The organism is Nocardia abscessus NBRC 100374 (assembly GCF_000308455.1).
In the GTDB taxonomy this organism is placed as follows: Bacteria; Actinomycetota; Actinomycetes; order Mycobacteriales; family Mycobacteriaceae; genus Nocardia; species Nocardia abscessus.
The window spans coordinates 56999-112220 of sequence record NZ_BAFP01000099.1 but is presented as its reverse complement, the minus strand read 5'-3'; the positions used below and the strand labels follow the sequence as shown (position 1 = coordinate 112220).

Sequence of the window (55222 nt, the reverse complement as noted above, 5' to 3'; positions counted from 1 at the left end):
CGGCACGACTCGATCGACCGCTCGTCGTTCGCCCCCGGCGTGCTGCTCGGCGTGCGGGAGATCGCGAACCGCCCCGGTCTCACCGTCGGGCTCGACCCGTTCCTCGACCTGTGAGCGCGCGCCGGCTGTCGCGCCGGGCGGCGCCGAACCGCGGCGGTGCACGATCGTGAGCGGCTCCGAGCCGTCCGATCGGAAGGGTAGCGGGGACGTCGTCAAGGTGGTCGCGCCGATCGCGGCGCTCGTCCTGGTTCTCGGCTTCTATTTCTTGGTGCTCGGCCGGATCGCGTTCAGCCTGATCGTTTCCGGCGACGTGGCGGCGATCGTCATCGGCGTGGGCGTGCTGATCCTGCCGCTGCTGGGCGTGTGGATCGTCGTGGCCACCGTGCGCGCGGCCCTGGCGCATCAGCACCTGGCGCGGCGCATCCACGCCGAGGGCCTCGAGCTCGACACCTCCGCGTTGCCGCGCCTCCCGTCCGGCCGCATCGAACGCGCGGCAGCCGACGAGCTGTTCGCGACGGTCAAGGCGGAGTGGGAGGCCGACCCGGACAATTGGCGCGTCTCCTACCGGCTCGCGCGCGCCTACGACTACGCGGGTGACCGCACCAGAGCCCGCGAGACCATGCGCCGCGCGGTCGCGCTGGAACGGCACGAGCGCGACACCCTCTGACGGTGCGGGCCGATACCATCGCAGGGTGGCCCGGTTGCTGATCATCCATCACACGCCGTCCCCGCATATGCAGGCGATGTTCGAGGCCGTCGTCTCCGGGGCCACCGACCCCGACATCGAAGGTGTGGAGGTCGTCCGCCGCGCCGCGCTGGCCGTCACCGCTCCCGACGTGCTGGCCGCGGACGGATACCTGCTGGGCAGCCCGGCGAACCTGGGGTACATGAGCGGTGCGCTCAAGCACGCGTTCGACACCTTCTACTATCCGTGCCTCGATTCCACGCGCGGTCGTCCGTACGGCTTGTACCTGCACGGCAACGAAGGCACCGAGGGCGCCGAGCGGGGGGTGGCGGGCGTGACCACCGGACTGGGCTGGGAACAGGCCGCCGCCGTGGTGGTGGTCTCCGGCCCGCCCGCCAAGGAGGACCTGCAACGGTGCTGGGAGCTGGGCGCCACGCTGGCCGCGGGGCTGATGGCCTGAGGCCCCCCGAATTCTGGTGTCTGACCATTGCGCACCATCACCCGGCATACTGTCTGCGATTGTTGTCGCGGTGGGGATGTGGACGAGTAGCTCGGGATGGGAGAGCCAGGTGACGTGGGCCGAAGGGGGCGAGAGCACGCCGCGCCGGATCGGATTGGTCGAGGACCATGAATCCGTCGCGATAGGTCTCGCCGCGATGCTTGCGCGGGAGACCGATCTCGATCTGGTGCTGACCGCGGGCACCGTGCCGGAACTGCTCGCCGCCGCCGACGGCGCGCCGAAGCTGGATCTGGTGGTGCTGGACCTGCGGCTGGCCGACGGCTCCTCGCCAGAGGACAACGTGCGGGCCCTGCGCGGCCGCGGTATCGAGGTGCTGGTCTTCACCGGTGCCGACAACGCATTCCTGGTGCGCTCCGCCGCGCGCGCGGGTGTGCTGGGTGTGGTGCGCAAATCCGAGGACGTGCCGACCGTCGTCGCCGCCGTGCGCCGGGCGGCCGGCGGCCAGCAGGTGGTCACCACCGACTGGGCGGCCGCCATCGACGGCGACCCACAACTGTCCAGCGTGGGCCTGAGTCCGCGCCAGGAAGAAGTGCTCATGCTGTACGCCTCCGGCGAGAAGGCCTCCCGGGTGGCGCGGTTGACCGGCCTGTCGGAGCAGACGGTCAACGACTATCTCGGCCGGATCCGGCAGAAGTACGCCGACGCCGGTCGTCCGGCGCCGACCAAGACCGACCTGTACAAGCGGGCGGTGGAGGACGGCTGGCTGCCGGTTCCCGAGCGGCATCGCCGCGGATGATCGCGTCCAGCATGCTGGACGCTCCGTCGCACTCCCACTCCCTCCCGCGCGAGCGGCCCCATGTGAGCCGTTGGCGCCGCGGAGTCGTGGCGCTGTCCAAGGAAAAGGCCTCCGAAGGCGCCGCCGACCGCATCTTGCGCAGGCTCGGACTGGCCATCGGCATCGCCGGGGTGATCGCCGCGATCGTCGAACTGCCCGAGATCGCCGATCAGAGCCGCTTCGTGCCCGTCCGGTGGACGGTCGTCGAGGTGGTGCTGGCGTTCGGGCTGTTCCCGGTGCTCGCGGTCGTGTCGGTCGGCATGAGCCGGCGCGTGATCCAGCGGGTCGCAGGGGCGGCGGCGGTGAGTTTCCTCGGGGCGATGGCGGTGGTCCCGTTCGCGTACGCGGTCCCGGATTCCGAAGGCGCGGCCTCGGTCTGGCTGTACCGGGTGCTGGCATTGGGCGTACTCGCGGCTGTGCTCGCGTGGCGTCCGCCGCTCGCGGTCGCGTACCTGGTGGTGGGCGCGGCGTTCAGCGCGCTGGCGAATCTGGTCGTGCTGCGCGACACCACAGCGCTCGCGCTGCTCGGTGACTTCGCCAGGGCGGCCGGGCTGAGCGCGCTGTTCCTGTGGTGCGTGATCTATGCCAGGGCCGCTGCCGCCCGCGTGGATCGTGAGTCGGCGATCGAGAGCAATCGGGCGGCGGCGGTCGCGGGCGCGGCGGCCCGGGAGCGGGAACGGGCGCGTTTCGCCGCGTTGATCCATGACGCGGTGCTGTCCACGCTGCTGGACGCCTCGCGGGCCGGGACCGAATCGCCGGTGCTGCGCCGCCAGGCCGAGCGAACACTGGAACAACTCGACGAATGCCGGGTCGGGGAACCCGAACCCGACCGGCTGGACGCGCAATCGGCGATCGGATTCCTCCGCTCGGCCGTGCACGAGGTGAACCCCGGCATCCGGTTCACCACCCGCCGCTGGGCCGGATTCGACGATCTGCAGTTGCCGGTGGACGCCGCCGGCACCATCGCGGCCGCGCTGGCCGAGGCCGTGCGCAACAGTCTGCGGCACGCCACCGTCGCCGGGCGCGAAGTGCGCCGCACCGTCACTGTGACAATCAGCGCGGGTGGCATTCGAGTGGTCTTCCGGGACGACGGCGCGGGTTTCGACCTCAGTGAGGTGCCCGTCGATCGGCTCGGCATCTCGGTGAGCATCCTGGGCCGCATGCGTCAGCTGGCGGGCGGTGCCGGGTTCGTGGAATCCGAACCGGGTGAGGGGACGACCGTGACGCTGGTTTGGGGCGGACATGGCTGAGCGGGAGACCGAATTCGGACTGCGCGATCTGCTGGGGCTGCGCGACCGGGCGGCCTGGCTGTTCCTGGTCATCCTCGAAGCCACCATCGTGCTGTACATGATCCGGAACTTCTCGGAATCACCGGTGGCCGCCGCGGTCGCCGCGCTCGTTGTCCTGGCGCTGGCCGGTGTCGTGGTGCTGGTGGCGCCGAACGATCCGCTGCCCTGGCCCGCGACCGTTTTCGTCGCCGCCTCCGGGCCGCTCGCCACGACCCTGACCTCGTTCGACGTCGAAAACGGCTGGTCGAAGCAGGTATGGACGGCATTCGCCGCGTCGTATGTGCTCGCCGTTCTGGTGCTGCGCGGACGGCTCGCCGCGGCTTGGCTCGGTGTCGCGGGGATCGGCGTGGTGATCGCCGTGGTGGGCGTGGTCGCGGGCTTGCGGGTGGGCGTCGTCGTCGGTTCGATCGTCCCGGTGGCCACGGTCGCCGGGGTCTCCCTGTTCGCGGCGATCATGCGCCCGACCCAGCGTTCGCTGCGGCTGCTGCGCGAGGAAGCGGCCATGCGTGCCGCCGCCGAGGCCGCGATGGCCGCGGAGAACGGGGAACGCACCCGTCAGCTGGCTCGGTTGGACGCGGTGGCGCGCCCGATCCTGGAACGCATCGCCGACGGCGTGGAACTCACCGCCGCCGAACGGGAACAGTGCAGGCTGCTGGAAGCCGAACTGCGCGACGGTCTACGGGCACCGCAGCTGGCCACCGAGCAGCTCAACAGCGCCGCCCGTGGAGCCCGCTCCCGTGGCGTGGAGGTGATCCTGCTCGACGACGGCGGTTTCACCGGCGTCCCGCATCGGGTGCGCCAGCAGGTGATCGCCGCCGCCACCCGGGAACTGGACGCCGCGAACGAAGGCTCGGTCACCGTCCGCATCCTCCCGACCGGCCGCCGCATCCTGGCCACCGTCCTGGCCACCGCCGCGGACCGGGACCGCCGCACCGAGATCGACGCCACCGGCACGGTCACCGTCTCGACCTGAAGTTCCCGACGGCGCTCCCGCCACGACGGAACTCCCCGATACTCGCGTGCGAACAGCGGTCCTGTCGGTGGCTCGTGGCATGGTGGCTCGCATGCGGAAGATGGGTGCGGCGGCGGCGCGGCGAACGGCGTTGGCGGCGCAAGGTTTCGGGGCGCGCAGGCCCGGTCGGGTCACGCGGCGGACGGTGCTCGGAGTAGTGGACCGAACTCAGTTGCTGCAGCTGGATTCGGTGTCGGCGGTGGTGCGGGCACATTACGCTCCCGTGTTCAGCCGGATCGGCCCCTACGACCGCACCCTGTTGGATCAGGCCGCGTGGAGCAACGGCACGCGGCGGCCGCGGGCGCTCGTCGAATACTGGGCGCACGAGGCCGCGCTCGTCCCAGTCGAGGATTGGCCGCTGCTGCGCTGGCGGATGCGGCAGTACGAGCACGGGCGCTGGTCCGGCATGCGCAAGGTGGTCGAGCGCAATCCCACCCTGGGCAAGGACATCCTGGACGTGATCACCGCTGTCGGGGCGGCCACGGCGGGCGAGGTGGAGCGCCACCTCGAGCTGGACAAGCCGCGGCCGAAGGGCTCCTGGTGGAATCTCAGCGACACGAAGATGATCTGCGAGCAGCTTTTCGCGGCGGGCGCGCTGTCCGTGGCCACCCGCGTCGGGTTCACCAGGCACTACGACCTGACCGAACGGGTGCTGCCGCCGGACGTGCTGGCACGTGAGGTCGCCGAGCAGGACGCCGTCCGGGAGTTGGTGCTCCGCGCGGCCACCGCGCACGGCATCGGCACCGAAGCGGACCTGCGCGACTACTACCGCCTGCACCGCGCTCGAACCGAGCCCGCCATCGCCGATCTGGTGGACGCGGGCGAGTTGATTCCGGTGGAGGTGGCGGGCTGGGGTAAACCGGCCTACTTGCGGGCGGGCGCACCCACTCCGCGCCGTGTCGAAGGCGCCGCGCTGTTGTGCCCGTTCGACCCGCTCATCTTCTTCCGGGCCCGCACCGAGCGGATTTTCGACTTCCACTACCGCATCGAGATCTACACCCCCGAACACAAACGGGTGCACGGCTATTACGTCTTCCCGTTCCTGCTCGACGGTGAGCTCGTCGGCCGCGTCGACCTGCGCGCGGAGCGTGCGAACGGCCGGTTGTCGGTGCCTGCGGCGTTCGCCGAACCCGGGTACGACACCCCGGCCACCGCCCACGCCCTCGGTGGCGCGCTGCGCGAGCTGGCCGATTGGCTCGAACTGGACGAGGTCGCGGTGGGCGATCGCGGCAATCTCGCCGCGTTGCTGTAGCGCGACTGGGTCAGCTGTCGCGTTTGGGCCCGTACCCGCGCATCTGGTCGCGCAAGGCCCCGTGGACGGCGCTCGACAGCCACGAGTTCAGGGACTGGCCGCTCTGTGCGGCAGCCTCTTCCGCGCGCGCCTTCATCTGCTCCACCAGTCGTAACGTGACCCTGCTGATGTCTCCGGTCATCTCCTCGAAGGTGGGTGGCTCGTCGCCGGCCGTGCTCTTGCGCACATCAATGGCGGCGTCCGTGCCGTCCACCGACACGTGCACCGTTCGGTCGCCGAGCACGGCGCTGACCTCGGCGGCGAGGTCGGACAGTGCGGCGAGCAGCATCAGGCGGGCCGGGCCCTCGGTCGCCGCGGCCAGGGCCGCCGCCGTGGCCTGGGTCTTCTCGTCGCCGAGCGCCGCGGCGGCGATCAGGTCCTCGCGCAACCGGCTGGTGTACTTGTTCAGATCCATGATGTCAGTGTGACGTCATTGTTGATGTCGAGCAAGCGGCGATTTGACATCATCGCAGCGTCGCCGATATGGATTCGCGTCTTTGTTGCGGCCTGATCGCCGACGACGGTGTCGAGGGCGTGTCCCAGACCGGGTAGCCTTTCTGACCATGAAGAACGGTGAATCGACGCCAACGGAGCTGCGTGCCTCCGGCACGGTAGGTGTCGCGATGGTGACCCCCTTCAGCGCCGACGGCAAGCTCGACGTCGATGCCGGGGTCGCGCTCGCGGCCCGCCTGATCGACTGCGGCGTCGACCTGCTCGCGATCTCGGGTACCACCGGTGAATCGCCGACCACCACCGAATCGGAGAAAGCCGACCTGCTGCGCGCCGTCGTCGACGCCGTGGGCGAGCGCGCGACCGTGATCGCGGGCGCGGGTACCTACGACACCGCGCATTCGATCGAGCTCGCGCGCAACGCGCAGCGGGCGGGTGCACACGGTTTGCTCGTGGTGACGCCGTACTACTCCCGGCCCTCCCAGGAGGGACTGCTCGCCCACTTCACCGCCGTCGCCGACGCCACCGACCTGCCGGTCACCCTCTACGACATCCCGGGACGGTCGGTGGTACCGATCGCCAGTGACACCATCCGCAAGCTCGCCGAGCACCCGCGCATCGTCGCGGTCAAGGACGCCAAGGGCGACCTGAACATGGGCGCCGAACTCATCGCGAGCACCGGCCTCACCTTCTACTCCGGCGACGACGCGCTCAACCTGCCGTGGCTGTCGGTCGGCGCGGCCGGGTTCATCAGCGTCATCGGACATCTCGCGCCCGACCGGCTGCGCGCGCTGCTGGAGGCGTATACGGCGGGCGAGGTGGTGCGCGCCCGCGAGATCAACACCACCCTGCTGCCGCTGCACGCCGCGATGGCCAGGCTGGGCGGCGTCGCGATGAGCAAGGGCGGACTGCGGCTGCTCGGCATCGAAGTCGGTGAGCCGCGACTTCCCCAGCTGATGCCGAGCGGCGAGCAACTCGAGTTGCTCGCCGCGGACCTGCGAGCGGTCGGAGTGCTGTCGTGAGCGAGCCCCTATCCCGTCGCCGCCGCAGTTCCTCCCGCCCCGCGGGAGCGCCCGCCCCTGCCGCACCGGCGGAGCAGGTGACGCCGGCCGAGACCGCGGAGACCATCGCGCTGCCCGAGCCCGCGCTGGACGAGACCACAGTGAACGCCGAGTCCGTCGTGCGGGCCGTGGATCCCGCGCCTGCGCAGGCACGCCGGGAGCCGAGGACGCAGAACGCGGCGTCGCGGCGAGCGGGCCGCGGACGTGCGCAGTCCGGGGCCCGGCGGGCCGAGGAGCCGCCGCCGCAGGCCGATCCGATCGCCGCGCACGACCGCCTCGGCACCCCGCCTGCCCTGCCCCAGAACGGCCTGCGCGTGTTCGCCCTCGGCGGCATCGGCGAAATCGGCCGCAACATGACCATTTTCGAGTACGGCGGCAAACTGCTGATCGTGGACTGCGGCGTGCTGTTCCCGGAGGACCAGCAGCCCGGTGTCGATCTGATCCTGCCGGACTTCCGTCCCATCGAGGACCGGATGGACGACGTGGTCGCCGTCGTGCTCACCCACGGCCACGAGGACCACATCGGCGCGGTGCCGTTCCTGCTGCGGCTGCGGCCCGACATCCCGGTCGTCGGCTCGAAGTTCACTCTCGCGCTGGTCGCCGCGAAATGCCGGGAACACCGCCTGCATCCGAAGCTGGTCGAGGTGACCGAGGGGCAGCACACTACGCACGGCCCGTTCGGCTGTGAGTACTTCGCGGTCAATCACTCGATTCCCGACGCGCTCGCCGTCGCCATCCGCACTCCGGCCGGCGTCGCCCTGCACACCGGTGACATCAAGCTCGACCAGCTGCCGCTGGACGGGCGGCTCACCGACCTGGCGGGATTCTCCCGGCTCGGTGACGAGGGCGTCGACCTGTTCCTGGTGGACTCCACCAACGCCGAGGTCCCCGGCTTCGTCACGCCGGAGCGCGAGATCGGCGGCGTACTGGACTCGGTCATCGGCAAGGCGCGCGGCCGGGTGATCGTCGCGTCCTTCGCCAGTCACGTGCACCGCATCCAGCAGGTTGTCGACGTGGCCCAGAAGTACGGGCGACGGGTGTGCTTCGTCGGCCGCTCGATGGTCCGCAATATGCAGATTGCCCAGGACCTCGGCTATCTCACCGTGCCGGAGGGCGTGGTCGTCGACCTCGATGTCGCCGCGACCCTGCCCGGCCACCGCCTGGTGCTGATCTCCACGGGTTCGCAGGGCGAGCCGCTGTCGGCGCTGTCGCGGATGGCGCGCGGCGACCACCGGCAGATCAACATCCGTCCCGACGACCTGGTGGTGCTGGCGTCCTCGCTCATCCCCGGCAACGAGAACTCGGTGTTCGCGGTGGTCAACGGCTTGGCTCGGCTCGGGGCCACGGTGATCACCCAGCAGAACGCGAAGGTGCACGTCTCCGGGCACGCCTCGGCGGGTGAACTCCTGTACCTGTACAACGCGGTGCGCCCGACCAATGCGATGCCGGTGCACGGCGAGTGGCGGCACCTGCGTGCGAACGCCGCGCTGGCGGTGGCCACCGGCGTGCCGCAGGAGCGGGTGGTGCTCGCGGAGGACGGCGTTGTGGTCGACCTGGTCGACGGCATCGCCTCTGTCGTCGGCCGGGTGCCGGTGGGCCACGTGTACGTCGACGGGCTGTCGGTGGGCGATGTCGGGGAGTCGACGCTGTCGGACCGGCTGGTGCTCGGCGAGGGCGGTTTCATCTCGATCACCGTCGCCATCGACGAGACCACCGGCAAGGCGGTGAGCACTCCGGAACTCAGCGGACGCGGCTTCTCCGACGATCCGGCCGCGCTGCTCGGCGCGGCGGAACTGGTGGAGGCCGAACTGCTGCGGCTGGCGGGCGAGGGTGTCACCGACACGCACCGGATCGCGCAGGGTGTGCGCCGTGTCGTCGGCCGGTGGGTGGCCGAGACCTATCGTCGTCGCCCGATGATCGTGCCGACCGTCATCGGCGTCTGACCTTTCGGACCACGAGAAAGCGCCGGACAGCTCAGCTGTCCGGCGCTTTTCACGCAAGTGGCGGGCTTACTCCTGGCAGGCCGCGGACTCGATCTTCGCGCTCTTGACGATGTTGCAGGCGAAGGTGTGGTCGACCTTCCACTGGCCGCCCTCGGAGACGAACTGGATGAACGCGTCGTCCACCGGGGTGCTGTCGATGGTGACCTTGGCGTCGGCCTTGAGCTTGCCGTCCTTCGGGTCGCCGACGTTGGTGACCTCGACGGTGACCTTCTGCTTCTTGGCGGCGTCGACGAGGTTGGCGACCAGATAGGGATCCTGCTCGGCGGCCTGGATCCAGCTGATCTTCTCCGCGTTCGGCACGTTCGGATCGAACGCCTTCTGCAGCCGCTCGTTCAGCTGCTGTACGGAGGGCTTGGCCAGGGCGGGTGAGGACGGGGTGGTCGGCGCGGAGCCGGCCCCCTTGTCGCCCTTGTCCGAGCCGCCCTCCAGCTCACCCGCCGCGTGGCTGGGATTTGCGCTGGTGCTCGGGGACGAGGAGTCGTCACCCGAGGCGCAGGCGGTCAGCGAGCAGGCCGCTGCGGTGAGGACGACGGCCACGGCGGTCCGGAAAATGCGATGCTTCACGATATTTCCTTCGTCTCGAATTCCGGGCATCAGCCGTGGTTGGACGTGCAGTTCCAGTGCACGATGTAGGCATCGGAATCGTTGTGCCGCAGAGCTTGGCTCTGCGCGCTGCGCCGCGACGACGCATACCCCCAGCTCCAGCTGCCGCTGCCGCTGGAGTACGCCACGGCGCCGCAACCGTTGCGGAACCAGACCACCGATTGGCAGTCGGCGGCGCCGCAGGAGCTCACGGCGCGCTGCTGCGCGGCGGACGAGTTCGGGTAGTCGTAGGAGTACCCGATCAAACCGGTGGAGGTGGACAGCGCGATCGCGCCGTAGTTGTTGGTGTAGGCGTGCGCGGTGGGCGCGCTGACGGCCAGCGCGGAACCCACCGCCGCGAGCGCGGCAACACCGGTAGCAAACTTCTTCACGGAGGATTTGCCCCTTCTTGTCATGAGGTCCACGACCCGATGGACCGAGTGACAAGGTACAGAGCGGACTCTCATTACGCTAGCCGGAGATTTCCCGGCAGGGGGAGCCACGAACTCCGTGGTATGGACGCGCGGCTGAACGCGCAGCGAGCATCGCATCCAGTGTGGCCCACGGTGGCGCCTCCTGCAACCCGGATTCCTGAGTCGCGCTGCTTGCGCGACTGGTGAAACTCCATGAACAACAACGTCATTGCGCTCGGGACCGGACGAGGTCGTGCTGCGGCGGGCGGCAGCTGGTCGGTGCCGCCGCGGAAGACCTGGCGAGGGACGACGGTATGCGCCGCGGTTGCCGCTTTCGCGGGGGCTCGCGCCGCGCGGCAGTCTGGCCGGGTGGTCGGTATGTTCGGGGTGTGACTATGGCACAGCGGGAGCGCAGGGGGCTCGTCGAGGCGATGGAGGCCGCGGGCCCGGACGCGCGGACGCTCTGCGGTGCGTGGACGGTGCGGGACCTCGCCGCGCACTTGGTGGTTCGCGAACGGCGCCCCGACGCCGCGCCCGGCATCATGTTGCGGCCACTGGCCGGGTATCTCGACCGGGTGCAGGCGAAGGCGGCGCGCAAGCCGTTCCCCGAGTTGCTGGACCAGGTGCGTACCGGTCCGCCGTGGTGGTCGCCGTTGCGGCCGGTGGACGCGGTGGTCAATCTGTCGGAGATGTTCGTCCACCACGAGGACGTGCGCCGCGCCGAGGCCGGGTGGCAACCGCGCGAACTGGCCGCGGCCGACGAGGACCAGCTGTGGTCGGCGCTGCGCAAGATGGCCAAGATGGCCTACCGCAAGGCGCCGGTCACCGTCGAACTGGCGACGCCCGACGGCAGGAAAGTCGTGGTGCGCTCGGATGACGACGATGTCGTCACGTTGACCGGGCAGCCCTCGGAACTGTTGCTGCACGCCTTCGGCCGGGACGAAGTCCGGCTGGAGACCACAGGATCGCCCGAGTCCGTCCGGGCCGTGCTGGAGACAGACCGCTCGGTCTGATATGTGCGCCGCGCCGGCTGCGCGACGTTCCCCACCTCTCCGCTCCGGACGCCGATCGGATCCCGGCCCGGGATCCCGGCGCTGAACGGAGCGTCACGCTGTCCGCACCTCGATCGCGGCCTGGTGCGCGGGCATCCGCAACCCCGCCGAAGCTGGGCCGTTCCATGGCGGGGAAGGTCGCGACCGGCGCGAAAGCGTGCGGAGGCGTGGCAATACCAGTGTTGCGGATGGTCCGGATGGGGCGATTGCGGCTAGCCTGGGGCCATGGCAGGTAAGTCCCGCAGCACCACGACGAGTCGGGCGCGGGCGGGATCGGCCCGGGGGAGGACCAGCACGGCGCGGTCTCGCGCGGCCACGCCCCGCACCGCGACCCCGCGAGCGAACCCGGCGCCCCGCCGCCGCGGTTCCCCGGCGCGCCGTCCGGTGCGCCGCACTTCGAACACTTCGAACACCGCGCCGCTCGCGGTGATCACCCGCGGTATCAGCAGCGGCTGGAACATGCTGGCCCGCGGCCTCGGTGCGACCACGCGCACGCTGAGTCGGGCCGGGGAGATCGACAACGGCCATCGGCGCGACGGTGCCGCGCTGGCCCTGATCGCGCTGAGCGCCGTGATCGCGGCGGCGGTGTGGTTGTCGGCCGGTGGGCCGGTGGGCCACTGGGTCGAGGATGTCATCCGCGCGATCTCCGGATCGGCCTCCGCCGGACTACCGTTCGTCGCCTCCGGTATCGCCGTCGTCCTGATGCGTACCGAACCGCGCCCCGAGATCCGGCCGCGCCTGGTGCTCGGCGGCCTGCTGATCGGTTTGCCGGTCCTCGGGCTGTGGCACATCGCCGCGGGCGCCCCCACCGACGCGCACGGGCGTTCCCGCGCAGCGGGTTTCGTCGGCTTCGTGACCGGCGGCCCGCTGACCAACGGCCTCACGGCCTGGCTGTCGGTCCCGATCCTGTTGCTGGCCATCGTCTTCGGCGCGCTGCTGGTGACCGGCACCACGGTCCGCGAGGTGCCCGACAAGCTGCGTCGATACCTCGGCACAGCGACCGGTGGCGACGAATACGGTGAATTCGACGGCGAGTACCGGGACTACGATCCGGCCGACTACGACGCCGGCGGCTTCCCGGTGCGCCGCACCGGCGCCAAGCGGCGCGGTCGTACGCCCGCGGAGAACTACCCGCCCGACGAGTTCGGTGATCCCGACGCGGTCACCGAGGCGATCGGCGAGCCCCCGCTGCGCGACGCCAAGCCGATCGCGGTCGAGGAGCCCGCGCCGAAACCGAAGCCGAAGAAGCAGCGCCCCGCCCCGGCGGTGCAGGACCAGACGCCACCGCCGCCCCAGCAGTTGGAGTTCGTCACCGACCGCGAAGTCGAAGGCGACTACACCCTGCCGCCGTTGTCGCTGCTGACCGACGGGGATCCGCCCAAGAAGCGCAGCGCCGCCAACGAATCGATGATCGAGGCGATCACCGAGGTGCTGGTGCAGTTCAAGATCGACGCCGCGGTCACCGGTTTCGTCCGAGGCCCGACGGTCACGCGCTACGAGGTCGAACTCGGGCCCGGCGTGAAGGTCGAGAAGATCACCGCCTTGGCCCGCAACATCGCCTATGCCGTCGCGACGGAGAACGTCCGGCTGCTCGCGCCGATCCCCGGCAAGTCCGCGGTCGGCATCGAGGTGCCCAATGCCGACCGCGAGCTGGTCCGGCTGGCCGACGTGCTCAAGGCGCCCTCCACCCGCACCGACCACCATCCGCTGGTGATCGGTCTGGGCAAGAACATCGAAGGCGAGTTCGTCTCGGCGAATCTGGCCAAGATGCCGCACCTGCTGGTCGCGGGCTCCACCGGCTCGGGTAAGTCGAGCTTCGTCAACTCGATGCTGGTGTCGCTGTTGCAGCGGGCGACGCCGGACGAGGTCCGGATGATCCTGATCGACCCGAAGATGGTGGAACTGACTCCCTACGAGGGCATTCCGCATCTGATCACGCCCATCATCACCCAGCCGAAGAAGGCGGCGGCCGCGCTGGCCTGGCTGGTCGAGGAGATGGAGCAGCGCTATCAGGACATGCAGGCCAACAAGGTGCGCCATATCGACGACTTCAACAAGAAGGTGAAGTCGGGAGCGATCACCGCGCCGCTGGGCAGCGAACGCGTCTACCGGCCCTACCCGTACATCCTGGCCATCGTCGACGAGCTGGCCGATCTGATGATGACCGCTCCGCGGGACGTGGAAGACGCCATCGTCCGTATCACCCAGAAGGCCCGTGCCGCGGGCATCCACCTGGTGCTGGCCACGCAGCGGCCCTCGGTGGACGTGGTGACCGGTCTGATCAAGACCAACGTGCCTTCCCGGCTGGCCTTCGCCACCTCGTCGTTGACCGACTCCCGCGTCATCCTCGACCAGCCCGGCGCGGAAAAACTGATCGGCATGGGCGACGGATTGTTCCTGCCGATGGGCGCGGGCAAGCCGACCCGCCTGCAGGGCGCGTTCATCAGCGACGAGGAGATCCATGCCGTCGTCGACTTCGCCAAGAACCAAGCCGAGCCGGACTACCAAGAGGGTGTCACCGCCGCGAAGGCCGGGGAGAAGAAGGATGTCGACCCCGATATCGGCGACGATCTCGACGTCTTCCTGCAGGCGGTGGAACTCGTGGTCACCTCGCAGTTCGGGTCCACCTCCATGCTGCAGCGCAAGCTGCGGGTCGGCTTCGCCAAGGCGGGGCGGCTGATGGACCTCATGGAGACCCGCGGCGTGGTCGGCCCGAGCGAGGGCTCCAAGGCGCGCGACGTACTCGTCAAACCCGATGAGCTGGAAGGGTTGTTGTGGTCGATCCGCGGTGGCGGGCAGGACGGCGACTCGGAGCCACAGGAGTGATCCGGCTGGTTCCCTCGGCGAGATTCGAACTCGCATCTCCCGGAATCTAGGTCCGGCGCCTCTACCGATTGGGCTACGAGGGATCGGTCGGCGTGCCCGACCGCGAAAAAGGGGCCACCCCTCGGCGATTCGCCGCGGAGTGACCCCTTCGGTACGGGCCTGCGATAGACACGTTCAGGGGCGGCTCCGCGCGCTCATCCGCCCAGAGACGGACGACGCCGATAGCCCGCGCGACTGCCGGACACCGCTCGGCAACCCCTGCCGCCGCACTGTCTCGGTCATCGTCTCGCCTTCGGTGTGGTCTGATCTTCGCCGCTCAGAAAGTAGCACCGGATGCCGGTGTTGTGAACCGCTTTCGCTTCGCCGACGACCCTACCTCGTTCAGTTCTTCCGGGCCTGAAGGGTATAGCTCAACGGCAGCCTTTCCGGGTGTCGGGGCAGCCGCAATTCGCCATCCGGGCCCGCTGTCATCAGGCCGGGCAACGCGTTACACGGGACACTGCGGTGTGCGACCAGACCGGTCGGCGTCAGGCCCCGCCGTCGGCAGCGATCGGCGGGCCGGTCCGTTCGGCCGGCGAGCGCGCCTGCGCGAGCGACGCGGGAGAGAAGTCGAGTCCGGTCATGGTCGTACCGAGCCTGTGGCACGAACGGCCGGGTGAACGCATGTGGAATTATGGGCGGCAACCAACCCGCTACTGAAGGGCAACGGACAATTCGGGCATTATGGACATCATGAGTTTCGCTTCCGATCGGCACACCGCATGCACGTAACCGCACTCGAATGGGTGATCACCATCGTGGTGATCCTCGGCCTGTTCGTCTTCGACTTCTTTGCCCACGTCCGCACGCCGCACGAGCCGACGTTCCGGGAATCCGGCTTCTGGTCGGCGGTCTACATCGGGCTCGCGCTGCTGTTCGGCGGCGTGGTCGCCTGGCAGTGGGGCTCGACCTACGCAGGCGAGTACTACGCGGGCTTCGTCACCGAGAAGGCGCTCTCGGTGGACAACCTGTTCGTCTTCCTGATCATCATGTCCACCTTCGCGGTGCCCCGGATCTACCAGCAGAAGGTGCTGTTGATCGGCATCGTGCTCGCCTTGGTGATGCGCGGGGCGTTCATCGCGGTCGGCGCGGCCGCGATCAGCGCGTTCAGCTGGGTGTTCTACCTGTTCGGGTTCTTCCTCGTCTACACCGCGGTCAAGCTCATGCGCGAGAGCGGTCACGAGGTCGAGGTCGAGGAGAAACGCGACAGCCGCATCGTCGCACTGGCCAAGCGGGTGCTGCCGACCACCGACGAATACGACGGCGACAAGCTGGTGACCAGGGTCGACGGGCGCCGCGCGGTCACGCCGCTGTTGCTGGCCTTGCTGGCGATCGGGTTCGCCGACCTGCTCTTCGCACTGGACTCCATCCCGGCCATCTACGGCCTGACCGAGCAGCCCTACCTCGTCTTCACCGCGAACGCGTTCGCGCTCATGGGCCTGCGACAGCTGTTCTTCCTGATCGGCGGCCTGCTCGACCGGTTGGTCTACCTGTCCTACGGGTTGGCGGCCATTCTCGCGTTCATCGGCGTGAAGCTGGTGCTGCACGCCCTGCACGAGAACACCCTGCCGTTCGTCAACGGCGGCGAGCACGTCACCGTCCCGGAGATCTCCACGCCGGTCTCGCTGGGCGTCATCCTGATCATCCTGGTCGTCGCGACGGTCGCGAGCCTGCTCCGCACCCGCGCCGAGGCGAACCGCTAGCCGCTCAGGACGCGAAGGCGCCGAAGATCGGAGCCCACTCCACGGCGCGGACGTCCTCGATCAGGTTCTCCCGGGCGAACGGGTCCTGCGCGAGCAGGTCCTTCAACTGCCCGGCGTCCTCCGAGCGGAAGATCAGCAGCGCCCCGGACCCGTCCGGGTACGGGCCGCTGCTGAGCAGGGCGCCGGATTCGAGCAAGCCGGCCAGCCAGGCCCGGTGCTCGGGACGATGGACGTCCCGGCCCGCGGCGGTGGCCTCGGAGTAGACGTAATGGACGGCGAAGATCGGCACGGGTATCGCTTCCTGTGGGGACGGACTCAGAGCGTCAGCAGCATTCGAGTATTGCCGAGAGTGTTCGGCTTCACATAGCTCAGATCGAGGAACTCGGCCACACCGGTGTCGTAGGAGCGGCACATCTCGGCGTAGACCTCGGCGGTCACCGGCGTGCCTTCGATCTCCACGAAGCCGTGCCTGCCGAAGAATTCCACCTCGAAGGTCAGCACGAACAGCCGCTGCAACTCGAGTTCACGGGCCACCGTGACCAGCCGCTGCACGATGAGCTTGCCCACACCGGTGCCCTTGACGTCGGGGTCCACCGCGACCGTGCGCACCTCGCCGAGGTCGGCCCACAGCACGTGCAGCGCGCCGCAGCCGACGACGCGGCCGTCGAGTTCGGCCACCCAGAACTCCTGCACCGCCTCGTAGAGCGTGACCAGGTTCTTCTCCAGCAGGATCCGGCCCGCGTAGACGTCGATCAGGCGCTTGATCTCGGGCACGTCGGAGGTTCGCGCGCGTCGGACGACCGGGAGGCAGCTCTGCGCGGCCGAAGCCGCGCCCGGGTGAGCGTCGCTTGTCGAACCACCTAGTGGTCCCCGAGAGGTCATGGGGTGCACAGTAGTCGGCCCGGCTACCGATACTCTGAACGTGTGCCGCAGATCCTCCCGTTCACAACACCGCATCGCGCCGGGTCGCGCGACGGCGTGACGAGGCGGCAGTGACCGAGCGCGCCGCCGGTGAGGCGAGGGCATGAGCGTGCAACCCGACGAGACGGACCGCCCCTGGGGTCCGCCCGACCCGAGCAGGCCCGGGTTCGCGACCGCCCAGGCCGAGACCGGCGCGCCGCTGCTGAACATCGCGAACGTGCTCACCATGCTGCGCATCGCGATCGTGCCGCTGTTCGTCGCGGCGCTGTTCGCCGCGGACGGTCACCAGACGGGCTGGCGGATCGCTGCCGCCGCGTTGTTCGGCCTCGCCGCGATCACCGACCGGTTCGACGGGCAACTGGCTCGCAAATACGGTCTCGTGACCGATTTCGGCAAGCTGGCCGACCCCATCGCCGACAAAGCGCTGATCGGGTCCGCCCTGATCGGGCTGTCCGTGCTCGGCGATCTGGCCTGGTGGATCACGCTGGTGATCTGCGGCCGGGAGATCGGCGTGACGCTGTTGCGGCTGGTGGTGGTGCGGCGCGGCGTGATTCCCGCCGGACGCGGCGGCAAGCTCAAGACGCTGGTCCAGTCGCTGGCGATCGCCATGCTGCTGTTGCCGCTGACCGGCTGGGTCGCCGAGGCAGGGATGGTGCTGATGTACCTGGCGGTCGCGCTGACCGTCGTCACCGGGCTGGACTACGTCGGCCAGGCAGCCCGGGTGTGGTTCGCGGGCGGACCGGGGCGGACGCGGGGCGTATGAGCGATCCGTTGGTCGCGGGCGTGCCCGCCGGTGATCTGGTCCGCGCGCTGGTGACCGTGCGGCAAACCGTGGCGACCGCCGAATCGCTGACCGCGGGCCTGCTCGCCGCGACCATCGCCGGGGTGCCCGGCGCCAGCGCCGTGCTGCGCGGCGGACTGGTGGTGTACGCCACCGACCTCAAGCACAGCCTCGCCGGCGTCGACGCGGAGGTGCTCGCGACCGAGGGCCCGGTGGCGGCGAGCACCGCCGAGCAGCTGGCCGTCGGCGCCCGTACGCGCTGCGGTGCGGACTGGGGCGTGGGCCTGACCGGGATCGCGGGGCCCGATTCACAGGACGGGCACCCGGTCGGCACGGTCTTCCTCGGACTGGCCGGACCGGGCCATACCGAAGTGATGCGGTTGAAACTCTCCGGCGACCGGTGGACGATCAGAATCGGTGCGACGCACACCGCGGTGTCGGAATTGCTGCGGTGTGTGCGGGAGACGGGTACGGATGCGGCCGAGCGCGTCGGGCGAGGCGGCTGAGGTCGCCCGGGCGGGAACCACCGCCCCGGCTCCCACGTTGTGCCAGAAAGAACGGCATGCGCGGGGTCGTCGCGAATCGCGTCGGCCCGGCGACCGGGAGCGAAGGAGAACGAGATGACGCTGCTGCGAGAGGCGATCGGGGACAGTCTGCGGCGTGCGCGTCTCGCCCAGAATCGGACCCTGCGCGAAGTGTCGACGTCCGCACGGGTCAGCCTGGGCTACCTCTCCGAGGTCGAGCGCGGTCGTAAAGAGGCCTCCAGCGAATTGCTGGCCGCCATTTGCGAGGCGCTGGACGTGCCGCTGTCGCGAGTGCTGTGGGATGTGAGCACGATCATGGCGGGTGCCGACGGGCCGACGGCGGGTGCTGCCGCGGACGAGGCCGCGACCACGTCCGCTCCGGCCGCGGCCGAATCGGAGCAGACCGCGGCCGAGCCTGCCGCGCAGGCCGATCCTGCAGCGGCTCCGGCGACGATGTCGGCGGCCGACGCGGCTACGCGACCGCTGCCCTTGGCGGAGGACACCCGCATCGTCATCCCCGCACCGCGATCGGACATGTTGGTCCTGGTGAAGGGCGCGTGACGCGCGGCGAGACGTGGTCACGGTGGCAACGCTGCGGACCGGCGCGGAAAGCGGATAGATTCTCCCTAGGCGTCGGTTGGGTCGGGTTTGCCCGGCCCTGGTGCCACATGGTGGAGGATAGGCACATATCGAGTGCGTGACGGTCGCGCACTGGAGTCGCGCCGGAGCGCGGCATGTCAGATGGAGGCGGGATCAATCGATGGCTAATCCGTTCGTCAAGGCCTGGAAATACCTGATGGCCCTCTTCGATGCGAAGATCGAGGAGCACGCGGATCCGAAGGTCCAGATTCAGCAGGCTATCGAGGAAGCCCAGCGGCAGCATCAGGCCCTTTCGCAGCAGGCCGCGTCGGTCATCGGCAACCAGCGTCAGCTGGAGATGAAACTGAACCGGCAGCTGGACGAGGTCGAGAAGCTCAACGCCAACGCACGCCAGGCCGTCACGCTGGCCGATCAGGCCACCGCCGCGGGCGACACCGAGAAGGCGATCCAGTACACCAACGCCGCCGAGGCGTTCGCCGCTCAGCTGGTCACCGCCGAGCAGTCCGTCGAGGACCTGAAGGTCCTGCACGACCAGTCGCTGCAGGCGGCTGCCCAGGCCAAGAAGGCCGTGGAGCAGAACGCGATGCTGTTGCAGCAGAAGGTCGCCGAGCGCACCAAGCTGCTCAGCCAGCTGGAGCAGGCCAAGATGCAGGAGCAGGTTTCCGCTTCGCTGCAGCAGATGGATTCGACGCTGTCGGCGCCGGGCAGCACGCCGAGCCTGGACGCGGTGCGGGAGAAGATCGAGCGCCGCTACGCCAACGCGCTCGGCGCCGCCGAACTCGCGCAGAACACGGTGCAGGGCCGGATGCTCGAGGTGCAGCAGGCCAGCATCCAGATGGCCGGGCACAGCAAACTGGAGCAGATCCGCGCGTCCATGCGCGGCGACCAGCTGCCCGCCGGTGGCGCCCAGCCCGCCATCAATCCGGCCCAGACGGAAGCGGCTCAGCCGCAGATGAACAAGGGGCAGGCGGCGCAGCAGTAACCTCGGCCGCACGTTCGGACGGGCACGTGTCGGTGGCGACTGGTTCACTGGAAGACAAGGCGTGGAGACCCGACCGGCCGGCCGTCGGCCGAGTCGGGCCTCGGCCTGCCCGATGTGTGCAACCGGTGGGAGAGAAGGAATGAGCGGCAGTGCATTTCGCGAGCGGCAGCCCGACACGCGGCGACTGCGTGGGTCCGCGATGATCCGGGCCCAGGCCGCGCTCGCACCGCAGCCGGGCGGCCTGCCGGACAGCCTTCGCGAAGTCGGGGAGAACGCGCTTGTCGCCGTGCGGCGCTGGGCCGATCCGCGCGAGCGGGAGCTGCGTCGGCGCCGCAGGGCCCGGCGCCGCAGCTATCAGTTGGGCACCGTTTCCGGTCTCACCACGGCGGGAACCCTTGGCCTCGTTGTTCTTTCGGCGCCGGTATGGGCGGTGGTGGTGGTCGGCGGCGGCGCGGTCGCGCTGGTGACCGGTGCGGCACTGAGCACCCGCCGCTATCTGCGGCTGCGGGGTGCGCCGCTGCCGCACCCGGCGTTCATCCCGCGTAGGCAGCCCCCGCTGTGGTCCAACGCACGGCCGCCGATCTCCCGCCTGGTGCGCGCGGAGAAGGCATTGCACGGAATGGGCGCGCACATCGCGCGCTCGCACCGGCTGCCTCCGGACGAGCTGGCCGACATGCTCGAAACGGCCGCCTCGGGCGCCGCGGCGCTGCACGCGCTGGCCTCCGACATCATGGCGATGGAACAGGGCCTCGGCGCGATGGGAAGCGCGACTTCGCCCGCGGCGGTGGCGCTCACCGAGAACCTGCGGCTGACGCTGGCCAGGCTCGACGCGGGCGTGGCGGAGTACGAGCAGGTCGTGGCCGCGGCGGGCCGGATCCTGGCGGTTCCGGAGAACACGGTGGTGCGGCACAACTTCGACACCATCGTGGCGGATCTGCGGCACGCTTCCGACCGGCTGGACGGATGGGCACAGGCTCTCACCGAGGTGGCCGACAAGTCGGTGACCGCGTCGCCACGGCCACCGATCTGACCGGATCCGGTTTCAGCTCGCCCGGTCCCGGCGGCGCAGCTCTTCGGCCTTGACGCGAAACGCCGCGCCCACCAGTTCGCGGCTCTCGGCCATGAGGTCGAGCACTTCCCAGGATGCTTTGCGGGCGGCGGAGCCGACGATCCCCGCGATCGCCGAGCCGTGTCGTCGTGCCGCGGCCGCGAGTTCCTGTGCCAGCTCGTTCGTGTTTTCCATCAGGTTCCGGCCGTCACCTGAGATTCAGTGCATGAGTGTGTGCTGATTGGGGTGTCTGCATCGGTCGATCATCCCTTCCCGGTTGTCGCTCAACGCCATTGTGCGTTCGAGATCAGAGTACATCCGTGCACTGAAAGGGTGCGCGATCCGGTCGCGACCGCGCCGGTGAACGCCTGGGCGCCTACGCCGGGCCCGTCGCCGGTCGCCGAGACCTCGCGTCCGATCGGTAGGCTGGCGGCGATGCGGTTTCTCTCGACTCAGCGGCGCGACGGTGGGGTGGCCAGAATAACGAGCAGCCTGGATCGCCGGCTGGTCGGCCGCAGTGCGCGCGTGCGCGCGACCCCGGCGGACCGGGTGCTGAAGGCGTTGAGTACCGCGGCCGACAAGAACCGCCTGTGGATCGCGCTCGGAGCGGTCCTGTTCGTCGCCGGAGATCGTTCGACCCGGCGCGGTGCGGCGCGCGGCCTGCTCGCGCTCGGCATCGCAAGCGGCGTGGCGAACGGCGTGGCCAAACCGCTGTTTCCGCGCCGCCGCCCGCCGGACGAATCCGTTCCGTTCGTGCGCAGGCTGGTCGCGCCGCCGGTCTCGTCGTCGTTCCCCTCCGGACACTCGGCCTCGGCCGCCGCGTTCGCGGCGGGCCTCGCGTTGGAGTCCCCCGCTGCGGCCGCCGCGGTGGCGCCGGTCGCCGCCGCGGTCGGGTACTCGCGCGTGCACATCGGCGTGCACTGGCCATCCGACGTGGTCGCGGGTGCCCTGTTCGGTGGTGCGGTCGCGCTGCTCACCCGGCGATGGTGGGCGGTGCGCGACGACGAACCCGCCGCTCTGGGCCCGGTCGGCCACATCGACCCGCTGCCGGGCGGCGCCGGACTGCTGCTGATCGGCAATCCGCACGCGGGGTCGGGCAACGGCGACGGCACGCTCGCCGCCGTGGGTGACCGGCTGCCCGCCGCCGAGGTGCTCGAACTCACCGGTGGCGACGATTTCGAGGCCCGGGTCGACGAACTGCTGCGGCGCGACGACATCGTCGCCCTCGGCGTCGTCGGCGGCGACGGAACCGTGTCCACCGTCGCGGAGTACGCGGTACGGCACCGGCTGTCCCTGGCGGTGTTCGCGGGCGGCACGCTGAACCACTTCGCCAGGGACGCCGGGGTGGAGGATTCCGCGGTGACCTTCGCCGCGCTGGAGGCGGGCGAAGTTGTCCGCGTCGATGTGGCCGAGGTGTCGTTCGACGGCGCCGAGCGGCGAATCTTCGTCAACACCGCCAGCCTGGGCGGTTATCCCGACTTCGTGCGCGTCCGTGAACGCTGGGAACGCCGGATCGGCAAATGGCCCGCCGCGGGCCTCGCCATGGTGCGCGTGCTGCTGCGCGCCAAGCCGCTGCACGTCACCATCGATGACGCCCGCATCGCGCTGTGGATGCTGTTCGTCGGCAACGGCGCCTACCGGCCCGCCGATCAGATCCCGATGTCGCGTCCTGAACTGCACGGCGGCACACTCGACGTGCGGTACCTGCGCGCCGACGTCCCCTTCTCGCGCCTGCGGTTGGTCTTCGCGACGTTCACCGGCACGCTGGAGTATTCACCGACCTATCGGCACCGCCGGGTCTCCCGGGTGGACGTCGGGGTGGCCGAGGAGCCGGTCTCGCTGGCCACCGACGGCGAAGTCGACCATCGCGGCAAGAACTTCCGGTTCACCAGTAAGCCCTCCGCTCTGACGCTGCTCAAGGGCCGCCACGGGACGCCCGATCCGGCACACTGAGCGGCCCGGCGGAACCCATCGAGGTAGCTATGCAATAGCTATGTCGCTTCCGCTCTCGCTTCTGGTCGTCGAATCGTTGGGTAATCGGCGTTTGATCTGCGATGGTCCGGGTAGTTGCCACCATGTAGCTGATTTCTCCCGGCCGCGCTTGTGGCCCGGGAACATGCACTACTGGGCAGGAGCGAGTCATGCTCGATGTTTCCTACCGTCTATCGCTGCTCGACCAGGACACGCAGCGGCTGGATGTCAGCCGGTACCTGACGTGTGAATCCGCCGAGGACCCGGTGCGGCTGGCGCGGAGAACGCAGCGCCTCGCCGCCGGTCCCGACACCACCGATCGACCCACAAGCGATTGAAGCCCTTTCTCAGCACGCGCGGTGGACAGCCGCGTTCTGTCGGACTGCGCATCGCACGGACGAACTGCGGAGGAACCCATGACTGAAATGCTGGAAACGCTCATAGGCAGCTCGGTGTACGGCCCCGAAGGTGAGAAGATCGGCAAGGTCAAACGCGTCTACGTCGACAACAATTCCGGGTCACCGACCTGGATTGCGGTGTCCACCGGCCTGTTCAGCGCCGACGCCTTGGTCCCGCTGGCCGGAGCCGAGCATCGCCCCGAATCGGCCACGTTGCAGGTGCGGGTCGGGAAGGAAGCGGTGAAAGCCTCGCCGCAACTGGACCACAACGGGCAGATCAGCCCTCAGGCCGAGCAGGAACTGTTCGACCACTACCAGATCGATCCGGATCAGGCCGCCTGGGATGTCTACGGCAGGCAGCCGGTTCCGCAGCCGCGGCGAGCCCGCCCCGAGATGACCCGCCCGCCGGAGGAGAGGTCCAGGGAGCAGGGCGACGTCGCCACGGCACGAATGCGGACCTATTTGGACAGCGCGGAAGAGACGCTGCGGATGCCGGCCGGCGGCGACGGGACGAGCGTAGGGCGTGAGCCGATGATCGACCCCTACGCCGTCGACACGGCCGATCTCGGTATGCAGGAACCGGATGGCATTCCGCACCCCGACCCCCTGACCGAACAGACAGGAGACCCGGACCCCGAGCGCCGTAGGGGCTGATCGGGCGAACGGACCCGGCCGTGCGGAGTGTGCGACCGGGCTCGTCGGCAGCGATGGTGTGCGTGTCCGCTGACGCGCACACCATCGCTGTTCGCGATTCGGTCGGCTGCCTCGCCCGTCAGGTGGGCAGTGCGACCAGGGAGAGGAATCGCCATGCGCGCGTGGCGGCTTGCAGATCGAAGCGGGTGTCGACATCGCGCAGGTCGAAGCCGGTGAGCTCGCGGATGCGCTCGAGCCGGTAGCGCAAGGTGCTGCGATGGATGTGCAGCGCGGCGGCCGAATCGTCGTAGTTGCCACCGCATTCGAGGTATCGGCTCGAGGTGTGCACCAGATCGTCTCCGCCTGCGGCGGCTCTTGGTCGGCGCCGACGACGATCGCACCCACCGTCTGGAACCGGTCGCGCAAGGGTAGTGCCCAGCCCCAACGGCGGCCGGGAAGCCGAAGGTGGCCTTCGCCGTTCTGCGCGCGGAGTTGCGCGGCCACGCTGGACGGGACCGGGCGTGATCGCGAGGTGAGCAGATACTCGCCATCGACCACTCGATAGCAGCCCAGTGCCCGGCAGCCTCCGATGGACGCTACCGACTCCGCGGCGATCCGGAGAATGTCCGATTCCCCGCAGTCGGCGAAGAGCAGCACCGACGTCGAGACCAGAGCGTGCAGCGATGACGCCGGCACGTCCGCCGGCGGGGCGTGGACATCCGAACTCGACGTTAGCTGGGTCATGAGCTCCGGTCCGTGGCCATCGAGGTAGTGCGTCGATATCGCGGACCCCGGCACCGAACGCCCGTCGTCACTGCGTAGCCGGTCGTCCTGGCGTGAAGCGTCCGCCCTGGCTGGATTGCGTATCGACACGCATTGCTGCGGGCAAAGTCGACGGACACCGCTGGCGTGACCTGCGCAGAGGCAAGCGTCAACCAGATGTTCGCCTCGGTCGGTGCTCGATGTCTCTGTTCGGCCCCGTGGTGCTCAGATTCCGGTGGACGCGGCATCGTCGCCGATTCGTCCCGCTCCATTGATCACGCGCTCGGATGACGGGTGTGCTCTGTGCGCCCGCAGGCACGCGAGTAACCCCGATCGGCACCCGACCGGTGGTGGCAGGATGTCGGGGCAAACCCTGATCTTCACCCCGAAATACCTTCCTACCTGCTGATTCGCGCTCCTCCGACTGTCATGCTCGAAGCGGAAACGAACTTCTGGAGGCATCGAAATGTTGTGGAAGATCATCGGCATCGTCGCCGTCGTCTGGATCGCGCTGGCCGTCATCGGCGCGTTGATCAAGGGCCTGTTCCCGATCCTGGTGATCAGCGCCATCGTGTTCGGTCTGTACCTGCTGTACAAGGCGGTGTCGGGCTCGGACAATTCGACAGTGAGCAAGCTGTAGCGGCGGACGCGGCGGTGCGACGCCCAGCGGGGCGGCGCACCGCCGTCGCGTACCGGCGGTGTTTGAATGACTCTTCGTGGAGCAAGTTCCCGAAGATTGGCAGCGCGGCCTCGTGATCGTCGCGCATCCCGACGACATCGAATACGGCGCCGCCGCGGCGGTCGCCCGGTGGACCCGGCAGGGCAAGGACATTCGTTACGTGCTGGTGACCAGCGGGGAGGCCGGTATCGCCGGATTGCGCCCCGCGCTCGCCGGCCCGCTGCGCGAGGCCGAGGAGATCGCGGCGGCCGAGGCGGTGGGCGTGCGGGAGGTGGAGTTCCTGGGTTATCCGGACGGTCGCGTCGAGGAGAGCCTCGGCCTGCGCCGTGACCTGGCCGCCGCCATTCGCAGGCACCGGCCGGAGATGGTGGTGCTGTTCAACTTCGGTGACGTCTGGGCGCCCGGCTACGTCAACAGCGCCGATCACCGTGCGGTCGGCCGGGCCGCGCTGGATGCCGTCTCCGATGCGGGCAACGAGTGGATCTTCCCGGAGATCGCCGAATGGGAACCGTGGTCGGCGCGGTGGGCGGCGGTCGTGGGACCGGCCGCCACCCACGCCGTCGACGTCACCGACACCGTCGAGCAGGCCGCCGCGTCGCTGGCCGCGCACCGGCGCTACCTCGAGGCGCTGAGTTCCGAGCCCGTCGCCGATCAGGTACGCGCCGTCGTCGAGCAGGCGACCGCTCCCAAGGAGGGGTTTCCCGCCGAGCGCGCGGTCGGGTTCGAGTTGTTCTTCTTCGCCGGCTGAACCCTCGACTCGCGTCGGCACGGATGCGGGTGCGGTCCGCCCTCGGGGGAGTGTGGCAGGCTAGGCGCATGCGAATAGCCGTCGTCGCAGGGCCCGATCCCGGGCACGCGTTTCCCGCTATCGCGTTGTGCTTGCGGTTCCTGGCAGCCGGTGACGAGCCGGTCCTGTTCACCGGTCCGCGCTGGTTCGACGCCGCGCTCGCCGCCGGCATCGGCGTGCGCAGACTCAAAGGCCTGGCACCGCGGCCGGTCGATGACGACGCCGACGCGGGGCAGCGCATCCACGAGCGGGCCGCGCACATCTCCACCGAGATCCTGCCCGAACTGAGCGCCATGCTGCCGGAACTGGTGATCTCCGACGTGCTGACCGCGGGCGGCGGGATGGCCGCCGAGCGGCTCGGCGTCCCGTGGGTGGAACTGTCCCCGCACCCGCTGTATCTGCCGTCGAAGGGATTGCCGCCCATCGGAAGTGGGCTCGCACCCGGCGCGGGCGCGCTCGGGCGTTTACGCGACGGTGTGCTGCGCGGAATGACCGCACGGGCCCTCCGGAACGGCCGCAGGCAGCGGGAGCGGGCTCGCGAGAGTGTCGGTCTCCCGGCCGTCGACCCCGGCCCCGCCGCACGGTTGATCGCCACGTTGCCCGCGCTCGAAGTGCCGCGACCGGACTGGCCGGAATCCGCCCATGTGATCGGTCCGCTGCTGTGGGAACCGACCGACGCGATCCTGGATCTTCCGCCCGGTGACGGGCCGCTGGTCATGGTGGCCCCGTCGACCGCGCACACCGGCGTGGCGGGCATGACCGAGACCGTCCTGGAAGCGCTGGAGGGAACCGGTGTCCGCGTGGCGATTTCGATGCTGGACACTCCGCCCGCCGACCTTCCTCCGTGGGCGACGGCGGGGCTCGGGCGGCAAGACGAACTGCTGACCCGCGCTTCCGTCGTCGTGGGCGGTGGCGGCCACGGCCTGCTCGCCAAGTCGCTGTCCGCGGGCGTCCCGATCGTGACCGTTCCCGGTGGCGGCGACCAGTGGGAGCTGGCCAATCGCGCTGCCAGACAGGGCAGTTCGATCGTCGTCCGGCCGCTGACACCCGAGGCCCTCCGCGCCGCCGTCCAGGAGATCCTCATCGATCCCGGCTACACCGAGGCCGCCGGGCAGGCTGCCACCGCGACCGAGTTCGCGGATCCCGTCGCCCTGTGCCACCAGATCCGCCACGCCGTGCATCCCTGACCGGGAGCGCGTGCCGGGTGTGGCACTGACCAGGGGACGCGCGGGAGGGGAGTAAGTTCGGGACGGTGCGGTTGACCGAGTTTCAGGAACTGTTGCACACCGAGTTCGGTGTGGCCCGGGGCGACGCCCTGCTGGCCGACCACGTGATCCTCGGGCTGGGCGGGCGGACCGGAGCCGACGCCATCGAAGCCGGGATGGATCCCCGCGATGTCTGGCGCGCACTGTGTGCCGAGTTCGACGTCCCCAGGGCGCGCTGGTGAACGCCCCCGGGCAGGTGGATCGGGACGAGCCGCTGTACCGGTTCGACGAGCGGCAGCGAATGATTCCGCACGACCCGCAGCGCCTGGCCGCCCGCGTGGCGCAGGCCCGCCCCGACGATTTCGCCGGCTACCGGCAGACCGGCATCGAGCTGATGCTGCTCGGTCGCTACGACGAGGCGCTGGATCACCTCGATCGCGCGCTCGAGCTGGTGGACACCGAGCGGCGCAGGATCAGCGTGTGGATCAACCTGGGCGACGTCTACCGTTATCGCGGCGACGCGGGCACCGCCGAAACGCTCTACCGGCGGGCGGTGGAACACGCGCGCGCGGCCGATCCGGAGGTGCTCTCCTTCGCCGTGCAGCACCTGGGCAAGGCGCTCGCCGAGCGAAATCAGCTGACCGAGGCGCACGCGCTGCTGACCGAGGCGATGCGGCTACGCGTCACGGACGGCGATCCCGAGGAGATCGAGTCCACCCGCGCCGCCCTGGACACGTTGGGCGAGCTGCCGATCCCGTTGCCGCCCACCGTCGCCGCGCTGCTCGGCGAGTCGCCGAGCTGGTCGGACGAGCACGAGGGCAAGAGTGGCGGGGTGGCGTTCGTCGACGGGGCCTACTGGCTCAAACGCGGACCGAAGGCAGTCGCCGAGTACGAGCGGCTGACCTGGTTGCGCGGCAGAGGGATCGCGCTGCCGGAGGTCGCGGCTTTCGAAGACGACGTGCTGGTGCTCGCGGACGCGGGCGCCCCCAGTCTGGCCGCGCGATCCGGCTCCGAGCGCGCGTATTCCGACTCCATCGGCGCCGTCATGGGCGCGGTCTTGCGGCGGCTGCACAGCATTCCGGTCCGCGAGTGCCCCTTCGACGGACGTCTCGACATCGTGCTGGCACAGGCGCGTCGCCACGTGGTGGAAGGCCTCGTGGACGCGGACGACTTCGACGACGACAACTCCGGCTCCACCCCGGCGGAGGTCCTCGCCCGGTTGCTCGCGCAGCGCCCGGCCCAGGAGGATCTGGTGGTGGCGCACGGCGATTTCACTCCGCCGAACGTGCTGGAGAACGAGATCCTCCTCGATGTCGGCGCGCTCGGCGTGGCCGACCGCTATCGCGATCTGGCGCCGGCCGTGCGTGACCTGCGCGAGGACTTCGGGGAAGCGGAGGTGACGGCCTTCTACACGGCCTACGGGCTGACCGAGCCGGACGAAAGCCGCTTGGCGTACTACCGGCTGCTCGACGAATTGTTCTGAGCCTCAAGCCTTTCGCGCGTAATGCCGCGCCGCTTTGGTGCGGTTGCCGCAGGTGGCCATGGAGTGCCAGCGGCGGGTTCCGTTCTTCGAGGTGTCGTAGAAGAACAGCACGCACTCCGGGTGCGCGCACTGCCGGATCCGGTCGGGTGCGGTGCGCAACAGCTCCAGCAGGTTGTCGGCGGCCAGCCAGGCGGGCAGCCAGGGCCGCTGGGGCACCTCCACTAGATCGGCGGGTCCGGACGCGGTGAGCGCGCGGCGGATGCGGCCGTGTTCCAGCACGTCGTCGAGTCCCTCGTGGGAGGCGTGCACGACCACGTCGTAGATGGCCGTCCGGGCCGCCAGGACCGCGTTCAAGGTCGCCTCGTCGGCGCTCGCGCGATCGGCGAGGCCCGCCGAGGTCAACCAGGTGCGCAGGCCGGCGACATCGGTGAGCAGATCTCGGGGTCCGTGCTCGATCCATCGCGTGTTCAGCAGATCGAGCGCCAGCGGTTCACCGAGGTGGGGGCGTGGATCGGGCATGCCCGAGGGTATCGAGTGCGCGTCGTCGTCCACGGCGGCCACCTCCACTCTAACTAGTTAAATCAGTTTCAGTGGTTGACAGCGCTGTTCGCTGCTCAGTATGTTCTAACTAGTTAAATCGTAATAGACGGTTAACCATTCCGAGGAGGAACACCATGACCGCCGTTGCCGCACCTCAGCTCGCCACCGGGCACATCGGCCTGAACGTCTCCGATCTGGATCGTTCGGTGGAGTTCTATCGCCGGGCTCTCGGTTTCGAACAGCTCGCCGCGAGCACCGACGCCCAGCGCCGCTGGGCGTTCCTCGGTGCCGACGGCAAGCTGGTCGTCACACTGTGGGAGCAGAGCGACGGCACGTTCTCCACCGAGACGCCCGGCCTGCATCACCTCTCGTTCCAGGTCGACAGCATCGACCAGGTGCGCGCCGTGGAGCGGGTGCTGCGTGAGCTCTCGGTGGCCTTCGCCCACGACGGAGTGGTGGCGCACGGCGAGGGTGTCGCTTCCGGCGGGATCTTCTTCACCGATCCCGATGGCATTCGGCTCGAGGTCTACGCGCCCAGCGGCGCCGAAGCCGCTCCCGCGCCCAGCGGCGCGGCCCCGACCTGCGGTTTCTTCTGATCGGTCGGTCGCATAGGGAAGGGAGGATCGTGATGGGACCGTTTCACGACGGGGAGGTCGCCGTCCAGCGCCAAATGGGCCAAGCGGAGATCGCCGAGCGGGTCGGCCGCATGATCCGCCCCGATATCCCGTCGGTGGCCGCCGGCTTCCTGGCCGAACAGCGGATGGTGGTGCTCGCCGCCGCCGACGCGGCGGGCAGGCTGTGGGCGAGTGAACTGGTCGGGCGGCCGGGATTCGTGCAGGCGGTCGACGACCGGACGATCACGGTCGATGCCCGGCCAGCGGTCGCCGATCCGCTGCACGAAGCGCTGACCCACCGCTCCCGCATCGGCATGATCGCCCTCCAACCGCAGCGGCGCAGGCGGATGCGGGTCAACGGGAAATCGGCGCCGGAGGGCACCGGCCTGCGCATCGTCACCGATCAGGTGTACTCGAACTGCCCCAAGTACATCTCCCGGCGGGATATCGAGAGCTACGCGCCCGCCGCCTCGTCGGCAGCCGTACGCCGCGGCGTCGAACTCGACGCGGATCAGCAAGCCGCCATCACGGCCGCCGACACGTTCTTCGTCGCGACCGCGGACGGAGTCGGCAACGCTGACGCCTCGCACCGCGGGGGGAATCCCGGGTTCCTGCAAGTGGTTTCGCCCACGCGGCTGCGCTGGCCGGACTACCGGGGCAATTCGATGTTCATGACGCTCGGCAACATCGAGGTCAACCCGCGCTGCGGAATCCTGATCCCCGATTGGGCCACCGGAGCGACCTTGCAGCTCACCGGCACCGCCGAATTGGTCTGGGAACCCGGGACCTTCGCCGCCGGTGCGCAATGCTCTCTCGATTTCACCGTCGAAGAGGTCGTCGAGCGGCCCGGGGGAGCACTGCGGTGGGGGCCCGCCGAGCTTTCACCCGTCAATCCCTGAACCCCCCTGAACCCTCTGAGAAAGGAGCCGTCCCATGCGGCCTCCGTTACCCCCGTTCGACGCGGAATCCGCGCAGGTCAAAGTGCGAGCCGCCGAGAACGCCTGGAACACCCGCGATCCGGAGCGGGTCGCGGCCGCCTACACCGAAGATTCGGTGTGGCGCAATCGTGACGAGTTCTTCGCCGGCCGCGACGCCATCGTCGAGTTCCTCACCAGGAAGTGGTCCATCGAGAACGGTTACGCGCTGCGCAAGGATCTGTGGGCCTTCGACGGCAACCGCATCGCCGTGCGCTTCCAGTACGAATGGCACGACGAGTCCGGCCGGTGGTTCCGCAGCTACGGCAACGAGCAGTGGGAGTTCGCGTCGGACGGACTGATGTCCCGGCGCGAGGCCAGCATCAACGATGTCCGGATCGAGGAATCCCAGCGGCGCATCTTCGGGCCGCGAGATCCGGGCGACGAGTCGGTGCTGCCCCAGCGGTAGGGCGCGAACAGCCTGGTGACCGCGAGCGCGGCAGCGGCGGCGCCCCGGCCGGGCGCCGCCGTCCCGTTGTGCCGGATCGCGGTCAGGCGGCGACGGCGTGCCGCTCGGCTTCCGAGGTTCGCTTCGATCATCTGCCGTGACACCGCGGACCTCTACCGGTACGTGACCGAGCGGCTCGGCGCGCTGGACGGGATCACCGGCCTCGAGGTGACGCCGTCTCCGCGCGTGCTCGAACAGGCGCAGACGATGCTGGACGCCGACAGGATCACGCTGGTGCGCTGATCGCGCGGCGGTTGCCGGGGACCGCGGATGCGGTGCGCGTTCCGCCGGGCGCGTCACTTGACTCGAACATTTGTTCGTCTAGTCTGGTCGCCAGAACTTGTCGGTGCCGGGCTCTACTGTAGGCGCCAACCACAGAACGAGACTCACCCGTCGAAAAGGGGATCAGGACATGGCACCACAGGCGTACGACCGGGACAAGGCGCTCGAGCTCGCGCTGGCCCAGGTGGAGAAGAGCTTCGGCAAGGGCGCCGTCATGCGCCTGGGCGAGGAGGCGCGCCAGCCCATCTCGGTGATCCCCACCGGCTCGATCGCGCTCGACGTGGCGTTGGGCATCGGCGGCCTGCCGCGCGGCCGCGTCGTCGAGATCTACGGTCCGGAATCCTCGGGTAAGACCACCGTCGCGCTGCACGCGGTGGCCAACGCGCAGGCCGCGGGCGGCGTGGCGGCGTTCATCGACGCCGAGCACGCGCTCGACCCGGACTACGCCCGCAAGCTGGGCGTCGACACCGACGCCCTGCTCGTCTCCCAGCCCGACACCGGTGAGCAGGCGCTGGAGATCGCCGACATGCTGGTGCGCTCCGGCGCCATCGACATCATCGTCATCGACTCGGTGGCCGCGCTGGTGCCGCGCGCCGAGATCGAGGGCGAGATGGGCGACAGCCACGTCGGTCTGCAGGCCCGCCTGATGAGCCAGGCGCTGCGCAAGATGACCAGCGCGCTGAATAACTCCGGCACCACCGCGATCTTCATCAACCAGCTGCGCGAGAAGATCGGCGTGATGTTCGGCTCGCCGGAGACCACCACCGGCGGTAAGGCGCTGAAGTTCTACGCGTCGGTGCGCCTGGACGTGCGCCGCATCGAGACGCTCAAGGACGGCAGCGACGCGGTGGGCAACCGCACCCGCGTGAAGGTCGTGAAGAACAAGGTCTCCCCGCCGTTCAAGCAGGCCGAGTTCGACATCCTCTACGGACACGGCATCTCCAAGGAGGGCTCGCTCATCGACATGGGCGTCGAGCACGGCTTCATCCGCAAGTCCGGCTCCTGGTACACCTACGAGGGCGATCAGCTCGGCCAGGGCAAGGAGAACGCCCGCAAGTTCCTGCTGGAGAACATCGACGTCCGCGACGAGATCGAGAAGAAGATCAAGGAGAAGCTCGGCATCGGCGCCGACGTGACGGCCGATGCGGCCGCGGAGGTGCCCGCCGATTTCTGAGCCGAGGAACGGTCGGCGCTCGCCCGGGACAGGTCCGGCCGCTCCCGGGCGGCCGGAGTCCGACGCGGTGCGGGATATGCGGCGTCGGCTGGAAGAACTTTTGTCCGCCTCGGGTTCGCCGGCTGCCATCCGGCCCCGCGGACAGGAATCCGAGCTCGTCCGGAGAGCCGAAGGTGATTCGGTTGCACCGGACACCATGGGAACTCGGCCGGACGCGTCCGATCCGCAGCGGGCGCGTCCGGCCGGGGCCCGTCGCGGCCGTCGCGACGCGCGGGGGCACAGCGGCTCGTCCTCGACCGACTCCGGTCGGCCCGAAGGCCGGTCGGCGGGTCCGGTGGCGGCCGGATCCGAAGGCGGGACGGTCGAGCAGGCGAAAGAGGCATGCCTGCGCTTGCTCGCCGTCCGCGCCCGCAGTCGTGCCGAGCTGGCCCAGCGTCTCGCGGCCAAAGGGTACTCGGCCGAGGTGAGCGAACGAGCGCTCGAACGTCTCGCCGACGTGGGCCTCATCGATGATGCCGCCTTCGCCGAGCAATGGGTGCACTCCCGCCACACTTTCTCCGGCAAAGGCAAACAGGCGCTCGCGCAGGAGCTGCGGCGCAAGGGCGTCACGCAGTCGGATGCCGCGTCGGCCCTCGACGCGATCACCGCCGACGACGAGGAGGAGCGCGCCGGCGAGCTGGTCCGCCGCAAACTGCGCTCGCTGCCGCGAGACCTGGATCGGGAGAAGGCGATTCGTCGCCTCGTCGGCATGCTCGCCCGCCGGGGCTACAGCCAGGCCACGGCCTATCGCGTGGTCAAAGCCGAATTGGCCGATCAGGGGGTCGAGGGCGCCCTCGACGAGCCCATCGACTGAGTTCCGTGGCCTAGGTGGCTCCCGGCAACAGCTGCGCCATACTGCACCTGCTCGAGACGCTGTCGGCGGCAGTCGAACAGATCGAACGTGGGGGTTGCCGGCGATCGGGTCCGGACGCGCGAAGCCGCATCCCGCTCACAACTGCGTCACACGCCGGTCGGATATGCGGGATACGGATGCCCGGTGCGGCTACCTGCTCCGGGCGCGGCCGGAACGGCCGCCGTGGTCAGCGGAATCGCGGGCGGCAGCGGCGTTTCCGGTCGGTTTCCTGGTTATCGCTGCTCGGACAGCCGATCGGCGCCCGGCCCGCAGTGGTCGAGATCTGTACCCTTCGTACCGCCGCTGCGGAAGTGCAACGCTGCGCGGGTCTCGGGTGCGGCATTGTCGGTCTACACCTCTCCTGTGTCGGAGAGCGGACCCGAGGTCGTGGATGTGGTCATTTCCTGCTCCTGTGTCGAGGACTTCTCAGGTGTCGTGCAGCCGCTCGGGCACCGGCAGGGGAACGGTCCGCTCGGCCTCGTGCAACCGGTAGGCGAGCCGGACCTCGTCCACCTGGTGCGTGCGGCCCAGCGACCGCGCGGCAGGTGGTGCACCTCCGGTTCCCCGTCGGCGAAAGGCGCTGTGGTAGAGCCGGACTCGTAGACGAGGTGGTCGGGGCACGGTTGATCATCGATCATCGACTCCCGTAGGCACGAAGCACTGACGACCGCCCCACCGGTCGGCTACCGGGGATCGGCGTACGCCTACGAGATTGGCGGGACACCACCGAGGGCACGAGTGTTGCGCTCAGCTCGAGCACAACACGTGCTGCCGAATCAGGCCGGTTCGCCGTAGAGCTTCTCCCCGGCGAGCATGCGGCGCTCCAATCCCCGGAGTATCTCGCGCAGCGTCGCCGAGTTCAGATCCTCCAGCCGCTTGAACCGGATACAGGACTTACCGCAGTTGACGCTGCCGAGCCGGTCGGCGTACCGCTCGGCAACGTACTGTCCTGCGACGACGGGCCATTCGCCCGTTTCTTTCATGCTCTTGGAGCGGTACGGCATCATCCCGTACCTCAGCATTGCCGCACCCATGCCCTGCGTGAACACCGGCTCGAAGCTGGGTGCGCTGGAGCGGGATCACCTCGTGCAGGTTCGCAACGCCACGGCGGGGTCACCCGCCCCGGCCACATAGTCCTCGAACTCACGCTCGCTGATGGTCACGGCTTCGTGCCGATGTCGACACCGGGTGCCGCGTCGGTGATGATCGAGTCCGCGGCGACGACGGCGCCGCCGCCTTTGCCGCGCTTGCGCGCCCGCAGCCGCCGCTCCAGCCTGGTCGCCACCAGCGTCAACGCGCTGTTGAGGGCGATCATGATGATCGCGATGATGATCAGCGCCGGGATCGTGTTCTGTTCGGCCGCGCCGAGCTGCTGTCCCGAACGCACGATCTCGACATAGGTGATCTGGTAGCCCAGGGCCGAGTCCTTCAGCGCGACGACCATCTGCGAGATCAGCGCGGGCAGCATCGCTGTGATCGCCTGTGGCAGGAGGATCAATCGCATCAGCTGGTTCTTGCGCATGCCGAGCGCGACGGCCGCCTCGGTCTGCCCTTTCGGCAGCGAGCGAATGCCCGCACGGACGATTTCCGCGATCACCGAGCCGTTGTAGATGGTCAGTGCGGTGACGACCGCCGCGAGCGCGAGATCGTCGGACTTGAACAGGTCGTAGTCCGAGTACACCGCGAACAGGAAGATCATCAGGATCAGCACCGGGATGGCGCGCGCCAGCTCGACGATCGCCCCCGCGACCCAGCGCACGATGCGATGGTCGGACAGCCGCAGGATTCCGAAGATCATGCCGAGAATCAGCGCGAACACGATGGACAGCAGCGCGGCGACGATCGTTCCGCGCAGACCGGGCAGCAGATAGGTCGACCAGACCTCCGCCTCCAGGAACGGCTTCCACTTCTCCGCGGTGAACTGGCCCTTCTCCGCGAAACCGCGGTAGAGCGCCCAGCCTGCCGCGACCACCACGAGCAGGACCAGGACCGAGTAGATGTTGTTGCGCAGCTTCGCCTTCGGGCCCGGCGCGTCGAACAGGACCGAAGCGCCCGCGCTCATACCTGCGCCTCACTGACGCTCATCGAGCCACCTCGTACTTCTTGGCCAGCCAGCCGAAGAACAGGCCGGTCGGCAGGGTCAGGATCACGAAGCCGAGCGCGAAGATGGCGCCGATCGCCAGGACCGCGGCTTCGGTCTCGGTCATCTCCGCCATCAGGGTCGCCGCCTCGGCGACGCCGATGGCCGAGGCGATGGTGGAGTTCTTGGTCAGCGCGATCAGCACGCTGCCCAGCGGGGCGATGACCGAGCGGAAGGCCTGCGGCAGCACGATCAGCCGCAGGTTCTGCAGGAATCCGAAGCCGAGCGAGCGCCCCGCCTCGGACTGGCCCATCGGCACCGTGTTGATGCCCGCGCGCAGCGACTCGCAGACGAAGGCGGCGGTGTAGATGCTCAGGCCGATGACCGCGAAGCGAAAGTTGTTCTGTGCCAGGGAGTCCGGCCCCTCACCTGCGAGGCGCCAGCCCATTGTGGTGTAGAGGCCGAGCGACATGAACACGATGATCAGCGTGAGCGGAGTGTTACGGAAGATGGTGACGTAGGCGGTGCCGACCCAGCGGGCGACCGGCACCGGAGACACGCGCAGCCCGGCGACGACGGTGCCCAGGATCAGCGCGCCGACCGCGGACAGCACGGACAGTTGGATGGTCACCCAGAAAGCTTCGAGGATTTGGCTGTCGTACCTCGAGATCAGGTCGAACACGGCGGGCGCGTCCCTCCGATCGGGTCTCGATGGTCAGGGGAAGTGCGGGGGTGGCCCGGTCCGGGTCGGGACCGGGCCACCGCCCGGGATGCGGGACGTCAGTACCGGTTGACGGTCGGCGGCTGCGGGGCCTGGTAGCCGGAGGCACCGACGGTCGAATCGAACGCCTTCTTCCAGGAACCGTCGGCGATCATCGCCTCGATGGCGTCGTTGATCTTGTCCCGCAGCTCCTTGTCGCCCTTCTTCGACCCGATGCCGTAGTTCTCCGTGGTGAACGGCTTGCCGACCACCTTGAACGCGCCGCTGCTCTGCGCGGCGTAACCGGCCAGGATGATGTCGTCGGTGGTCACCGCGTCCCAGGATCCGGCGCGCAGGCCCTCGAGGCAGAGCGAGTAGGTGTCGTTGGTCTGCAACTGGGTGTCGGGGAAGTTCTTCTCGATGTTCTGGGCCGGGGTGGAGCCCTTCACCGAGCAGACCTTCTTGCCCTTCAAATTGTCCGGGCCGTTGATGTCGGTGTTGTCGGCGCGCACCAGCAGCGACTGTCCTGCGACGTAGTACGGCCCGGCGAAGTCGATCTTCTCCTTGCGCTTGTCGTTGATCGAGTAGGTGGCGACGATGTAGTCGACCTGCCCGTTCTCGATCAGCGTTTCACGCTGCGGCGACGGCGCCTCCTTGAACGTGATCTGGTCGGGCTGCACACCCAGCTTCCCGGCGACGTACTTGGCCACCTCGACATCGAATCCGCTGTAGGACCCGTCCTTGTTCCGCAGGCCCAGACCCGGCTGGTCGAACTTGATGCCGACGGTGAGCTTGCCGTCCTTGGCGTGGTCCAAGGCGGATTTGTCGTCGCCGCCGCCACACGCGGTGGCGGTCGCGGCGGCGAGTGTCAGGGCGATCGCCCCGACACCGATGCGCAGAGCACGATTGATCCTCATCGAGTTCCTTCTCCCTATCCGTGGGTGTGCTGGCCGCTGTGTCCGGCAGGTCAGTGGCTCAAAATCTTGCCCAGGAAGTCCTTGGCGCGTTCGGACTTCGGGGCGGTGAAGAAGGCGTCCGGCGCCGCGTCCTCCACCACCTGGCCGTCGGCCATGAACAGCACACGGTTCCCGGCGCGGCGCGCGAAGCCCATCTCGTGGGTGACGACCAGCATCGTCATCCCCTCCTTGGCCAGCGACACCATCACCTCGAGCACTTCGTTGACCATCTCCGGGTCCAGCGCGGAGGTCGGCTCGTCGAACAGCATCACCTTCGGGCTCATCGCCAGCGCGCGTGCGATGGCGACGCGCTGCTGCTGTCCGCCCGACAGCTGCGCCGGGTACTTGTCGGCCTGATCGGCGATGCCGACCCGGTCGAGCAGTTGCATCGCGCGGGCCCGGGCATCGTCCTTCTTGACCTTGCGTACCTTGACCGGCGCGAGCATGACGTTCTCCAGGATCGTCTTGTGCGCGAACAGGTTGAACGACTGGAACACCATGCCGACGTCGGCGCGCAGTGCGGCCAGTGCCCGCCCCTCGGCGGGCAGCGGGACACCGTCGATGGCGATGTCGCCGGAGTCGATCGGCTCCAGGCGGTTGATGGTGCGGCACAGCGTCGACTTACCGGAGCCCGAGGGGCCCAGAACGATCACGACCTGTCCCTTGGGGACCTCCAGGGTGATGTCCTTGAGTACATGCAGGTCGCCGAAGTGCTTGTCCACATTGCGCATCAAGATCATCGGCGGCGCGCTGGTGGCGGCGCTGACGTCCCCGGCAGAGGCGTCCCCGGTGGTGCCGGGAGCGGCGGCGTCGTCGGTCATGGACATGACCTTAGGCAAAAATCGGAAATTTGCCCGACTTTCCGCGACACACCGTCTCGCCGCGCCGATTAGACATGTGCGCGTAACCTCGCGGTCCCTCCGCGTCGGCCGTGAGACCGCCCGGAGCCTGCGCCGATGCCCGCGAAAGCCGCCGGAGGCCGCCCCGTACCCTGGATGGGTGGATTCGATCGGACAGGCAGTGTTGGCTCCCGCGCCCGCCGAGGGCACAGCACGCAGTTACGAGGTCCGCACCTTCGGTTGCCAGATGAACGTGCACGATTCCGAACGCTTGTCGGGCTTGCTGGAGGACGCGGGCTACGTGAAGGCCGCGCCGGGCGCGACGGCCGACCTCGTCGTCTTCAATACCTGTGCGGTGCGCGAGAACGCCGACAACAAGCTCTACGGCACGCTCGGTCACCTGGCGCCGATCAAGGCGGGCCATCCGGGCATGCAGATCGCCGTCGGCGGCTGCCTGGCGCAGAAGGACCGCGACGTCGTGGTGCGCAAGGCGCCGTGGGTGGACGTGGTCTTCGGCACGCACAACATCGGGTCGCTGCCGGTGCTGCTGGAGCGGGCGCGGCACAACCGGGAAGCCCAGGTGGAGATCCTGGAGTCGCTGGAGGCGTTCCCCTCCACGCTGCCCGCCAAGCGCGAATCGGCGTACGCGGGCTGGGTTTCCATCTCGGTCGGCTGCAACAACACCTGCACCTTCTGCATCGTGCCCGCCCTGCGCGGCAAGGAGGTCGACCGCCGCCCCGGTGACGTGCTCGCCGAGGTGCAGGCGCTGGTGGACCAGGGCGTGCTCGAAGTGACGCTGCTCGGTCAGAACGTGAACTCCTACGGCGCGTCGTTCGCCGACCCGAGCGAGCCGCGCGACCGCGGCGCGTTCGCCAAGTTGCTGCGCGCGTGCGGGCACATCGACGGCTTGGAGCGGGTCCGTTTCACCTCCCCGCACCCGGCGGAGTTCACCGACGACGTGATCGAGGCCATGGCCGAGACTCCGAACATCTGCCCGCAGCTGCACATGCCGCTGCAGTCGGGTTCGGACCGGGTGCTCAAGGCGATGCGGCGTTCCTATCGCCAGGCCCGCTACCTCGGCATCATCGACAAGGTGCGCGCGGCGATGCCGCACGCGGCGATCACCACCGACATCATCGTGGGCTTCCCCGGCGAGACCGAGGAGGACTTCCAGGAGACGCTGGAGGTGGTCCGCCGCGCGCGCTTCACCAGCGCCTACACCTTCCAGTACTCCAAGCGGCCCGGTACGCCCGCCGCCGACATGCCCGGTCAGCTGCCCAAGGCCGTCGTCCAGGAGCGCTACGAGCGGCTCATCGCGCTGCAGGAGGAGATCTCCCTGGCCGCCAACAAGGAGCTGGTCGGCACCGAGGTGGAGCTGCTGGTGGCCGATGGCGCGGGCAAGAAGAACGCCGCGACCGCGCGGATGAGCGGCCGCGCCCGCGACGGCAGGCTGGTGCACTTCCGCCCGGGCGGCACGGCCGAGCCGATCCGTCCCGGCGATCTGGTCACCGTCGACATCACCGGTGCGGCGCCGCACCACCTGATCGCCGACGCCACGATCAAGACCCACCGCCGTACCGGCGCCGGTGACGCCCACGAGCGTGGCGTCACGCCGAAGACCGCGCCGATCGGCGTCGGTCTCGGACTGCCCAGCATCGGCGCGCCGGCCCCCGAACCGGCGGGCGCGGCCTGCTCGACCGGCTGCGGCGCATGACCACCGGACCGGACGACGACGGCGACGCGGCCCGCGCCGACGGGTCCGTCCCCGCGTCCGGCGACGATGAGCGCGGTGCGTCCGCGGCGACCCCGCGGAACGAGCCCGCGCGCCCCGGCGGAGACGAACGAAACGAGGATTCAGTGAGCTCGGTCGAGAGCACCAACGACTTCGAACAATTCCGCGACGATCTCGACGCCGTCGAGCGCAGGATCGCCGGCGAGATCGATCCCGGCATCCGCGCCATGGTCGTGGCGGGCGCGGTCTTCCTGCTGCTGGTGTCGCTGGTGCTGCCGCACGCGGGCGCGGCACGCGGCTTCGACGTGCTGCTGAATACCGACGTGGCCCGTGTCGAGCACATCGGGCTGCCCTCGCGGGTCTTCGTCTGGTTCCTGGTGATCTTCGGCATCGGATTCTCGACGCTGGCGCTGATGACCCGTCGCTGGGTACTCGCCTGGATCGCCGTCGCCGGCAGCGCCGTGGCCGGCGTGTTCGGCGTGCTCTCGATCTGGCACCGCCAGACTCCCGGTGTGGGCAACTACATCGGCGCGGGCCCCGGCATCGGCCTGATCCTCGGCCCCATCGTGACCATCGTGCTCACCTTCCACTGGATCCGCGTGGTGTGGAGCCGTACCGCGCTGCACCTGGCCGCCGAGGAGCAGCGCCGCAACGCCGCCGCCGCCGCGGAGGAACGCGACCGCCGTCGTCTCACCGGCGAATCCTGACCCGATCTTCGGAAACGACTGCGGCCCCTCCCGATCGGGAGGGGCCGCAGTCGTCGCTCCGGTCGGTATAGGCTGCCTCAGCGGTTGCTGACGGCGCCTTCGGCCGCCTCGGCCCACTCCCGCCACTGTTTGGCCTGCTCCATCGCCTTCTCCGCGTCGCGGGCGTTGCCCGCGGCCTGCGCCTTCGCGGCCTGCTCCTCGAACTGCGCGACGCGCTCCCGGAACTGGGCGGCGCGTGCCATCGCCTCCGGGTCGGTGCGCCGCCACTGCGCGTCGACGGCGTCGCGGACGCGCTTCTCGATCGCACGCAGCTTGCCTTCCAGCTCCTGCATGCGCTCGCGCGGCACCTTGCCGATGGCGTCCCACTTGTCCTGGAGTTCGCGCAGCCCGCTGCGGGCCGCTTCCAGGTCGGCGGACGGATCGATGTAGGCGTAGGCGCGCAGCAGCTCCTCCTTGTCGGCGGCGTTCTGCTCGAACTCGGCGTCGCGCTCGGAGACGGCGGCGTTGCGGGCGGCGAAGAAGACGTCCTGCGCGCTCTTGAAGCGCCGCCACAGCGCCTCGTCGGCCTCGCGCGGCGCGCGCCCGGCGGCCTTCCACTCGGCGAGCAGGTCGCGGAAGATGCCCGCGGTAGCCACCCACTCGGTGGAGCCGGACAGCTCCTCGGCCTGCACGCACAGCTCTTCCTTGCGCGTTTTCGCGGCGGCGCGTTCACGATCGAGTTCGGCGAAGTGCGCGCCGCGGCGGCGGTTGAACGCCTCGCGCGCCTTGGAGTAACGCTTCCACAGGGCGTCGTCGACCTTGCGGTCCACGCCGCGAATGGACTTCCACTCGTCGAGGATCTCGCGCAACCGATCACCCGCGGCCTTCCACTGGGTGGACTCGGCGGCGATCTTCTCCGCCTCCGCGGCGAGCGCCTCCTTGCGTTCGGTGTGCTCGTGGCGGGCGCGTTCCTTCTCTTCCTTGGCGTGCGCGGCGGCCTCTTCGGAGTGCTCGGCGATGGCCTGCAGGCGACGGGCCAGACCCTCGATGTCGCCGATGACGGCGGCGGTCGGCAGCGACTCGGCCAGCGCGACGGCGGCGGCTTTGGTCTTGCGCGCGTCCGCGCCCGCGGCCAGCCGCGCCTCCAGCAGGGCGACCTCGGTGGCCAGGTCATCGAACCGGCGGCCGAAGTGGGCCAGGCCCTCGGCGGCGTCGCCGGCCTGCCAGGACCCGACCTGACGTTCGCCTTCGGCGGTCTTCACCCAGGCGGTGCCGTCCTCGTCGACCCGGCCCCAGCGGCTCGGATCGGAGACGGCGGGAACGACGACGGGATGGGGATGCTGCTGGGCCGGGCCCGGCGCGGGTTTGACCGCGTGCGGCTTGGGCGGTTGAATCGAGCTGCCCGGTTTCGGAACACCGGAAGAACGCGGCATCTTGCCGGGTCCGGCTTTCGCGGTTCCGTTGCTGTCGGTCATTTTTCCTCGTCCCTGCCGCGCGTCACGGCTGCCTATGTACGCCCTAGCTCATCCCATTCAACCCGGTCCGAGCCCTCGAGACCATCGATCTACGCCTTCCCGCGGAGGAATCCCGGGGATTCCAACCCCTGATGACCTGGGTTGCAGCTCCTCGAACACTATCAATCCCGGCGGTGTTTCCGGCAGAGACACTCGAAGCCGGGCGGTACCGGCGGTCTCGGCAACGACTACGGTTACGACGTGTTCTCCGTCGCCGCTCTCGTTCCGTCGCCGCCCGTCCTGATCCCCGAGCTGTGCGGCGGCGTGGCGGACGCGGCGGGAGCAGCGGAAACCGACCCGCCTGCGGTGCTGCGGGCCGCCGTGCTCGCGGCCGTGCGGGCTTTCGCGGCCGGGACCGACCGGTGGACGGTGATCGGGGTCGGGCCCGGCGACCGCACGCTGGGGCCGCAGACCGTCGGCACGTTCCGCGGCTTCGGGGCGGACGTGCGGGTCGGTTTGTCCGCCGCGGCGGTCGCCGCAGCGGAGCGAGCCGACGCCGACCTACCGCTGGCCGTGCTGCTCGGCGCCTGGCTACGCGGGCAGGTAGCGCCGGACGCGGTCGCCGAGGCGCGCATCGTGCCCGCGGACGCGACGCCGGAGCACTGCCTCGAGATCGGGGCGAAGCTGCGTGCCGAACTGGACGGCGACGTCGCGCCGCACGGTGTGCTGGTCGTCGCCGACGGCGCGGCCACCCTGTCCGTCAAGGCGCCCGGCTACCTCGATGAACGTGCCCGGCCGGTGCAGGGCCGGCTGGACCACGCCCTGACCACGGGTGACCGCGCCGCCTTACGGGCATTGGACCCAGGGCTGTGCGCCGAACTCGCGGTCGCGGGCCGCCCGGCCTATCAGGTGCTGGCCGGGCTGTTCCGCGCCGACCCGCTGGTGGACACGCGCTATTGCGACGCCCCGTTCGGCGTCGGCTACCACGTGAGCCTCTGGCGGCCCACCGGAGACGATGCGCCGTGACGGATTCCGGCATCACTCCGATCGCGGTCGTCGGTCCCACCGCCACCGGCAAATCCGATCTCGCGCTCGACCTGGCCGAACGGCTCGGCGGCGAGATCGTGAACATCGATGCCATGCAGCTCTACCGCGGCATGGACATCGGCACCGCGAAGCTGCCCGTCGCCCAGCGCCGGGGCATTCCACACCACCAGCTCGACGTGCTCGAGGTGACCGACACCGCGTCGGTGGCCGCCTATCAGGCGGCGGCGAGCGCGGACGTCGTCGCGATCATGGGGCGTGGCCGGGTACCGGTCGTCGTGGGCGGCTCGATGATGTACGTCCAAGCGCTACTGGACGAGTGGGAGTTCCCGGCCACCGATCCGGCCGTCCGGGCGCGCTGGGAGGCGGTGCTCGCCGAGGGCGGTGCCGCCGCCGTGCACGCGGCACTGCGCGAGGCCGACCCGGTGGCCGCCGCCACCATCCTGCCCACCGACGGACGGCGCATGGTGCGAGCGCTCGAGGTCGTGGAACTGACCGGACGGCCGTTCGCCGCGTCGGCGCCGACCATCGGGCGGCCGCGCTGGGGCACGGTGATCATCGGCGTCGACCGGGACACCGCCGCACTGGACGCGCGCATCGAGCGGCGCACCGCCGCGATGTTCGAGGGCGGACTGGTCGAGGAGGTACGGGGCCTGATCGAGCGCGGCCTGCGGGCGGGCGTCACGGCGCGGCGCGCCATCGGGTACGCACAAGTCCTGGCCTATCTGGACAACGAATACGACCTGAACCACGCTCAGGAACGCACGCTGATCGGCACCCGGCGCTACGTGCGCAGGCAGCGCTCCTGGTTCCGGCGCGACTCTCGGGTGCGGTGGGTGGACGGCGCCGCCCCCGATCCGGTCGCGACCGTGCTGGCCCTGCTCGACGAGAAAGAGAAAGAACGGACTACGCAGTGACCCGACGTGTCAGCACACGCAACGCCTCCGTCCAGGTGTGGCAGGCCTACCTCAACAATCGCACCAAGCGTCATCGTGACGGCCGTTTCCTGGTGCAAGGGGTCCGTCCGATCACGCAAGCCGTGGCCAACAATTGGCCGATGGAGACGCTGCTGTACCGCCTCGGCGGCCCGGAACTGTCGAGCTGGGCGCGTGAGGTGCTGGACACCAGCGGCGTGCCGCAGGTCGGTTTGGTGCCGGAGTTGATGGCCGAACTCGGCGAGAAGTCCGCCGGGATACCGGAATTGGTGGCGGTCGCGGAGTCACGCCAGCCCGAGCTGGAGACCTTCGAGCCCGGTGAGCCGGGGGAGGACGCCCCGGTGGTCGTGGTGTTCGACCGGCCCAACTCCCCGGGCAACCTGGGCACGCTGATCCGCTCGGCCGACGCGTTCGGCGCCAGCGGTGTCATCGTCACCGGGCACGGCGCCGACCACTACGACCCGCAGGCCGTGCGCGCCTCGACCGGTTCGCTGTTCGCCGTGCCGGTGATCCGCGCCGCCGGGCCCGCGCAGGTGCTGGAGTTCCGCAACCGGCAGGTGCGCCGCGGCATTCCGACCCGCATCGTGGGGACCGACGAGCACGGTCGGCACGCCGCGTACGACTACGACTTCACCGAAGCGACCGTTCTCGTCGTCGGCAACGAGACCAGCGGGATGAGCACCGCCTGGCAGACGGCCTGCGACGACCTGGTGCACATCCCGATGGGTGGCACGGCCAGCTCGCTGGGCGCGCCCTCGGCGGCCGCGGTGGCGCTCTACGAAATTTCCCGGCAGCGCCGGACGTTTGCCAAGTGACGACGAGACAGGGAGACATCGCACGTGCCGGATATCGAGTTCACCAAGGGCCACGGCACCCAGAACGATTTCGTGGTGCTGCCGGATCCGCAGGCCGGCTTGGCGCTGACCGCGGCGCAGGTCTCCGCGCTGTGTGATCGCAGGCGCGGGCTCGGCGCGGACGGCGTGCTGCGGGTCGCGCGGGCGGGCGCGCTGCGGGCGGCGGGCGTGCTTGCGGAGATCCCGGAGGGTGTCGGCGCCGAGGACTGGTTCATGGACTACCGCAACGCCGACGGCTCCATCGCGGAGATGTGCGGTAACGGCGTCCGCGTGTTCGCCCACTACCTGCACGCGGCGGGGCTGGAGACCCGCGACAGCTTCGTCGTCGGCAGTCGCGCCGGGGCACGCCCGGTCACGGTGCATGCCGGGGACGCGGTCACCGGGGACGTCACCGTCGGCATGGGCCGGGTGCGTGAACTCGGGGAGTCCACCGCGACCATCGCGGGCTGGGCGCTGTCCGGGATCGGGATCGATGTCGGCAATCCGCATCTGGCCTGTGTCGATCCGGGGATGTCCGTGGACGCGCTCGGCAAGCTCGACCTGACCGTGCCGCCCGGCTTCGATCCGGACCTGTTCCCGCACGGGGTCAACGTCGAGATCGTCACCGCGCTGGACGCCGAGGGGACGGTCGACATGCGGGTCTACGAGCGTGGCGTGGGCGAAACCCGTTCCTGCGGAACGGGAACCGTCGCCGCGGCGGCCGCGGCGTTGGCCGCCGACGGCTTCCGTATCGCCGAGGACACCGGCCGGGTGACGGTCCGGGTGCCGGGTGGCGAACTGACCGTCGGGCTCGAGCGCGGCTCGGCGTGGCTGCGTGGCCCGTCGGTTCTGGTGGCCACCGGCCGCCTCGCAGAAGCCTGGTGGGAGGCTCCGTGAGCGGTACCGCCCTCGAATAACCGCGTGCTACTGCGGTGATGTCGTGGCAGCATGGATGATGTATGAGTAAAGCAAAGACGTATGAATTCACTCCGGCAGACGACGGCGACCGCGCCGACGAGCCGGCTGACGACGCTGTGTCCGGCGAAGACGCGGTGACCGGCGACGTCGTCGCCGAGCATGCCGCCCGGATGAAGCGATCGGGCTGGTCGCCCGATCCCACCGTGGGTGAGCTGCAGCTGGATGAACGCAGCTCGCTGCGCCGCGTGGCGGGCCTGTCCACCGAGCTCACCGACATCACCGAGGTCGAGTACCGGCAGCTGCGCCTCGAGCGCGTCGTGCTGGTCGGTGTCTGGACCGCGGGGAGCGCCGCGCAGGCCGAGGCGAGCATGGCCGAGCTGGCCGCGCTCGCCGAGACCGCGGGCTCCGAGGTGCTCGAGGCGCTGATCCAGCGCCGCGATCGGCCCGATCCGGCCACCTATATCGGCTCCGGTAAGGCCGACGAGTTGCGCACCGTGGTGCTGGAAACCGGCGCCGACACCGTCATCTGTGACGGTGAACTCACCCCCGCGCAGCTGACCGCCCTGGAGAAGGTGGTCAAGGTCAAGGTGATCGACCGGACCGCGCTGATCCTGGACATCTTCGCCCAGCACGCCACCTCCCGGGAGGGTAAGGCGCAGGTCTCGCTGGCCCAGATGGAATACATGCTGCCGCGGCTGCGCGGTTGGGGTGAGTCGATGTCCCGGCAGGCCGGTGGCCGCGCGGGCAGCAACGGCGGCGTGGGTCTGCGTGGTCCCGGTGAGACCAAGATCGAAACCGATCGTCGTCGCATCCGCGAGCGCATGGCCAAGCTGCGCCGGGAGATCCGGGAGATGAAGACCGCGCGCGACACCATGCGGGCGCGCCGGAACTCCAGCGGCATCCCGTCGGTCGCGATCGTCGGCTACACCAACGCGGGCAAGTCGAGCCTGATGAACACCCTCACCGGCTCCGGCCTGCTGGTGCAGGACGCGCTGTTCGCCACCCTCGACCCGACCACCCGCCGGGCCGAGCTGGACGACGGGCGCGAGGTCGTCTTCACCGACACCGTCGGCTTCGTGCGGCACCTGCCGACCCAGTTGGTCGAGGCGTTCCGCTCCACCTTGGAAGAGGTCACCGGCGCCGACCTACTGCTGCACGTGGTGGACGGCTCCGACGCACTGCCGGCCGAGCAGATAAAGGCCGTCCGCGAGGTGGTCACGGACGTGATCAAGGAATCCGGCACGCCGGCCCCGCCCGAACTGCTGGTGGTGAACAAGACCGACGCGATGGGCCCGACGGAACTGACCAACCTGCGCGCGCTGCTGCCGGACGCCTCGTTCGTCTCCGCGCACAACGGCCATGGCATCGAAGCGCTGCGCCGGCGGCTCGCCGAACTGCTCGGCGGTTTGGACGTGGAGATCAGCGTGCTGCTGCCGTACACGCGTGGCGACCTGCTCGCTCGCATCCACGCCGACGGCCGCATCCTGAGTTCGCACCACGAGGAGGGCGGAACGCGGGTCCACGCGCGCGTCCCGCACGCCCTCGCGGCCGCGCTGTCGGAGTACGCGCACGCGGGCACGGCGGCCGCCGAGGAGACCGGCGAGTAAGGCAGTCGGCCGTCGCTTCGGCCGGTGCCGGGATCGGTCAGTCGTTGCCGGGTTTGCCGAACTCTTCGATCAGCACCGGGTACTGCTCCCCACCGTGTCCGGCGGCGATCGAGCGATCGGCCATCGCCTTGAACAGCTTCGGCAGTTCGGCGTTGACCCCCAACACCTCGCTCTCCTCGATCAGATGCGTCATCGCCCGTGCGTCGGTCTCCAGGGCCGACACCTCGGCCGGGAAGGAGCCGCGGTCGATCTGCTCGGCATACCCGGGTAGCCATTCGGCCACACCGGCGGCCATCTGCCGCGCGAACGGCGCGTATGTCGCTGCGTCGACACCGGCCGTCCTGAGCAAGGCAGTGCCCTGGAGCCACGCGTTCAGGACGCTCCACATCATGGTCAGGCCGGCCACGTCGTACAGGGACGCCAGGCCATGGTCGGCACCCAGATAGGTGACGGTGCCGAGGGCGTCGAGTGTCGACTTGTGTGCCTCGAAGTCCGCCTGCGGCCCGCTGTGCAGAATCACCGCCTCAGCGGTCCCGATCGCGGGCGGGACGGCCATGATGGCACCGTCCAGGTAATGGGCGCCCCGCTGCCCGGCCCATCGGGCGGCTTCCCGCGCCTGAGTCGAGTGGCCCGAGGTGAGGTTGATCAACGTCTTGCCGCCGAGCTCGATCTCGCTCGCGCCGAGCAGTTCGTACATGGCCTGGTAGTCGGTGACACAGATGATCGTCAAAGTTCCTGCTTCGAGCGCTTCGCCGACCGTCGGCGCCGACCGCGCGCCCGCGGCCACCAACTGATCGGCCTTGGAGATCGTGCGGTTCCACACGGTTGTGGGATGCCCGGCTCTCAGGAAGGCGCCGGCCAGTGCCCGGCCCATCAGTCCGAGTCCGATGACTGTCACGGAGGTAGTGGTTCTGTCGTTCATGGCAACATCGTCAACGTTGATACCGGTGTGAAGGTCAAGCGAGGTTGCGATGCGGATCGGGGAACTGGGTCGGCGGACGGGCGTCAACGCCCATCAGTTGCGCTACTACGAAGCCCAAGGATTGCTGCAGGCCGACCGCGGCGCGAACGGTTACCGCGAGTACGACGAGGGCGCGGTGCTGCGGGTGCAGCAGATCCGGCACCTGCTCGGTGCCGGTCTCTCCTCCGAGGACATCGCGTACCTGCTGCCCTGCGCGGTCGGAGAGGCCCCGGAGCTGCTCGGGTGTCCGGAGTTGCTGGCCGCGATGCGGTCGCGGCTGCGGCGCCTGGACGAGCAGATGGACAGGCTCGCTCGATCCCGGGACGCTCTCGCCGACTACATCGAGGCGGCCGAGCGAACGGGCAGGAAGAGCTATCCACCCTTCGACGGCGCCGACCTGGAGCCGGTCCCCGCCTGAACAGCCGGGGTGCCGGCTACGGCCCGGGCATGGCGGTACACGTGCTCGCTGTTGTGCAGCACGAGAATGGCGGCGCGGTCCCTTCGATGCGGCAGCGCGAATCGGGCCGGAGGCGTGCGGCGATACCCGCTGCGGTGTGGGCGTGGTCACAGATCACCCGCGTGCCGCAGACGGCGTTGCTGCCCGAGCAGGGCGGTGACGTGCTGGATCGCGGCAGGCTTGCCGAGGCGCCGAGCGATCCGGTCGAACGACCGGATCGGGCGTGTCGCGGTGCGCCGGGCACATCCGGTGCGACGCAGTCGATTTCGTTGCGCTATCGTCATCGAATCGACATCAGGAGGGTTCATGTCGGACGCCCGCTCCGATTCCCGCACTCGGCGCTCCGGCGCCGCGAACAGCGCCGATCCGGTGCTCAGCGACGGTGCGCCGCTGTCGGTTTCGCTGACCGACACCGATCTGCGGCTGATCGACACCCTGCTCGCGCCGCTGCGCGCGTGGACCAGCCCGCGCTTCTACGGCTTGGAGAACATCCCGGCCGACGGTCCGGTGCTGCTGGTCGGTAACCACAACCTGCTGGGCGGCATCGACGCGCCGATGCTGCTGCCCGAGGTGCTGCGCCGCCGTGGCCGCCTGATCCGCGGTCTCGCCGAGAACGTGCTCATCAACGTTCCCGGCGTGCGTCACCTGCTGCACCACTACGGTGCGGTGCGCGGCACCAGGTCCAATTGCCTTGCGCTGCTGCGGCGCGGCGAGGCCGTGATGGTGTTCCCGGGCGGCGGCCGGGAGGCGGTCCGCCGCAAGAACGAGAAGTATCTGCTGAAATGGGAAGGCCGCAGCGGCTTCGCGCGCATGGCCATCGAGGCTGGCGCGCCCATCGTCCCCGTCGCGATGATCGGCGTGGACGATGCGTACGACATCGTGCTGGACGGCGACCATCCGATCCTGCGACCGCTGCGCTGGACCGTGCAAGCGCTCGGGCTCAGCCGCGACCTCACCCCGCCGCTCATCCGTGGCGTCGGCCCCACCGTCATCCCGCGTCCGGAACGCTTCTACTTCTCCGCGGGCGCGCCCATCGACCCGGCGCCCTGGCGCAACGCCGGTGACATGCATGCCGCCGCGACGGAGTTCCGCGATGTGGTGCGCAAGGCACTGGAAGAGGAAATGAACTTCCTCTTCGCCGAACGGGCGCGCGACGAAGGGCGCACCTTGGTGGGCCGCGTGCGTGGCTGGCTGAAGCGCTGACGGTTCCGGCACTTTCCGGCCCTCGGGAGGGCCGGAGCCTGGACGACGGTCGCGGGTTCGACGATCAGCGATCCGATCCAGCGTCGTAGACGGACGAGATCAGGCCGATGCGGCCCGCCGCGGCTACGATCACGTCTGCGGCGGCGGTGACGGCAGCCGGGTCGGCGGTGCGGGAATGGCACACCGTGATGCCATCACCGTCGTCGTGGAAGCGGCGATGGTTCGGATGCGGCGCGGTCAGACGCGCGGTGCGCCGAGCGACAGCTTGGTCGCTGTGGCCGTGTTCCGCGCGCTCGACGACGTGGCCGACGCAGTCGGCGCACTCGGCGTCGATCAGCCGATGGGCGAACTGCTTATCGGCCGTACGCCATCGCCTTACCGGCCGGGCGTCATGGCCTTACCGGCCGGACGCCATCGCCGCCGAATCGATGGACCCTGCCCTCAGTGCTCAGTGCTCAGTGCTCAGTGCTCAGTGCTCAGTGCTCAGTGCTCAGTGCGCTGAGGACACGACAGACGTTTCCTGCTGGGCGGCTGGGTTTCCCACCCGCGAATCATCGGGCTCCCGGCTCGGTGGTCGCGTGCCGGCTCTGGCCGGTCAGAGTCCTCGCCCGTTTGCCGGGAATCTCGCCCGCTGATCTCGACCCGATACGCCGCTCCTGGTGAGACCATGATTATGGCCCCAGAAGTGAACATGGATTCTCCTTCCGGGTACGGTATGGGGCAACGACTGGTCGGTGTGGATCGGCCGGTGTGGTCACTAGGAGGTTGGCGTGGAACGCACACTGTTCGAACCCGAACACGAACTGTTCCGGGAGTCGTTCCGCAAGTTTCTCGATCAGCACGTCGCGCCGAACCACGCGAAGTGGGAGGACCAGGGCATCGTCGACCGTGAGGTCTGGCTGGAGGCGGGCAAGCAGGGCTTCCTCGGCATGGCCATGCCGGAGCAGTACGGCGGCGGCGGGGTGCAGGATTTCCGCTACAACGCCATCGTCTCGGAGGAGTCGGTGCGCGGCCAGTACTCCGGTCTCGGCTTCACGCTGCACAACGATGTGATCGCGCCTTATCTGCTCGAGCTGGCCAACGAGGAGCAGAAGCAGCGCTGGTTGCCCGGCTTCTGTTCCGGCGAGATCATCACCGCGATCGCCATGACCGAACCGGGCACCGGTTCGGATCTGCAGGGCATCAAGACGCGCGCGGTGCGCGACGGGGACGATTGGATCCTCAACGGCGCCAAGACCTTCATCACCAACGGCATCAACTCCGACATCGTGATCGTGGTGGCGCAGACCGACCCGGAGAAGGGCGCGATGGGCTTCAGCCTGTTCGTGGTCGAGCGCGGCATGCCCGGCTTCGAGCGGGGCCGCAACCTGGACAAGCTCGGCCTCAAAGCCCAGGACACCGCGGAGCTGAGCTTCAACGACGTGCGCGTGCCCGGCAAGAATCTGCTCGGCACGGAGGGGATGGGCTTCCTCCACCTCATGCACAATCTGCCGCAGGAACGGCTCTCGATCGCGGTCATGGCCGCGGCGGCGATGGAGTCCTGCCTGGACATGACCATCCAGTACGTCCGCGACCGCAAGGCGTTCGGCAAGCCGATCGGCGCGCTGCAGAACACCCGCTTCGTGCTCGCCGAACTGGCCACCAAGACCACCGCGGTGCGCCTGATGGTGGACAAGTTCATCGAGCTGCTCAACGAGGGCAAGCTCAGCGCCGAGGAAGCCGCCATGGCCAAGTGGTGGAGCACCGAGGAGCAGCTCGACCTGATCAACCGCTGCCTGCAGCTGCACGGCGGATACGGGTACATGAAGGAATACCCGATCGCCAAGGCCTACGTGGACGCGCGCATCCAGACCATCTACGGCGGCACCACGGAGATCATGAAGGAGATCATCGGCCGCAGCCTGAAACTCTCCTGACCGCAGATGCTTTCCGCTCGGACCGACAGCGGTCGCGCCGCGTCGGCCTGGGCGGTGTGCATGGTGTGTTGCCGAGTGCCGCGGTGGAGATTCGGCTGCCCGGTGTCGAGCCGCCGCGAGTACGTCGACGGTACCGGTCTCCGCGGCGCCACTGCGCCGTGCGGCCGGTCGCCGGATAGGGCCGACATGCGGCAGCACTTGCGGTAACTTGCGACACTATCGCCTCCTGAGGTGCGGGAGGACTCGACGGCCGTCGAGTGCCCGGAGTGGAGGAGACGAGGTGCCGAGCTTCGCCAACCAGTTCGTGCGTGGTTATCTGAGAGCGACGCGCGCCAATCGCGTGTTCGTCGACGCCGACGCCGCACGCGCACGCGTCCTCCAAGTGAGCGTTCGGCCCCGGAATTACGGTCCGCCGCGCCGGCTGCGTGCGGATGTGGCGATCGCGGTGGATCGCCGCGGCGGCTGGCCGGTCTACACCCTCACTCCGCGCGGGCGCCGAGCCCAGGGAAACGTCGTGTATGCCCACGGCGGCGGTTGGGTGCACGAGATCGCGCCGCAGCACTGGGCGCTGTGCGCGGATATCGCCGCGGAAGCCGGTGCGGCCGTGACGGTGCCGATATACCCGCTGGTTCCGTTCGGGACAGCAGGGCAGGCGGTTCAGGGATTCGTGGATCTGGTGCTCGCCGACCGGGAAAAATATGGAAACGTCTGCCTGGCAGGGGATTCGGCGGGCGGGCAGATCGCGCTGTCGGCCGCGGTGGTCCTGCGCGACGACCATCGGGTGCGTCTGCCCGGTACCGTGCTGATCGCGCCCGCCCTGGACCTCTCGCTGAGCAATCCCGAGATAGCGGTCGTGCAGCCACGCGATCCGTGGCTGGGCGTCGCGGGGACCCGGGTGTTCATCGAGCACTGGCGCGGAGACCTCGAGATCGCCGATCCACGCGTCAGTCCGCTCACCGCGGACCTGCGCGGGCTGGGGCCGCTGACGATCTTCTGCGGCACCGACGACATCGTGCATCCGGACACCCGCCTGCTGGTCGACGCGGCGCGCGGCGCCGGACTCACGGTCGACTATCACGAGGGTGCCGGCCTGCCGCACGTCTATCCACTCACGCCCACTCCCGAGGGGCGGGCCGCGCGCCGGGTCGTCGTCGACAGGCTGCGCAGTGCCCTCGCCGATCGAACGAGCACTGAAACCGGTGAATAGCGGTGGTGGTCAGCCGTTCGGGACTCGACTTCGCCGGATCGGTCACCGGACTCCGGTTCACGCACCGGCCACGGGCAGGGTTACCACGAAGCAGGCGCCGCCGGGCGCGGCGTCGGTGACGCGGATGGTGCCCCCGTGCCGTTCGACGACGTCACGGACGATCGCCAAGCCGAGACCCGCACCGCCCTCGTCGCGGGTGCGCGCGTCGTCCAGGCGGACGAATCGCTGGAAGATGCGGTCGCGATCGGCGTGCGGCACCCCCGGGCCGTCGTCGGCGACCGACAGCACGACCCTCCCGTCGGCGCCGCGCTCCACGGCGACGCGCACGGTGCTCGCGGCATGCCGCTGCGCGTTGTCGACGAGGTTGCCCAGGACACGGGCGAGCTGGGTCCGGCTTCCGGTGACCGCCACGGTCTGCTCCGGTACCGCGACCTGCACGGCGACCCGGTCGCCGACGCGGTGCTCCAGTTCCTCGTGCACCAGGGCGGCCAGGTTCACGCGATCCGGCCGCGGTTGCTCGCCTGCGTCGAGCCGGGCCAGGAGCAACAGGTCGGCCGCGAGATGCTCCAGCCGGATGGTGTCGATGATCAGTCCGTCCAGTTCCAGCAGTTCCGGGTGCGCTTGGGCGACTTCGAGTTGCGTGCGCAGACTCGCGATGGGGCTGCGCAATTCGTGTGCGGCGTCGGCGATGAACCGGCGCTGGCGTTCCGCGGATTCCTCCAGCGCGGCGAGCGTGGCGTTCGTGGTGCTCGCCAGCCGGGCGATCTCGTCGCGTGAGCCCGGTTCGGGGACGCGCCGGGACAGATCGCCGTCCATGATCTCGGCGAGCTGCCTTCGGATCGCCTCCACCGGGCGCAGCGCGCGCCGGGTGACCAGCCAGGTCACCGCGGCCACCACCGCGAGCAGCGGCGTGAGGCCGATCAGCATCGCCTGCCGTGCGTCGGCCACCGCGCTGTCGGCGGTCTCCAGGGAGGAACCCGCGTAGACGGTGGCGGGCTGCCCGCCGGCGACGGTTACCGCGAGCGCGGCCACCCGGTAGGGGTGCGGTCCGTCTTCTCGGTCCACCGTCAGCCGTATGTCGCGGAATTCGACTTCGGCCGTCGCGGGTGTCGCGGCCGAGGACGGGGAGTCTTCGTCGTCCGCCTCGTCGTCGTCTTCTTCCTCGTCGTCTTCGTCCGCTTCGTCCTCGGGAGCTTTCGAGTACGGCCCGAAGTCGGCCATCGGTGGTTTCCCCGCGAGGTCGTCGGCGGCTGCCAGGACCCGGCGGTCGGCCGAAACGATCTGCACTGGTTGGCTTTCGGCATCGGGAAACGTCAAACGCCCGAGGTCGGCGCCTGTCGCGAGCTGGGTCGCCACGTCGCGCGCTGTGGTCTCCGCCTGTAGTTCGGCGCTCTCCACCAGGTTGTGGCGCAGCACCGCCAGCACCGCCAGCCCGGCGGCCGTGAGCGCCACCGCGACCACCACGGTCGCCGCCACCGTGGTGCGCGCGCGTACCGAACGCCACCAGGCCTTCCGCTTGCGCTCAGCCACGGTCGGCTGCCAGCCGGTAGCCCGCGCCGCGGACGGTGGTGATCGATCGCCGCCCGAACGGCGCGTCGATCTTGCGCCGCAACGTGCTGATGTAGACCTCGACGATGTTCGGATCGCCGTCGTAGGCGAAGTCCCAGACGTGCTGCAGGATATCGGCTTTGGACACCACTTCACCGGCACGGACGGCCAGGTGCTCGAGGACGGCGAACTCCTTGGCGGTCAGGGTGACCTCCTGCGCGCCGCGGCGGCAGGTACGGGTGCCCGGGTCCACGATCAGGTCGCCGACGCGCAGAACCCTTGCGCCGCCGCGGGTTCGGCGGCGTAGCAGGGCGCGAATGCGGGCCAGCAGCACCAAGTAGGAGAACGGCTTGCTGAGGTAGTCGTCGGCTCCGGTGTCCAGGCCCTCGGCCTCGTCGTATTCGCCGTCTTTCGCGGTCAGCATGAGCACGGGCGTTTCGTGGCCCGCGGCGCGCAGCGCGGCGCAGACCCGGTAGCCGTTCATCCCGGGCAGCATGATGTCGAGAATGATCAAGTCGTAGTCGGTGGTGGTCGCCAGATGCAGGCCCTCGGCGCCGTCGTGCACCACATCCACGGCAAATCCCTCGGCCGACAACCCTTTTGCCAGCGTGAGAGCCAGACGTTTCTCGTCCTCCACGATCAGCAGACGCATCCACCAAGAGTGGCAGACGGATCCTGAAACCGTCTTCAGGTGGCTTCAGCTCGCCTTCAGCCGGTGTTCGCCACAGTGGACGCATTCGAGATCAG

General features: G+C 69.5%; 62 protein-coding genes and 1 tRNA gene (1 of these 63 only partly in view). 43 read left to right on the top strand and 20 right to left on the bottom strand.

Features of this window, described 5'->3' with window-relative positions; translation table 11 throughout:
* The 7 genes from dapB to ON19_RS19870 form a co-directional block, all read left to right on the top strand.
* Window positions 1-114, top strand: partial view of a 4-hydroxy-tetrahydrodipicolinate reductase gene (dapB, locus tag ON19_RS19900; protein ID WP_043694786.1) — the end only. The gene continues 633 nt to the left of window position 1, outside the view; only the last 114 of its 747 coding nucleotides appear in the window; its start codon lies off the left edge, out of view; it ends in the stop codon at window positions 112-114.
* A 52-nt stretch (window positions 115-166) separates the two neighbouring features.
* Entirely contained in the window at window positions 167-667 is a 501-nt protein-coding gene (locus ON19_RS19895) for a hypothetical protein (protein WP_051169077.1), read from the top strand.
* 25 nt (window positions 668-692) lie between these two features.
* A complete protein-coding gene (locus ON19_RS19890; RefSeq protein ID WP_043694783.1) occupies window positions 693-1145 on the top strand; it encodes a flavodoxin family protein in 453 nt (150 codons plus the stop codon).
* A 76-nt stretch (window positions 1146-1221) separates the two neighbouring features.
* Window positions 1222-1941, top strand: a complete 720-nt coding sequence (locus ON19_RS19885) for a response regulator transcription factor (RefSeq protein WP_372478715.1) — start codon at window positions 1222-1224, stop codon at window positions 1939-1941.
* Between the two features lie 62 nt (window positions 1942-2003).
* A complete protein-coding gene (locus ON19_RS19880; RefSeq protein ID WP_227954674.1) occupies window positions 2004-3230 on the top strand; it encodes an ATP-binding protein in 1227 nt (408 codons plus the stop codon).
* Window positions 3223-4242 carry a DUF8320 family protein gene (locus ON19_RS19875; protein ID WP_043694774.1) on the top strand — a complete coding sequence of 340 codons (1020 nt, stop codon included), beginning with the start codon at window positions 3223-3225 and terminating at the stop codon, window positions 4240-4242. The genes ON19_RS19880 and ON19_RS19875 overlap by 8 nt, the downstream gene beginning before the upstream one ends.
* Window positions 4243-4333: 91 nt before the next feature.
* Entirely contained in the window at window positions 4334-5533 is a 1200-nt protein-coding gene (locus ON19_RS19870) for a winged helix-turn-helix domain-containing protein (RefSeq protein WP_043694889.1), read from the top strand.
* Between the two features lie 10 nt (window positions 5534-5543).
* Here ON19_RS19870 and ON19_RS19865 read toward each other — a convergent pair whose 3' ends face one another.
* Window positions 5544-5987 (bottom strand): hypothetical protein, encoded by a 444-nt coding sequence (locus ON19_RS19865; RefSeq protein WP_043694773.1) that lies wholly within the window; start codon window positions 5985-5987, stop codon window positions 5544-5546.
* A 148-nt stretch (window positions 5988-6135) separates the two neighbouring features.
* Here ON19_RS19865 and dapA point away from each other — a divergent pair, with 148 nt between their 5' ends.
* Both dapA and ON19_RS19855 read left to right on the top strand, forming a co-directional pair.
* The gene (gene dapA / locus ON19_RS19860; RefSeq protein WP_043694770.1) at window positions 6136-7044 is read left to right on the top strand and encodes a 4-hydroxy-tetrahydrodipicolinate synthase; all 909 of its coding nucleotides are present in this window, start codon (window positions 6136-6138) and stop codon (window positions 7042-7044) included.
* Window positions 7041-9026 carry a ribonuclease J gene (locus ON19_RS19855; protein WP_043694767.1) on the top strand — a complete coding sequence of 662 codons (1986 nt, stop codon included), beginning with the start codon at window positions 7041-7043 and terminating at the stop codon, window positions 9024-9026. The genes dapA and ON19_RS19855 overlap by 4 nt, the downstream gene beginning before the upstream one ends.
* 66 nt (window positions 9027-9092) lie before the next feature.
* On the opposite strand, the gene ON19_RS19850 is transcribed toward ON19_RS19855, so the two are convergent.
* Both ON19_RS19850 and ON19_RS19845 read right to left on the bottom strand, forming a co-directional pair.
* Complete coding sequence (locus ON19_RS19850; protein WP_043694765.1) at window positions 9093-9650, bottom strand: WKL family lipoprotein; 558 nt, start codon at window positions 9648-9650, stop codon at window positions 9093-9095.
* 29 nt (window positions 9651-9679) lie between these two features.
* Window positions 9680-10060, bottom strand: coding sequence for a DUF4189 domain-containing protein (locus ON19_RS19845; RefSeq protein WP_043694762.1), 381 nt, complete (start codon window positions 10058-10060; stop codon window positions 9680-9682).
* Between the two features lie 410 nt (window positions 10061-10470).
* Between ON19_RS19845 and ON19_RS19840 the strand changes: the two genes are divergently transcribed.
* On the top strand, window positions 10471-11094 hold the full coding sequence (locus ON19_RS19840) for a TIGR03085 family metal-binding protein (RefSeq protein WP_043694759.1): 624 nt from the start codon (window positions 10471-10473) through the stop codon (window positions 11092-11094).
* A gap of 264 nt (window positions 11095-11358) precedes the next feature.
* Window positions 11359-13959 (top strand): DNA translocase FtsK, encoded by a 2601-nt coding sequence (locus ON19_RS19835; protein ID WP_043694756.1) that lies wholly within the window; start codon window positions 11359-11361, stop codon window positions 13957-13959.
* Window positions 13960-13965: 6 nt separating this feature from the next.
* Here ON19_RS19835 and ON19_RS19830 read toward each other — a convergent pair.
* Window positions 13966-14042, bottom strand: a tRNA-Leu gene (locus ON19_RS19830).
* A gap of 678 nt (window positions 14043-14720) precedes the next feature.
* On the opposite strand from ON19_RS19830, the gene ON19_RS19825 reads away from it, so the two are divergent.
* On the top strand, window positions 14721-15701 hold the full coding sequence (locus tag ON19_RS19825) for a TerC family protein (RefSeq protein ID WP_043694754.1): 981 nt from the start codon (window positions 14721-14723) through the stop codon (window positions 15699-15701).
* A 4-nt stretch (window positions 15702-15705) separates the two neighbouring features.
* On the opposite strand, the gene ON19_RS19820 is transcribed toward ON19_RS19825, so the two are convergent.
* Together ON19_RS19820 and ON19_RS19815 are read right to left on the bottom strand one after the other, a co-directional pair.
* Entirely contained in the window at window positions 15706-15990 is a 285-nt protein-coding gene (locus tag ON19_RS19820) for a YciI family protein (protein ID WP_043694751.1), read from the bottom strand.
* 26 nt (window positions 15991-16016) lie between these two features.
* Complete coding sequence (locus tag ON19_RS19815) at window positions 16017-16583, bottom strand: amino-acid N-acetyltransferase (protein WP_083899490.1); 567 nt, start codon at window positions 16581-16583, stop codon at window positions 16017-16019.
* 142 nt (window positions 16584-16725) lie between these two features.
* On the opposite strand from ON19_RS19815, the gene pgsA reads away from it, so the two are divergent.
* The 5 genes from pgsA (at window position 16726) to pspM (ending at window position 20539) form a co-directional block, all read left to right on the top strand.
* On the top strand, window positions 16726-17385 hold the full coding sequence (gene pgsA / locus ON19_RS19810; RefSeq protein WP_043694747.1) for a CDP-diacylglycerol--glycerol-3-phosphate 3-phosphatidyltransferase: 660 nt from the start codon (window positions 16726-16728) through the stop codon (window positions 17383-17385).
* Entirely contained in the window at window positions 17382-17909 is a 528-nt protein-coding gene (locus ON19_RS19805) for a CinA family protein (RefSeq protein ID WP_043694744.1), read from the top strand. The genes pgsA and ON19_RS19805 overlap by 4 nt, the downstream gene beginning before the upstream one ends.
* Before the next feature lie 114 nt (window positions 17910-18023).
* Window positions 18024-18488 (top strand): helix-turn-helix domain-containing protein, encoded by a 465-nt coding sequence (locus ON19_RS19800; RefSeq protein WP_043694741.1) that lies wholly within the window; start codon window positions 18024-18026, stop codon window positions 18486-18488.
* A gap of 199 nt (window positions 18489-18687) precedes the next feature.
* Window positions 18688-19509 (top strand): phage shock protein PspA, encoded by an 822-nt coding sequence (pspA, locus tag ON19_RS19795; RefSeq protein ID WP_043694738.1) that lies wholly within the window; start codon window positions 18688-18690, stop codon window positions 19507-19509.
* 139 nt (window positions 19510-19648) lie between these two features.
* Window positions 19649-20539 (top strand): phage shock envelope stress response protein PspM, encoded by an 891-nt coding sequence (gene pspM, locus ON19_RS19790; RefSeq protein WP_051169076.1) that lies wholly within the window; start codon window positions 19649-19651, stop codon window positions 20537-20539.
* A 12-nt stretch (window positions 20540-20551) separates the two neighbouring features.
* Here the strand turns inward: pspM and ON19_RS19785 are convergent, their stop codons facing one another.
* Entirely contained in the window at window positions 20552-20752 is a 201-nt protein-coding gene (locus ON19_RS19785; RefSeq protein ID WP_043694735.1) for a hypothetical protein, read from the bottom strand.
* 240 nt (window positions 20753-20992) lie between these two features.
* On the opposite strand from ON19_RS19785, the gene ON19_RS19780 reads away from it, so the two are divergent.
* The 3 genes from ON19_RS19780 (at window position 20993) to ON19_RS19775 (ending at window position 23580) form a co-directional block, all read left to right on the top strand.
* Window positions 20993-22510 carry a bifunctional phosphatase PAP2/diacylglycerol kinase family protein gene (locus ON19_RS19780; RefSeq protein ID WP_083899496.1) on the top strand — a complete coding sequence of 506 codons (1518 nt, stop codon included), beginning with the start codon at window positions 20993-20995 and terminating at the stop codon, window positions 22508-22510.
* 188 nt (window positions 22511-22698) lie between these two features.
* A complete protein-coding gene (locus ON19_RS42020) occupies window positions 22699-22866 on the top strand; it encodes a hypothetical protein (protein ID WP_157229762.1) in 168 nt (55 codons plus the stop codon).
* 78 nt (window positions 22867-22944) lie between these two features.
* A complete protein-coding gene (locus ON19_RS19775) occupies window positions 22945-23580 on the top strand; it encodes a PRC-barrel domain-containing protein (protein ID WP_083899489.1) in 636 nt (211 codons plus the stop codon).
* Window positions 23581-23698: 118 nt separating this feature from the next.
* On the opposite strand, the gene ON19_RS19770 is transcribed toward ON19_RS19775, so the two are convergent.
* Window positions 23699-23908 (bottom strand): PucR family transcriptional regulator, encoded by a 210-nt coding sequence (locus ON19_RS19770; RefSeq protein ID WP_043694732.1) that lies wholly within the window; start codon window positions 23906-23908, stop codon window positions 23699-23701.
* Window positions 23909-24787: 879 nt separating this feature from the next.
* Between ON19_RS19770 and ON19_RS42910 the strand changes: the two genes are divergently transcribed.
* From ON19_RS42910 to ON19_RS19740, 5 genes are all read left to right on the top strand, one after another.
* Entirely contained in the window at window positions 24788-24961 is a 174-nt protein-coding gene (locus ON19_RS42910) for a hypothetical protein (RefSeq protein ID WP_039799283.1), read from the top strand.
* 76 nt (window positions 24962-25037) lie between these two features.
* The gene (locus tag ON19_RS19755; protein ID WP_043694726.1) at window positions 25038-25748 is read left to right on the top strand and encodes a PIG-L deacetylase family protein; all 711 of its coding nucleotides are present in this window, start codon (window positions 25038-25040) and stop codon (window positions 25746-25748) included.
* A 68-nt stretch (window positions 25749-25816) separates the two neighbouring features.
* The gene (locus ON19_RS19750; protein ID WP_043694723.1) at window positions 25817-26974 is read left to right on the top strand and encodes a glycosyltransferase; all 1158 of its coding nucleotides are present in this window, start codon (window positions 25817-25819) and stop codon (window positions 26972-26974) included.
* A gap of 65 nt (window positions 26975-27039) precedes the next feature.
* Window positions 27040-27234, top strand: coding sequence for a DUF3046 domain-containing protein (locus tag ON19_RS19745; protein ID WP_043694720.1), 195 nt, complete (start codon window positions 27040-27042; stop codon window positions 27232-27234).
* Window positions 27231-28475 (top strand): phosphotransferase, encoded by a 1245-nt coding sequence (locus ON19_RS19740; protein ID WP_227954676.1) that lies wholly within the window; start codon window positions 27231-27233, stop codon window positions 28473-28475. Before ON19_RS19745 ends, ON19_RS19740 begins: the two co-directional genes overlap by 4 nt.
* A 3-nt stretch (window positions 28476-28478) precedes the next feature.
* On the opposite strand, the gene ON19_RS19735 is transcribed toward ON19_RS19740, so the two are convergent.
* Window positions 28479-28994 carry a CGNR zinc finger domain-containing protein gene (locus ON19_RS19735; RefSeq protein WP_043694872.1) on the bottom strand — a complete coding sequence of 172 codons (516 nt, stop codon included), beginning with the start codon at window positions 28992-28994 and terminating at the stop codon, window positions 28479-28481.
* 155 nt (window positions 28995-29149) lie between these two features.
* Here ON19_RS19735 and ON19_RS19730 point away from each other — a divergent pair, with 155 nt between their 5' ends.
* The 6 genes from ON19_RS19730 (at window position 29150) to recX (ending at window position 33360) form a co-directional block, all read left to right on the top strand.
* Window positions 29150-29611 carry a VOC family protein gene (locus ON19_RS19730; protein WP_043694718.1) on the top strand — a complete coding sequence of 154 codons (462 nt, stop codon included), beginning with the start codon at window positions 29150-29152 and terminating at the stop codon, window positions 29609-29611.
* A gap of 32 nt (window positions 29612-29643) precedes the next feature.
* On the top strand, window positions 29644-30528 hold the full coding sequence (locus tag ON19_RS19725) for a pyridoxamine 5'-phosphate oxidase family protein (RefSeq protein ID WP_043694715.1): 885 nt from the start codon (window positions 29644-29646) through the stop codon (window positions 30526-30528).
* A 34-nt stretch (window positions 30529-30562) separates the two neighbouring features.
* The gene (locus ON19_RS19720; RefSeq protein WP_043694712.1) at window positions 30563-31012 is read left to right on the top strand and encodes a nuclear transport factor 2 family protein; all 450 of its coding nucleotides are present in this window, start codon (window positions 30563-30565) and stop codon (window positions 31010-31012) included.
* A 15-nt stretch (window positions 31013-31027) separates the two neighbouring features.
* Window positions 31028-31294, top strand: coding sequence for a hypothetical protein (locus ON19_RS43885; RefSeq protein WP_043694709.1), 267 nt, complete (start codon window positions 31028-31030; stop codon window positions 31292-31294).
* Window positions 31295-31463: 169 nt separating this feature from the next.
* Window positions 31464-32507 (top strand): recombinase RecA, encoded by a 1044-nt coding sequence (gene recA / locus ON19_RS19710; RefSeq protein WP_043694706.1) that lies wholly within the window; start codon window positions 31464-31466, stop codon window positions 32505-32507.
* Between the two features lie 196 nt (window positions 32508-32703).
* Window positions 32704-33360: a recombination regulator RecX gene (gene recX, locus ON19_RS19705; protein ID WP_083899488.1), complete on the top strand. Its 657-nt coding sequence runs from the start codon at window positions 32704-32706 to the stop codon at window positions 33358-33360.
* Between the two features lie 465 nt (window positions 33361-33825).
* Here recX and ON19_RS42010 read toward each other — a convergent pair whose 3' ends face one another.
* Window positions 33826-34020 (bottom strand): hypothetical protein, encoded by a 195-nt coding sequence (locus ON19_RS42010; protein WP_157229761.1) that lies wholly within the window; start codon window positions 34018-34020, stop codon window positions 33826-33828.
* A gap of 155 nt (window positions 34021-34175) precedes the next feature.
* Complete coding sequence (locus ON19_RS19700) at window positions 34176-34382, bottom strand: hypothetical protein (protein ID WP_157229760.1); 207 nt, start codon at window positions 34380-34382, stop codon at window positions 34176-34178.
* Here ON19_RS19700 and ON19_RS42005 point away from each other — a divergent pair.
* The gene (locus tag ON19_RS42005; RefSeq protein WP_157229759.1) at window positions 34381-34533 is read left to right on the top strand and encodes a hypothetical protein; all 153 of its coding nucleotides are present in this window, start codon (window positions 34381-34383) and stop codon (window positions 34531-34533) included. The two genes, ON19_RS19700 and ON19_RS42005, sit on opposite strands and share 2 nt — an antisense overlap.
* A 25-nt stretch (window positions 34534-34558) precedes the next feature.
* Here ON19_RS42005 and ON19_RS19695 read toward each other — a convergent pair whose 3' ends face one another.
* The 4 genes from ON19_RS19695 to ON19_RS19680 all read right to left on the bottom strand — a co-directional run bounded on the left by ON19_RS19695 (window position 34559) and on the right by ON19_RS19680 (window position 37875).
* Window positions 34559-35461, bottom strand: a complete 903-nt coding sequence (locus tag ON19_RS19695; RefSeq protein WP_043694704.1) for an amino acid ABC transporter permease — start codon at window positions 35459-35461, stop codon at window positions 34559-34561.
* A gap of 19 nt (window positions 35462-35480) precedes the next feature.
* Window positions 35481-36161 carry an amino acid ABC transporter permease gene (locus ON19_RS19690; RefSeq protein WP_043694701.1) on the bottom strand — a complete coding sequence of 227 codons (681 nt, stop codon included), beginning with the start codon at window positions 36159-36161 and terminating at the stop codon, window positions 35481-35483.
* 98 nt (window positions 36162-36259) lie between these two features.
* On the bottom strand, window positions 36260-37096 hold the full coding sequence (locus ON19_RS19685; RefSeq protein ID WP_043694698.1) for a glutamate ABC transporter substrate-binding protein: 837 nt from the start codon (window positions 37094-37096) through the stop codon (window positions 36260-36262).
* A 50-nt stretch (window positions 37097-37146) separates the two neighbouring features.
* A complete protein-coding gene (locus ON19_RS19680) occupies window positions 37147-37875 on the bottom strand; it encodes an amino acid ABC transporter ATP-binding protein (protein WP_043694864.1) in 729 nt (242 codons plus the stop codon).
* A gap of 259 nt (window positions 37876-38134) precedes the next feature.
* On the opposite strand from ON19_RS19680, the gene miaB reads away from it, so the two are divergent.
* On the top strand, window positions 38135-39688 hold the full coding sequence (miaB, locus tag ON19_RS19675; RefSeq protein ID WP_083899487.1) for a tRNA (N6-isopentenyl adenosine(37)-C2)-methylthiotransferase MiaB: 1554 nt from the start codon (window positions 38135-38137) through the stop codon (window positions 39686-39688).
* Window positions 39685-40413, top strand: coding sequence for an Rv2732c family membrane protein (locus ON19_RS19670; protein ID WP_306307052.1), 729 nt, complete (start codon window positions 39685-39687; stop codon window positions 40411-40413). The genes miaB and ON19_RS19670 overlap by 4 nt, the downstream gene beginning before the upstream one ends.
* A 77-nt stretch (window positions 40414-40490) precedes the next feature.
* Here ON19_RS19670 and ON19_RS19665 read toward each other — a convergent pair whose 3' ends face one another.
* Entirely contained in the window at window positions 40491-41867 is a 1377-nt protein-coding gene (locus ON19_RS19665; protein ID WP_043694697.1) for a DUF349 domain-containing protein, read from the bottom strand.
* A 240-nt stretch (window positions 41868-42107) separates the two neighbouring features.
* On the opposite strand from ON19_RS19665, the gene ON19_RS19660 reads away from it, so the two are divergent.
* The 5 genes from ON19_RS19660 to hflX all read left to right on the top strand — a co-directional run bounded on the left by ON19_RS19660 (window position 42108) and on the right by hflX (window position 47183).
* The gene (locus ON19_RS19660; protein ID WP_043694855.1) at window positions 42108-42872 is read left to right on the top strand and encodes a class III extradiol ring-cleavage dioxygenase family protein; all 765 of its coding nucleotides are present in this window, start codon (window positions 42108-42110) and stop codon (window positions 42870-42872) included.
* Entirely contained in the window at window positions 42869-43807 is a 939-nt protein-coding gene (miaA, locus tag ON19_RS19655; RefSeq protein WP_043694694.1) for a tRNA (adenosine(37)-N6)-dimethylallyltransferase MiaA, read from the top strand. Before ON19_RS19660 ends, miaA begins: the two co-directional genes overlap by 4 nt.
* Window positions 43804-44640 carry a TrmH family RNA methyltransferase gene (locus ON19_RS19650; RefSeq protein ID WP_043694691.1) on the top strand — a complete coding sequence of 279 codons (837 nt, stop codon included), beginning with the start codon at window positions 43804-43806 and terminating at the stop codon, window positions 44638-44640. Before miaA ends, ON19_RS19650 begins: the two co-directional genes overlap by 4 nt.
* A gap of 33 nt (window positions 44641-44673) precedes the next feature.
* Window positions 44674-45555 (top strand): diaminopimelate epimerase, encoded by an 882-nt coding sequence (dapF, locus tag ON19_RS19645; RefSeq protein WP_043694852.1) that lies wholly within the window; start codon window positions 44674-44676, stop codon window positions 45553-45555.
* A gap of 191 nt (window positions 45556-45746) precedes the next feature.
* Window positions 45747-47183: a GTPase HflX gene (gene hflX / locus ON19_RS19640; protein ID WP_051169086.1), complete on the top strand. Its 1437-nt coding sequence runs from the start codon at window positions 45747-45749 to the stop codon at window positions 47181-47183.
* A gap of 37 nt (window positions 47184-47220) precedes the next feature.
* On the opposite strand, the gene ON19_RS19635 is transcribed toward hflX, so the two are convergent.
* Entirely contained in the window at window positions 47221-48105 is an 885-nt protein-coding gene (locus tag ON19_RS19635) for an NAD(P)-dependent oxidoreductase (RefSeq protein WP_043694686.1), read from the bottom strand.
* A 49-nt stretch (window positions 48106-48154) separates the two neighbouring features.
* Here ON19_RS19635 and ON19_RS19630 point away from each other — a divergent pair, with 49 nt between their 5' ends.
* Window positions 48155-48562, top strand: coding sequence for a MerR family transcriptional regulator (locus ON19_RS19630; protein ID WP_043694683.1), 408 nt, complete (start codon window positions 48155-48157; stop codon window positions 48560-48562).
* Between the two features lie 146 nt (window positions 48563-48708).
* Here the strand turns inward: ON19_RS19630 and ON19_RS19625 are convergent, their stop codons facing one another.
* Window positions 48709-48909, bottom strand: coding sequence for a hypothetical protein (locus tag ON19_RS19625; protein WP_043694681.1), 201 nt, complete (start codon window positions 48907-48909; stop codon window positions 48709-48711).
* On the opposite strand from ON19_RS19625, the gene ON19_RS19620 reads away from it, so the two are divergent.
* From ON19_RS19620 to ON19_RS19610, 3 genes are all read left to right on the top strand, one after another.
* Window positions 48908-49804 (top strand): lysophospholipid acyltransferase family protein, encoded by an 897-nt coding sequence (locus ON19_RS19620; RefSeq protein ID WP_051169073.1) that lies wholly within the window; start codon window positions 48908-48910, stop codon window positions 49802-49804. The two genes, ON19_RS19625 and ON19_RS19620, sit on opposite strands and share 2 nt — an antisense overlap.
* 770 nt (window positions 49805-50574) lie before the next feature.
* On the top strand, window positions 50575-51720 hold the full coding sequence (locus tag ON19_RS19615) for an acyl-CoA dehydrogenase family protein (protein WP_043694678.1): 1146 nt from the start codon (window positions 50575-50577) through the stop codon (window positions 51718-51720).
* 280 nt (window positions 51721-52000) lie between these two features.
* Window positions 52001-52927: an alpha/beta hydrolase fold domain-containing protein gene (locus tag ON19_RS19610; RefSeq protein ID WP_043694676.1), complete on the top strand. Its 927-nt coding sequence runs from the start codon at window positions 52001-52003 to the stop codon at window positions 52925-52927.
* 57 nt (window positions 52928-52984) lie between these two features.
* Here ON19_RS19610 and ON19_RS19605 read toward each other — a convergent pair whose 3' ends face one another.
* Together ON19_RS19605 and ON19_RS19600 are read right to left on the bottom strand one after the other, a co-directional pair.
* Entirely contained in the window at window positions 52985-54457 is a 1473-nt protein-coding gene (locus tag ON19_RS19605; RefSeq protein ID WP_043694673.1) for a sensor histidine kinase, read from the bottom strand.
* Window positions 54450-55127, bottom strand: a complete 678-nt coding sequence (locus ON19_RS19600) for a response regulator (protein WP_043694670.1) — start codon at window positions 55125-55127, stop codon at window positions 54450-54452. The genes ON19_RS19605 and ON19_RS19600 overlap by 8 nt, the downstream gene beginning before the upstream one ends.
* Window positions 55128-55222: the final 95 nt, after the last annotated feature.

Excerpts from the sequence above, each read along its gene's own strand:
- ON19_RS19885 (WP_372478715.1), top strand. The coding sequence starts at position 1,222 with ATGTGGACGAGTAGCTCGGGATGGGAGAGCCAGGTGACGTGGGCCGAA.
- ON19_RS19875 (WP_043694774.1), top strand. The coding sequence starts at position 3,223 with ATGGCTGAGCGGGAGACCGAATTCGGACTGCGCGATCTGCTGGGGCTG.
- ON19_RS19870 (WP_043694889.1), top strand. The coding sequence starts at position 4,334 with ATGCGGAAGATGGGTGCGGCGGCGGCGCGGCGAACGGCGTTGGCGGCG.
- ON19_RS19865 (WP_043694773.1), bottom strand. The coding sequence starts at position 5,987 with ATGGATCTGAACAAGTACACCAGCCGGTTGCGCGAGGACCTGATCGCC.
- dapA (WP_043694770.1), top strand. The coding sequence starts at position 6,136 with ATGAAGAACGGTGAATCGACGCCAACGGAGCTGCGTGCCTCCGGCACG.
- ON19_RS19835 (WP_043694756.1), top strand. The coding sequence starts at position 11,359 with ATGGCAGGTAAGTCCCGCAGCACCACGACGAGTCGGGCGCGGGCGGGA.
- ON19_RS19825 (WP_043694754.1), top strand. The coding sequence starts at position 14,721 with ATGCACGTAACCGCACTCGAATGGGTGATCACCATCGTGGTGATCCTC.
- ON19_RS19815 (WP_083899490.1), bottom strand. The coding sequence starts at position 16,583 with ATGACCTCTCGGGGACCACTAGGTGGTTCGACAAGCGACGCTCACCCG.
- pgsA (WP_043694747.1), top strand. The coding sequence starts at position 16,726 with ATGAGCGTGCAACCCGACGAGACGGACCGCCCCTGGGGTCCGCCCGAC.
- ON19_RS19805 (WP_043694744.1), top strand. The coding sequence starts at position 17,382 with ATGAGCGATCCGTTGGTCGCGGGCGTGCCCGCCGGTGATCTGGTCCGC.
- ON19_RS19800 (WP_043694741.1), top strand. The coding sequence starts at position 18,024 with ATGACGCTGCTGCGAGAGGCGATCGGGGACAGTCTGCGGCGTGCGCGT.
- pspA (WP_043694738.1), top strand. The coding sequence starts at position 18,688 with ATGGCTAATCCGTTCGTCAAGGCCTGGAAATACCTGATGGCCCTCTTC.
- pspM (WP_051169076.1), top strand. The coding sequence starts at position 19,649 with ATGAGCGGCAGTGCATTTCGCGAGCGGCAGCCCGACACGCGGCGACTG.
- ON19_RS19785 (WP_043694735.1), bottom strand. The coding sequence starts at position 20,752 with ATGGAAAACACGAACGAGCTGGCACAGGAACTCGCGGCCGCGGCACGA.
- ON19_RS19780 (WP_083899496.1), top strand. The coding sequence starts at position 20,993 with ATGCGGTTTCTCTCGACTCAGCGGCGCGACGGTGGGGTGGCCAGAATA.
- ON19_RS42020 (WP_157229762.1), top strand. The coding sequence starts at position 22,699 with ATGCTCGATGTTTCCTACCGTCTATCGCTGCTCGACCAGGACACGCAG.
- ON19_RS19775 (WP_083899489.1), top strand. The coding sequence starts at position 22,945 with ATGACTGAAATGCTGGAAACGCTCATAGGCAGCTCGGTGTACGGCCCC.
- ON19_RS42910 (WP_039799283.1), top strand. The coding sequence starts at position 24,788 with ATGTTGTGGAAGATCATCGGCATCGTCGCCGTCGTCTGGATCGCGCTG.
- ON19_RS19750 (WP_043694723.1), top strand. The coding sequence starts at position 25,817 with ATGCGAATAGCCGTCGTCGCAGGGCCCGATCCCGGGCACGCGTTTCCC.
- ON19_RS19735 (WP_043694872.1), bottom strand. The coding sequence starts at position 28,994 with ATGCCCGATCCACGCCCCCACCTCGGTGAACCGCTGGCGCTCGATCTG.
- ON19_RS19730 (WP_043694718.1), top strand. The coding sequence starts at position 29,150 with ATGACCGCCGTTGCCGCACCTCAGCTCGCCACCGGGCACATCGGCCTG.
- ON19_RS19725 (WP_043694715.1), top strand. The coding sequence starts at position 29,644 with ATGGGACCGTTTCACGACGGGGAGGTCGCCGTCCAGCGCCAAATGGGC.
- ON19_RS19720 (WP_043694712.1), top strand. The coding sequence starts at position 30,563 with ATGCGGCCTCCGTTACCCCCGTTCGACGCGGAATCCGCGCAGGTCAAA.
- recA (WP_043694706.1), top strand. The coding sequence starts at position 31,464 with ATGGCACCACAGGCGTACGACCGGGACAAGGCGCTCGAGCTCGCGCTG.
- recX (WP_083899488.1), top strand. The coding sequence starts at position 32,704 with ATGGGAACTCGGCCGGACGCGTCCGATCCGCAGCGGGCGCGTCCGGCC.
- ON19_RS42005 (WP_157229759.1), top strand. The coding sequence starts at position 34,381 with ATGCTCTTGGAGCGGTACGGCATCATCCCGTACCTCAGCATTGCCGCA.
- ON19_RS19700 (WP_157229760.1), bottom strand. The coding sequence starts at position 34,382 with ATGAAAGAAACGGGCGAATGGCCCGTCGTCGCAGGACAGTACGTTGCC.
- ON19_RS19695 (WP_043694704.1), bottom strand. The coding sequence starts at position 35,461 with ATGAGCGCGGGCGCTTCGGTCCTGTTCGACGCGCCGGGCCCGAAGGCG.
- ON19_RS19685 (WP_043694698.1), bottom strand. The coding sequence starts at position 37,096 with ATGAGGATCAATCGTGCTCTGCGCATCGGTGTCGGGGCGATCGCCCTG.
- ON19_RS19680 (WP_043694864.1), bottom strand. The coding sequence starts at position 37,875 with ATGATCTTGATGCGCAATGTGGACAAGCACTTCGGCGACCTGCATGTA.
- ON19_RS19670 (WP_306307052.1), top strand. The coding sequence starts at position 39,685 with ATGACCACCGGACCGGACGACGACGGCGACGCGGCCCGCGCCGACGGG.
- ON19_RS19665 (WP_043694697.1), bottom strand. The coding sequence starts at position 41,867 with ATGACCGACAGCAACGGAACCGCGAAAGCCGGACCCGGCAAGATGCCG.
- hflX (WP_051169086.1), top strand. The coding sequence starts at position 45,747 with ATGAAGCGATCGGGCTGGTCGCCCGATCCCACCGTGGGTGAGCTGCAG.
- ON19_RS19635 (WP_043694686.1), bottom strand. The coding sequence starts at position 48,105 with ATGAACGACAGAACCACTACCTCCGTGACAGTCATCGGACTCGGACTG.
- ON19_RS19630 (WP_043694683.1), top strand. The coding sequence starts at position 48,155 with ATGCGGATCGGGGAACTGGGTCGGCGGACGGGCGTCAACGCCCATCAG.
- ON19_RS19620 (WP_051169073.1), top strand. The coding sequence starts at position 48,908 with ATGTCGGACGCCCGCTCCGATTCCCGCACTCGGCGCTCCGGCGCCGCG.
- ON19_RS19625 (WP_043694681.1), bottom strand. The coding sequence starts at position 48,909 with ATGAACCCTCCTGATGTCGATTCGATGACGATAGCGCAACGAAATCGA.
- ON19_RS19600 (WP_043694670.1), bottom strand. The coding sequence starts at position 55,127 with ATGCGTCTGCTGATCGTGGAGGACGAGAAACGTCTGGCTCTCACGCTG.